Origin of the sequence: Streptomyces sp. CA-106110 (assembly GCF_050936285.1) — a bacterium.
Taxonomy (GTDB): domain Bacteria; phylum Actinomycetota; class Actinomycetes; order Streptomycetales; family Streptomycetaceae; genus Streptomyces.
The window spans coordinates 8718358-8776028 of sequence record NZ_JBNJNB010000001.1 but is presented as its reverse complement, the minus strand read 5'-3'; the positions used below and the strand labels follow the sequence as shown (position 1 = coordinate 8776028).

The window sequence follows — 57671 nt, the reverse complement described above, 5'->3', positions numbered from 1 at the left end:
CGCGGACCTGGAAGTTGCCGGTCTTCTGGCCGGCGACGAGCGCGGGTGCGGTGGCCCTGCCCCAGCTGTCGGTGACGACGGTCGCCACGGTCTCGCCGCCCGTGAAGGTGGTGTCGGTGTCGCCGCTGATGGTGAACCGCACACGGACCTTGGACACGACCTTGCCCACCTTGGTCACGGCCTTCACCACGACCTTCTGGCCGAACGTGTCGCCGGCCATGGCGGAGAGGCTTCCGGTGCCGCCGTCCGCCAGGTGGTCCACCGTGTCGGTGGCGGTGGGCGGCGTGGAGGGCGTCGGCCTCCCCGGCGTCGGCCCGCCCGGGCGGGGGCCGGTGGAGCCGGGCTTCGTCTTCCCCGGCTTCGGCGAGTGGCTCGCGCCGGGCTTCTCATCGCTGCGGTGCCTGGGCACGCTGCCCGTGCCGTCCGGGATCGAGTGGACGCCCTTGCGGTAGTACTCGTACCAGGACAGAACGGTCTTCAGGTAGTCCTGTGAGTTGTTGTAGCCGAGGATCGCCGCGTTCATCTCGGACTGGACCGACAGGTCACGGTCGAAGCGGCACAGGTAGTGGGCGGCGGCGAGGGCGGCGTCGTAGACGTTGTTGGGGTCCTTGACCCCGTCGCCGTTGCCGTCCCGCCCGGCCCACGCCCACGTCGAGGGTATGAACTGCATCGGGCCGACCGCGCGGTCGTAGACGATGTCGCCGTCGTAGACGCCGTTGTCGGTGTCCGTGATGCTCGCGAAGCCGTTGCCGTCGAGGACCGGGCCGAGGATCTTCGTGAACGTCGTGCCGTTGGCGTCGACCCGGCCGCCGCTCGCCTGGCCGGATTCCACCTTGCCGATCGCGGCGAGGAGTTGCCACGGCAGGTTGCAGCCCGGCTTGGCCTGCCGGAGTTCGGCCTCGGCCTTCTTGTAGGCGTCGAGGACGGTGGCGGGTATGCCGGACTCCGCGGCGCCGACCACCCCCGTGGTGGGGCCTACGGTCGGGGTGGGCGAGTCGGTGGGGCTGTTGAGCGGCGGGAGGTCGGTGTAGTAGCCGCCGTTGCCGGTGGCCGTGTCCCCGCCGCCACTGCCGGTGCCGTCGCCGGCGGCGTCGGGCGCGGACTGCGCTCCGGTGGTCTGTCTGGCCTGGTCGTCGCCGGTCGCTCCCGGAGCCTGGGACGCCGCCAGAGCCGCGACCGCTGCCGCAGCCACAGCGGTGGTTGCCGCCCCCTTGCGCAGCCGCCTGCCCATATGCGCCGCCATTGAGTGAACCCCTCCCGTCGACGACCCAATATCTGTTCGTTTTCGGTACTGCGCGTATTCGATCACGCACCCGTGCGCCGACCAAGTGACCCTACGACAACTCCTGGCACCCCGACACCGGTTGGCGCCCGGTTTTCACCAGTTGGTCATGTGTGGTTGGGCGGGACGCAGGAGACGGACGGACCGTCTTGTCCGCTTCTTCCCTCCCGCATACTGGACGTCTGTGATCGCCGGGACGTTCCGCCCGGACGACGACTGCCGCGGGGGGCCCACTTGCCGTTCACTCTCAGCCACGCCGCGGCCGTGCTGCCCGCCGTGCGCGGGGACGGGTCCGGCCGCGGCCGGCTGGTGCCATCGGTCCTGGTCGCCGGGTCGTTCGCGCCGGACCTGACCTATTACGCGGCGAGTGCGGTGTCAGGGGCGATGCGGTTCGGTGAGGTCACGCACTCGTTCGCAGGGGTGTTCACGGTCGATGTGCTCATCGCCTGGGCACTCGTGGGAGCCTGGCTGGCCCTGCGGGAGCCGCTGGTGGCGCTGCTGCCCCGAGCGCGGCAGGGACGAGTGGCGGCGCTGGTGCGCTGCGGCACCCCGCGGCAGGAAGTGTCGTTCCGTACGGTCTTGTGGTGGTACGTCTCGGCAGCGCTGGGCGCGCTGACGCATGTGGTGTGGGACGCGTTCACGCATCACGACCGGTGGGGAATGAGGTTGTTCCCGGTGCTGGGACGGCAGGTCGCGGGGGCGCCTCTGTACTGGTATCTGCAGTACGGGAGTTCGGCCGTCGCGGCGGTCGTGATCGCGGTGTTCGTGGTGGTCGCGCTGCGGCGGGCGCCGGACAGCGCGTCGGCGGTTGCCCGGCTACCGCTCTTGTCCTGGGCCGACCGGTGGCTGGCGCGCGCGGTGATCGGTGCGTGCGCGGCGGCGGGGGCGGTACAGCGGGCCTCGCGGTGGTGGGCGTACTGGGGCGCCACGGCGAGGCCGTGGGAACTGATCCCGACGGTGTGCTTCGGAGCCGGGGCGGGTCTTGTCGTGGGGCTGGCCTTGTACGCGGCAGGGGTCAGGGTGTGGCGTCCGGCCGCCGGCGACGCGGCGGATGTTGCGGAACCGCGCCGGCCTGTGTCCCGTTGACCGCCCTCGCGATGCGGGCAGGGAAACGGGCGCGGTGGGCGGCGACGAGTCCGCGCACCAGTTCCCGGGCCGTGGTGAGTGCGGTGCGCAGCCGTGCGGCGGCCGTGCCGTCGGCGGCGCTCTCCCGCCGCTGCCCGACGCGGAAGCAAGCCGGCTCGGAGCCGCGCGAGAGGGCCAGGGGAAGGGCTTTGAGCCGGGAGACGAACATGGCCCGGAGGTCTTGGATGTCCCGCCACACCTTGGTGCCGAGCGCGGTGGCGCGGGCGGCAAGGGTGGGGACGGGCCGGCGGAGGGCGCCGGCGTCGAGCGCGTAGGCCGGGACAGGGCGCTGCAAGGCGGCGGCCATGACGGTCCCCCGGATCGCCGGGCGGCGTGCAAGACGACGAAGCGGACGTATGCCCATGGGGCATCTCTACGCCGTCTTCGCCGCCGAGGCGCTTTCACGGGGGCTGCCCGAGTGATGGTCTCGGGCGGCCGTGCGACCGGGTGCGGGGTGGCCGGGGCCGCCCTGCGGCGCGGCGCAGCGTCCCGGCGCGGAACCACCGACCCGGGACGCACAGTGCTGCGTGTGTCCAGCCCGGCCGACGGCCCCTCCCCCGTCACTCGCCGCAGGCGGTCAGGGTCAGTGCGCCGCCGACTCCCAGTCCCCTCCGGCTCCCACCGAGACATCCAGTGGGGCCCTCAGCTGGACCGCGCCCGCCATCTCGCGGCGGACCAGTTCCTCCGTCTTCCCGCGCTCGCCCGGGGCGATCTCCAGGACGATTTCGTCGTGGACCTGGAGGAGGATGCGGGACTTCAGGCCCGCCTCGCGCAGGGCCCCGTCCACCTTCAGCATGGCGATCTTGACGATGTCCGCAGCCGTGCCCTGGATCGGGGCGTTCAGCGCCATGCGCTCCGCCGCCTCACGGCGCTGACGATTGTCGCTGTTCAGGTCGGGCAGATAGCGGCGGCGGCCCAGCACGGTCTGTGTGTAGCCGGTGGCCCGGGCCTCGTCCACCACGCGCCGCAGATAGTCCCGCACGCCGCCGAACCGCTCGAAGTACGTGTCCATCAGGCCACGGGCCTCCGCAGCTTCGATGTTCAGCTGCTGGGACAGACCGAACGCCGACAGACCGTAGGCCAGACCGTAGGACATCGCCTTGATCTTGCGGCGCATCTCCGCGTCCACCGCGTCGCGGCCGACCCCGAACACCTGGGAGGCGACCGTGGTATGCAGGTCCTCCCCGGATGTGAAGGCCTGGAGCAGGCCCTCGTCCTCCGAGAGGTGAGCCATCACGCGCAGCTCGATCTGGCTGTAGTCCGCCGTCATCAGGGACTCGAAGCCCTCGCCCACGACGAACCCGCGGCGGATCGCCCGGCCCTCGTCGGTACGCACCGGGATGTTCTGCAGGTTCGGGTCGGTGGAGGACAGCCGACCGGTCGCCGCGACCGTCTGGTTGAAGGTGGTGTGGATACGGCCGTCCGCCGCGATCGTCTTGATCAGGCCCTCGACCGTCACCCGCAGCTTCGCCTGCTCACGGTGGCGCAGCATGACCACCGGGAGTTCGTTGTCGGTCTGGGCGGCGAGCCACGCCAGCGCGTCCGCGTCCGTCGTGTAACCCGTCTTCGTCTTCTTCGTCTTGGGCAGCCCCAGTTCGCCGAAGAGGACCTCCTGGAGCTGCTTGGGCGAGCCCAGGTTGAACTCGTGCCCCGCCGCCGCGTACGCCTCCTTCACCGCCTGCTGGACGGCGCCCGCGAACAGCTGCTCCATGGCCTCCAGGTGGGTGCGGTCCGCGGCGATGCCGTGCCGTTCCATACGGGCCAGCAGTGCGGAGACGGGCAGCTCCATGTCGCGCAGGAGCTCCGCCGCGCCCACCTCGCCCAGCTTCTCCTCGAACGCCTGACCAAGGTCGAGGATCGCGCGAGCCTGGATCATCAGCGCCTCGCCCTCGGCGCCCTCGTCCGTACCGAAGGCGAGCTGCCCGTCGGCCGTCGCCGCGGGTGCCAGCTCGCGGTTCAGGTACTCCAGCGACAGCGCGTCCAGCGCGAAGGAACGACGGCCCGGCTTGACCAGGTACGCGGCGAGCGCCGTGTCCATGGCCACTCCCTCCACGGACCAGCCGTGCTCGGGGAAGACCCGCATCGCGCCCTTGGCGTTGTGCAGCACCTTGGGCTTGGCCGGGTCGGCGAGCCATGCCGCGAACGCCCTCTCGTCCGCCTCGTCCAGCTGCGCCGGGTCGAACCACGCCGCAGCGCCGTCTGCCGCGGCCAGCGCGATCTCGGCCACCGCGCCCGTGCCCAGCGCCCAGGAGTCGACCGTGGCCACGCCGAGGAGCTCATCGCCGTGTTCGGCGAGCCAGGGCTGCAGCTCGCCCGCGCCCAGCACCGCGCCGTCCAGTTCGACGCCGTCCGCGGTGACGGGGGTGGTCTCGGCCTCCTCGGCCCCGGGGTCGACGGCGAAGAGCCGCTCACGCAGCGAGGGGTTCCTGATCTCCAGGGTGTCCAGGACCATCGCGACGGTCTTGCGGTCGTACGCGGCCCGCTCCAGGTCGGCGACCGCCTTCGGCAGCTCCACCTGCCGCTCCAGCTCGGTGAGCCGGCGGTTGAGTTTCACCGACTCCAGGTGGTCGCGCAGGTTCTGCCCGGCCTTGCCCTTGACCTCCTCGACGCGCTCGACCAGCTCCGCGAACGAACCGAACTGGTTGATCCACTTCGCGGCCGTCTTCTCGCCGACGCCCGGGATGCCCGGCAGGTTGTCCGACGGGTCGCCGCGCAGCGCCGCGAAGTCGGGGTACTGCGCCGGCGTCAGCCCGTACTTCTCGAAGACCTTCTCCGGAGTGAACCGCGTCAGCTCCGAGACGCCCTTCGTCGGATACAGCACCGTCGTGTGCTCGGAGACCAGCTGGAAGGAGTCGCGGTCGCCAGTGACGATCAGCACCTCGAAGCCCGCGGCCTCGGCCTGGGTGGCGAGGGTGGCGATCACGTCGTCCGCCTCGTACCCCTCGACCGCGAAGCGCTCGGCGTGCATCGCGTCCAGGAGCTCGCCGATCAGCTCGACCTGGCCCTTGAACTCGTCCGGGGTCTTCGAGCGGTTCGCCTTGTACTCCGTGAACTCCTCGGAGCGCCATGTCTTGCGGGAGACGTCGAACGCCACCGCGAAGTGCGTGGGCGCCTCGTCGCGCAGCGTGTTCGCCAGCATCGACGCGAAGCCGTAGATCGCGTTCGTCGGCTGGCCCGTCGCGGTCGTGAAGTTCTCCGCGGGCAGCGCGAAGAACGCGCGGTAGGCCAGTGAGTGCCCGTCCATGAGCATCAGCCGGGGTCGGCCGCCGCCGGAGGTCTTCTCGGTCTTCTTCGATGCTGTCTCTGCCACGCCCCCGATCCTGCCACGACCCACTGACACTCGGCCTCGCCCGTGCTTCCGGCGGGCAGGCGGCGGAGCCGGGCGTGCGGCCCGATCGGCCGTCCTGGAACGCCCTTTCGGGGCGGCCGCCGTCACGGTGGGAATCCCCTCGATGACGCAGAGTTTCCGGTCTGGGCTTCCGCACGCTGTCCGGACCGAAGCCAGTCGCCGGCCCGCGCGCCCCGCGCGGTCGCGGAACGTCACGAGGCCGTTTGCTGGCGACGTCACGAGGTCATGTGCTCCCTGCGTCGCGAGCCCGTCCGCTCGCGACGGCGCCCGCAAGCGCACGCTGGCCGGCGCACGACCGGGCACGAACGCCGTCACCGTCACATGCGAGGATCTGAGACACCGTTTACACGCGCCGGCGAAGGAGAGCGCAGCGATGCCAACGAAGCCGCCCAAGGGTGACCCGGTCCAGGACGCGCCGCAGGTCTCCGAGCCGCAGCACGCGGCGGCGGGACTCCCCGCCATCGGACACACCCTGCGCATCGCCCAGCAGCAGATGGGCGTGCGCCGCACCGCGCTCACCCTGCTGCGCGTCAACCAGAAGAACGGCTTCGACTGCCCGGGCTGCGCCTGGCCCGAGCCCGACCACCGGCACACGGCGGAGTTCTGCGAGAACGGCGCGAAGGCGGTCGCCGAGGAAGCCACCCTGCGCCGCGTCACTCCGGAGTTCTTCGCCGCGCACCCCGTGGCCGGCCTCGCGACCCGCAGCGGCTACTGGCTGGGCCAGCAGGGGCGCCTGACGCATCCCATGTACCTCCCCGAAGGGGCGGACCGCTACGAGCCGGTCACCTGGGAGCGCGCCTTCGACATCATCGCCGAGGAGATCGCCGCCCTCGACTCCCCTGACGAGGCCGTCTTCTACACCTCGGGCCGCACGAGCAACGAGGCAGCGTTCCTCTACCAGCTCTTCGCCCGCGAGCTGGGCACCAACAACCTGCCCGACTGCTCGAACATGTGTCACGAGTCGTCAGGTTCCGCGCTCTCGGAGACGATCGGCGTCGGCAAGGGCAGCGTCCTGCTCGAGGACATCCACAAGGCGGACCTGATCATCGTCGCCGGACAGAACCCCGGCACCAACCACCCGCGCATGTTGTCGGCCCTGGAGAGGGCCAAGGCGGGCGGCGCGAGGATCATCAGCGTCAACCCGCTGCCCGAGGCGGGACTTGAGCGCTTCAAGAACCCGCAGACCGCCCAGGGCATGCTCAAGGGAGCCGCCCTGACCGATCTGTTCCTGCAGATCCGCATCGGCGGCGACCAGGCCCTCTTCCGCCTGCTCAACAAGCTGATCCTGGAGGCGGAGGGCGCGGTCGACGACGAGTTCGTCCGCGAACACACCCACGGCTTCGAGGAGTTCGCCGCTGCCGCGCGCGCCGCGGACTGGGCCCAGACGCTCGATGCGACCGGTCTCGGCCGCGAGGAGATAGAGCAGGCCCTGGCCATGGTCCTCGCCTCCGAGCGGACCATCGTCTGCTGGGCCATGGGGCTCACCCAGCACAAGCACGCCGTCGCCACGATCCGCGAGGTCGTCAACTTCCTTCTGCTGCGCGGCAACATCGGGCGTGCCGGCGCGGGAGTGTGCCCGGTGCGTGGTCACTCGAACGTGCAGGGCGACCGCACGATGGGCATCTTCGAACGGCCCGCGCCCGCCTTCCTGGACGCGCTGGAGAGGGAGTTCGGGTTCGCGCCGCCGCGCGCACACGGCTACGACGTCGTACGGGCCATCCGCGCCCTGCGCGACGGCGAGGCGAAGGTCTTCTTCGCGATGGGCGGCAACTTCGTGTCCGCCTCCCCCGACACCGATGTGACCGAGGCGGCCATGCGGCGCGCCCGGCTCACCGTGCACGTGTCGACCAAGCTCAACCGCTCGCACACCGTCACCGGCGCGCGCGCCCTCGTCCTGCCCACGCTCGGCCGCACCGAGCGCGATCTGCAGGGCAGCGGCGAGCAGTTCGTGACCGTGGAGGACTCCATGGGCATGGTGCACGCCTCCCGCGGCGGCCTGGACCCCGCGAGCCCCCATCTGCTGTCCGAACCGGCCATCGTGTGCCGACTGGCCCGCCGGGTGCTCGGCGCGGACAGCACCGTCCCGTGGGAGGAGTTCGAGAAGGACTACGCGACCGTCCGCGACCGCATCTCACGCGTGATCCCCGGCTTCGAGGACTTCAACGCGCGCGTGGCACATCCGGGCGGCTTCGCGCTCCCCCACGCGCCCCGCGACGAGCGCCGCTTCCCCACCGCCACGGGCAAGGCCAACTTCACCGCGGCGCCCGTGGAGTTCCCGGCGCTGCCCGAGGGCCGGCTGCTGCTGCAGACCCTGCGCTCGCACGACCAGTACAACACCACGATCTACGGGCTGGACGACCGCTACCGCGGCCTCAGGAACGGCCGCCGCGTCGTCCTCGTCCACCCCGAGGACGCCCGGATGCTCGGCGTGGCGGACGGCTCGTACGTCGACCTGGTCAGTGAGTGGCAGGACGGCGTCGAGCGGCGCGCGCCCGGCTTCCGGGTCGTGCACTACCCCACCGCCCGCGGCTGCGCGGCCGCCTACTATCCGGAGACGAACGTGCTGGTCCCGCTGGATGCCACCGCCGACACCAGCAACACCCCCGCCAGCAAGTCCGTCGTGGTTCGCCTGGAACAATCGGCGACCGACTGAGCGTTTGCTCAGCCATAGGCGAGTGACCGATCCCCGACGAACGGAGCCGTACCCCATGGGCGAGCAGCACACCGTGAAGTTCCCGCAAGAGATCGTCGACGAGTACGCCGCGCTCGGCGTCGACCTGCCCGCCCTCTTCTCCGCCGGACACCTCGGCACCCGTATGGGCGTCCAGATCGTCGAGGCCTCCGCGGAGTGGGTCGTCGGCACCATGCCCGTGGAGGGCAACACCCAGCCGTACGGGCTGCTGCACGGCGGCGCATCCGCCGTGCTCGCCGAGACCCTCGGCTCCGTGGGCGCCATGCTCCACGGCGGCAGTTCGAAGATCGCCGTCGGCGTCGACCTGAACTGCACCCACCACCGCGGGGTGCGCTCCGGCCTCGTCACCGGCGTGGCCACCCCGGTCCACCGGGGGCGCTCGACAGCGACGTACGAGATCGTGATCAGCGACGAGAGCGGCAAGCGCGTGTGCACCGCCCGGCTGACCTGTCTGCTGCGCGACGTACGGCCGGGCGACGGCGACCACCTCCCCATCGGAGGCTGATCACCGGGGGCCGGAGCCCACACGTCCCCCTCGGCCCCCACCCGTACACGGTTGCCCCGCCGCTCCGCGCGCTCCCCGGCGCGCTCGGCGCGGCACCCTCAACTCCCAAGCCCGGCAGGCACGTCACCGCACCTTCCCGGCCGGGCCCCGGCCCCCTACCGTGGCCCCATGAGGCGCCGGCCATGAGCGGCACAGGACCCGTCGAGCCTGTGGAGCCGTCCGACCCCGAGCCGGGGCGCGACGTCGTCGGCAGCGACGCGCCCCGCCTGTCCGACCGATGGACGCGGCTGCCGGTACACACCCGCAGAGTCACCCTGGGCGCCGTCGCCGCCCTCGCCGTCACCGGCGCCCTGCTGCTCCTGCCCGCCCGGTCCGCCACCACGCCCCCGGAACCGGCCCTGCCGCCCTGGCCCGTGAACGTAACGGAGTTCTCCTACGCGGGAGTTGTCCACCCGGCCACCACCGCCACCCCGGTCGCCACCTTCCGGTTCGACGTCTCGGTCCGCGACGGACCGCCTGTGACCGTCTTTGGCATCACGGCCGGGTTCACCGGACTGCGGGCCCGGACCCTGCCCAATGCGTCCATTACCGTGCACGCCAGGACAACACGCCGCATCACACTCGAGGTATCCGTATCCGACTGTTCCGGACTGCCACTCAATCCGGATCTTCCATTTCTTGATGTGACGCTGCGTAACATGCGCGCAATACAAGACCACAGCTTCATCTTCGACGGCGCCTTCTCCCGCGATCTTTCGCAGCTGATCGGCACTGTCTGCCGCACCCACCGCCCAGGGGTCCGGTCAAGACCAAGCGGAAGTGCGCATTCTCAAAATGCGGACTACACGGAAATTCTGCCAAACCGGCCAAGACTCGACTTCCTCGATACGCCCCAACCTGCACGGCATAACAAGAAAGTCACAAGCCGGTCCGCGACGATACTCATCTCCTCGGACCAGGCTTAGAGTCACGGCCAGTCACCGCTCCATCGGGAGTTCGGTACCAGCGCGGCATTCGCGTCGCCCGTCCAGGGCGGCCAGGCCGCGGAAAGGACTGATTGTGCGACAGCGTTCTCTGGTGATCCTCACCTCCGTGCTCACCACCGGAGCACTGACTCTGACCGCGTGCGGCTCCCGCGACAACAACAGCAAGAGCGGCGACAGCGGCTCCTCCACGACCCTCACCATCGGCGTGGACGCCCCGCTCTCCGGCGAGAACTCGACCACGGGCCTCGGCATCCAGTACGGCGTCCAGATCGCCGTCGACGACGCCAACAAGAAGAACACCGTTCCCGGCGTGAAGTTCCAGGTCAAGGCCCTGGACGACAAGGCGCAGCCCGCCACCGGACAGCAGAACGCCACGGCTCTCGTCGGCGACAAGACCGTCGTCGGCGCCGTCGGCCCGCTCAACTCCGGTGTGGCCCAGTCCATGCAGCAGGTCTTCGCCTCCGCCAACATGGTCGAGATCTCCCCCTCGAACACCAACCCGACCCTGACCCAGGGCAAGGACTGGCAGACCTCGAAGACCCGCCCGTACAAGACGTACTTCCGCACCGCCACCACCGACGCCCTCCAGGGTGGCTTCGCCGCCGACTACGCCTACAACGGCCTCAAGAAGAAGAAGGCCTTCGTCGTCGACGACAAGCAGACCTACGGCGCCGGCCTCGCCAAGATCTTCAACGACTCGTTCAAGAAGCTGGGCGGCGCGGTCGTCGGTACCGACCACGTCAACACCGGTGACAAGGACTTCGGTTCGCTCGTCACCAAGATCAAGAACGCCAAGGCCGACATCCTCTACTACGGCGGCCAGTACGACGAGTCCGAGCTGATCACCAAGCAGCTCAAGGACGCCGGCGTCAACATCCCGCTGTTCGGCGGCGACGGCATGTACGCCACCACCTACATCGACACCGCCGGCAAGGACGCCGAGGGCGACCTCGCCACCGCGGTCGGCGTGCCGGTCGACACCCTGCCCGCCGCCAAGACGTTCGTCGAGACGTACAAGGCCAAGGGCTACAAGGGTGACTACGGCGCCTACGGTGCCTACGCCTACGACGCCGCCAACGCCATCATCAACGCGGTCAAGGCCGCCGCGGACGCCAACGGCGGCAAGGTGCCGACCGGTGACGACCTGCGCTCCAAGGTCGTCGACGGCGTCCAGAAGAGCGACTTCGACGGCATCTCCGGCCACGTCTCCTTCGACGAGTTCGGCGACACGACGAACAAGCAGCTCACCGTTTACCAGGTCGAGAAGGGTGCCTGGAAGGCGGTCAAGACCGGTACGTACAACCCCAGCTGAGCACGTACGTAGCCAGGTCGACCCCTAGCACAGCACCGACGGGCCGCGCGGAAGGAGGACCCCGACCGCGCGGCCCGTTCTCACATCCCGCCCTGCACACCACAGTGCACAACACGACCACCAGCGACATGGAGGCCACGCGGTGAACACCCTGCCGCAGCAGCTGGCCAACGGGCTGCTCCTCGGCTCGATGTACGGTCTGATCGCCATCGGCTACACGATGGTGTACGGCATCGTCCAGCTCATCAACTTCGCACACGGCGAGATCTTCATGACCGGAGCCTTCGGCGCCCTCACGGTCTCGCTGATCCTCCCCTCCGGCACCCCGATGTGGGCCCTCGTGCCCCTCATGCTGATAGGCGGCGCCATCGTCGCCATCCTCATCGCCGTCGGGGCGGAACGGTTCGCCTACCGACCACTTCGCGGAGGGCCAAGGCTGGCACCGCTCATCACCGCCATCGGCCTCTCCCTGGCGCTCCAGGAAGTCGTCCGCAACTTCTACCCCCAGGCCGACCGCGCCCGCCCCTTCCCCGGCCTCGACACGACACACGACCTCGGCTCCGTCACCATCAAGGACGCCGACATCTTCCTGATCATCGCCGCCGCCGTGTGCATGGGCGCCCTCGCTCTGTTCGTCCGCCGCAGCCGCACCGGCCGCGCCATGCAGGCCACCGCGCAGGACCCGGACACCGCGCAGCTGATGGGCATCGACACCAACCGCATCATCGTCATCGCCTTCGCCATCGGCGGCCTCTTCGCCGCCGTCGCCGCGGTCGCCTACGGCCTCAAGTACGGCAGCATCGACTACCGCATGGGCTTCCTCATGGGCCTCAAGGCCTTCACCGCGGCAGTCCTCGGCGGCATCGGCAACATTTACGGCGCCATGCTCGGCGGCCTCGTCCTCGGTATCGCCGAAACCATGGCTTCCGCCTACATCGACAACGTCCCCGGCATGCAGCAGCTCGGTGGACAGGGCTGGGCCCCCATGTGGGCCTTCGTCTTGCTCATCCTCGTACTCCTCTTCAGGCCACAGGGCCTCCTCGGCGAACGCGTCGCGGACAGGGCGTGATCACCATGACCGACACCAAGACCCCCGAGATCCCGGAGACGCCGACGGTCACCGAGCGCGGCCTCATCCCGCTGCCTCCGGCCGCCGCCCGCGCGCTCACCCTCGTCGGCGGCATCGCCACCGTCGCCTCCGCCTTCCTCGCCTGGACCTGGACCGCCGACTTCCCCGGCGACCTCACCGTCTACGGCTACCCGGGCGGCCTGCAGTGGCTGACCTTCGTCGGCGGCATCCTCGTCGCCCTCTTCGCCCTCGCCGGATACGGCGTCAAAGGCCTCAAGTGGCTCGCCCCGGCGGGCAACAACGCGCCCACGGTCCTCGCCGCCCTCGGCGCCTTCGGCACCACCTGGTTCACCGTCATCGCGATAGCCGCCAAGCTGGGCGGCCTCGTCAACCTCGAACCGGGCGGCTACGTCGCGGCCGTCGCCTCCCTGCTCCCTGTCCTCGGCGCCCTCGCCCTTCCCCAGTCCGGGGCCGGCGAACAGTCCGCCAAGGACACCCTGCGCGCCTACATCGCCAAGCCGAACCACATCCCGCCGGCCGGCGGCACCGCCCCCTGGGTCCAGCGCGCCATCGTCACCGCCGTTACCATCGTGGGCCTGTTCACCTTCGCCTACGGCATCGACACCGAGTACGGCGAAGTGTTCATCGGCTACCTCATCGTCGTCATCTTCGCCGTCTGGGCGGCGCACACCGCGGGCCTGCTCGACCGCTTCTCACGCCTCGTCGCGGCCAACCGCAGCTTCGCCCTCGCGATGGGCTTCGTCGCCGCGATCGCCTTCCCCTTCACCCAGTCCGACGACCACTACGCCAACATCGGCGTGAACATCCTGATCTTCGGGACGGTCGCCCTCGGCCTCAACATCGTGGTCGGCCTCGCCGGTCTCCTCGACCTCGGTTACGTCGCCTTCCTCGGCGTCGGCGCCTACACCGCCGCCCTGGTCTCCGGCTCCGAGTTCTCGCGGTTCTCCGGCGTCCAGTTCCCGTTCTGGGCCGCCGCCCTCAGCGGCATGGCCGCCTCCCTCGTCTTCGGTGTCCTCATCGGCGCCCCCACCCTGCGGCTGCGCGGCGACTACCTCGCCATCGTCACCCTCGGCTTCGGAGAGATCTTCCGTATCGCCGTCAACAACATGGACGGCGTCTCCGGCCCCGACATCACCAACGGTCCCAACGGCATCCCGTCCATCCCCGACATCAAGCTCTTCGGGTTCAACTTCGGGAACTCGCACGACCTCGGCGGCTTCACCATCGGGCGCTTCGCCAACTACTACCTCCTGATGGTCCTCATCATGGCCCTGGTCGTCCTCGTCTTCACCCGCGCCGCCGACTCCCGCATCGGCCGCTCCTGGATCGCCATCCGCGAGGACGAGACCGCCGCGACCGCCATGGGCATCAACGGCTTCCGGGTCAAGCTCATCGCCTTCGCCCTCGGCGCCTCCCTGGCCGGCCTCGCCGGAACCGTCAGCGCCCACGTGACCTACAGCGTGGTCCCCAACCCCTACCAGTTCGCGGGCTCCACACCCCCCAACTCGGCCTTCCTCCTCGCCGCGGTCGTCCTCGGCGGCATGGGCACCGTCGCAGGCCCCCTGCTCGGCGCGGCACTGCTCTACCTGCTCCCGGAGAAACTCGTCTTCCTCCAGGACAAGTCGCTCCTCGCCTTCGGCATCGCCCTCATCCTGCTGATGCGCTTCCGACCGGAAGGCATCATCGCCAACCGCCGCCGCCAGCTCGAATTCCACGAGACCGGCCAACTCGACGTACCCCAACAAGCGACGCTGACCGACGAACCGGCCGTCACCAAGGCAGGGGCGTAAGAACCATGACGACACCTGTACTCGAAGCCCGCGACGTGACGATGCGCTTCGGCGGCCTCACCGCCGTACGCTCCGTCGACTTCACCGTCAACAGCGGCGAGATCGTCGGCCTCATCGGCCCCAACGGCGCCGGAAAGACCACCTTCTTCAACTGCCTCACCGGCCTGTACATCCCCACAGAGGGCACGGTCTCCTACAAGGGCACCGTCCTGCCCCCCAAGCCCCACCTGGTCACCAAGGCCGGCATCGCCCGCACGTTCCAGAACATCCGGCTCTTCGCCAACATGACCGTTCTGGAAAACGTGCTCGTCGGCCGCCACACCCGGACCAAAGAAGGCCTGTGGTCCGCCCTCCTGCGCGGCCCCGGCTTCAAGAGAGCCGAAAGGGAATCCGAGGCGCGGGCCATGGAACTCCTCGAGTTCGTCGGCCTCGCCGCCAAGCGCGACCACCTCGCGCGCAACCTCCCCTACGGCGAACAGCGCAAACTCGAAATCGCCCGCGCACTGGCGAGCGAGCCGGGGCTGCTGCTCCTCGACGAACCGACGGCCGGCATGAACCCGCAGGAAACGCGAGCCACCGAGGAACTGGTGTTCGCGATCCGCGACAAGGGCATCGCCGTCCTCGTCATCGAGCACGACATGCGTTTCATCTTCAACCTCTGCGATCGCGTCGCCGTCCTCGTCCAGGGCGAGAAACTCGTCGAAGGCACCTCCGAGGTCGTCCAGGCCGACGAGCGCGTCATCGCCGCCTACCTCGGAACCCCCTTCGACGGCGAACCCGGAGAAGCAGAGGCCGCCGAGATCGCAGCCGCCGAAGCCGAGGGCGACGTGACCGCGGACAGCACCACTGGCAGCACCAAGGGAGAAGCCCAGTGACCGCACTGCTCGAGGTCGAGGACCTCAGGGTGGCCTACGGCAAGATCGAAGCCGTCAAGGGCATCTCCTTCAGCGTCGAAGCGGGTCAGGTCGTCACTCTCATCGGCACCAACGGCGCCGGCAAGACGACGACCCTGCGCACCCTCTCCGGCCTGCTCAAACCGACCAGCGGACGGATCACCTTCGACGGCAGACCGCTGGCCAACGTCCCCGCCCACAAGATCGTCTCGCTCGGACTCGCCCACTCCCCCGAGGGCCGGCACATCTTCCCGCGCCTGACGATCGCCGAGAACCTCCAGCTCGGCGCCTTCCTCCGCAAGGACAAAGAAGGCATCGAAAAGGACATCCTGCGGGCCTACGACCTCTTCCCGATCCTCGGAGAGCGCAGGAAGCAGGCCGCGGGCACCCTCTCCGGCGGCGAACAGCAGATGCTCGCCATGGGCCGCGCCCTCATGTCCCAGCCGAAACTGCTCATGCTCGACGAGCCCTCCATGGGCCTCTCCCCGATCATGATGCAGAAGATCATGGCCACCATCGCCGAGCTGAAGGCCCAGGGCACCACCATCCTGCTCGTCGAGCAGAACGCCCAGGCCGCTCTCTCCCTCGCCGACCAGGGTCATGTGATGGAGGTCGGCAACATCGTCCTCTCCGGCACCGGACAGGACCTGCTGCACGACGAATCCGTGCGGAAGGCCTACCTCGGCGAAGACTGAGCACGCCTTCACGGCAAACGGCGAGGCCCGCACCCCCGACTCCCGGGGGTGCGGGCCTCGCCGTAGACGTCGTGGCCGTCAGTCCTTGGCGGCCTTCTTCTCCTGGGCATCCTGGATGACCGCCTCCGCGACCTGCTGCATCGACATACGCCGGTCCATGGAGGTCTTCTGGATCCACCGGAACGCGGCCGGCTCGCTCAGCCCGTACTCCGTCTGAAGAATCGACTTCGCCCGGTCCACCAGCTTGCGCGTCTCAAGACGCTGCGTGAGATCCGCGACCTCCTGCTCCAGCGTCTTCAGCTCGTTGAACCGGGACACGGCCATCTCGATCGCCGGCACGACATCGCTCTTGCTGAACGGCTTCACGAGATACGCCATGGCGCCCGCGTCCCGCGCCCGCTCGACCAGGTCGCGCTGCGAGAAGGCAGTGAGCATGAGCACCGGGGCGATGCGCTCCTCGGCGATCCGCTCGGCCGCCGAGATACCGTCGAGCTTCGGCATCTTCACATCGAGGATCACCAGGTCGGGCCGGTGCTCACGGGCCAGCTCGACGGCCCGCTCGCCGTCACCGGCCTCACCGACGACCTGGTAGCCCTCTTCCTCGAGCATCTCTTTGAGGTCGAGCCGGATGAGCGCCTCGTCCTCGGCGATGACGACACGGGTCGTCAGCGGAGGCACATGCGACTTGTCGTCGTCGGCAACGGGCTGGGGCGACTCGGGGGCGGTCACGGAGGCTCCTTGATCCAGGGCAGTCAGGTACTGCTCCCAAGAGCCTACCCAGCTGCGGTAAGGTGGTCAGGCAGCGGGTCGAGGGAAACCTTTGATTCGTTGGGCCCCGGTAGCCCAATTGGCAGCAGGCAATGGATTCAAAACCCATACAGTGTCGGTTCGAGTCCGACCCGGGGCACTTTTCCTTAGATTCCAAGGTCGGAATCGAAAAGCGGATGTTCGCATTCTCGTGAACCTCCGCTTTTTTGCTGCGTACAGTCCTGCGCTGTCGCCCAGAGTGGCCTGATGTACGACATGGGCACACGTGAGCGAGCTCTGTGCAATCCCGTTCCGAAAAGGCATGAGCGGACGACGGCCGCACCCAACACGAAGGGCCCCCTCGCAAGGGGCCCTTCGCAAGCCCGTCCGTCCTACTTCGGGCTGTCGTCCTCGCCGATGTGGTGCACCCGCACCATGTTCGTCGAGCCCGACACCCCGGGTGGCGAGCCAGCGGTGATCACCACGACGTCGCCCTTCTTGCAGCGGCCGTACTTGAGCAGCAGCTCGTCGACCTGGTCGACCATCGCGTCCGTGGAGTCGACGTGCGGGCCCAGGAAGGTCTCCACGCCCCAGGTGAGGTTGAGCTGGGAACGCGTGGCCGGCTCGGGGGTGAAGGCGAGGAGCGGGATCGGGGAGCGGTAGCGGGACAGGCGGCGGGCGGTGTCGCCGGACTGGGTGAAGGCGACCAGGAACTTGGCGCCGAGGAAGTCGCCGATCTCTGCTGCCGCGCGGGCGACCGCGCCGCCCTGGGTGCGCGGCTTGTTGCTCTCGGTCAGCGGCGGGAGGCCCTTGGCGAGGATGTCCTCCTCGGCCGCCGCGACGATGCGCGCCATGGTCCTGACCGTCTCGACCGGGTAGTTTCCGACGCTCGTCTCGCCGGAGAGCATGACCGCGTCGGTGCCGTCGATCACGGCGTTCGCGACGTCGGAGGCCTCGGCCCGGGTGGGGCGGGAGTTCTCGATCATCGAGTCGAGCATCTGGGTGGCGACGATGACCGGTTTGGCGTTGCGCTTGGCGAGTTTGATGGCGCGCTTCTGGACGATCGGGACCTGTTCCAGGGGCATTTCCACGCCGAGGTCGCCGCGGGCGACCATGATGCCGTCGAAGGCGGCGACGATCTCGCCGATGTTTTCGACGGCCTGGGGCTTTTCGACTTTGGCGATGACGGGGAGGCGGCGGCCCTCTTCGTCCATGATGCGGTGGACGTCCTTGATGTCCCTGCCGCTGCGGACGAAGGAGAGGGCGATGACGTCGCATCCGGTGCGCAGGGCCCAGCGCAGGTCGTCCTCGTCCTTCTTGGAGAGTGCGGGGACGGAGACGGCGACGCCCGGGAGGTTGAGTCCCTTGTGGTCGGAGACCATGCCGCCTTCGACGACGGTGGTGCGGACTCGGGGGCCGTCGACGGAGGTGACCTCCAGGCAGACCTTGCCGTCGTCGACGAGGATGCGTTCGCCGGCGGTGACGTCGGCGGCGAGTCCGGAGTAGGTGGTTCCGCAGGTTTCGCGGTCTCCTTCGACGCCTTCTTCAACGGTGATCGTGAAAGTGTCGCCGCGTTCAAGGAGTACGGGTCCTTCGGCGAATCGGCCGAGTCTGATCTTCGGGCCCTGAAGGTCGGCGAGGATTCCGACGCTGCGGCCGGTCTCGTCGGACGCCTTTCGCACGCGCTGGTAGCGCTCCTCGTGTTCGGCGTAGGTGCCGTGGCTGAGGTTGAGGCGGGCGACGTCCATTCCGGCTTCGACCAGTGCCTTGATCTGGTCGTACGAGTCGGTGGCGGGCCCCAATGTACAGACGATCTTTGCTCGGCGCATGCTTCGAGCGTAGGCCTTACCGGTCGGTAGAGAATTCGTTGGGCGTGACTACTCAACAACCTTTATGTGAAGCCTTATCAACAAGTGTTGAATTGTGCGGTGGTCCGCTCCGATGAGCATCCCGGAGGGAATTGCGGGCCTTTTCCGACACGGACTGCATTCTCGCGCCCACGAGCAGCTCAGGGGGACTGAAGCTGTGGCGGTGCCATGGTGAAGCGTGCGGTGATCTGGGCGTGGACATGTTGCCGTTGGGGTTCGAGTGCGAGGGGGACGGGCCAATCCCCTGCTTCTGCTGCCATGGAGGCGGCCTGGCGCATGGAGCGTGGTCCGGGGGCATACCGCTCGCTGCTCTCGGCACCGATATCGGCGAGTTCGACGAGGGCCATGAGAGTGGTGCCGAGCGCGTCGGCGTATTCACGTGCGCGCTGCACGGCCTCCCGTACGGCTTGCTGACGCGCTGCGCGGTGGGCGGGTGAGTCGGGGCGGAGGTCCCACCAGGGGCCGTCCACTCGGGTGAGTTCGAGGTCGGCGAGCCGGGTGGTGAGTTCGCCCAGGGCGGTGAAGTCGACGATGTCGGCGCTGATGTGGACGTGGCCGTGGTAGGTGCGGACACGTTCGCCGTGGCCGTGTTCCGTCAGTTCGGGGCTGATGGAGAAGGTTCCGGTCTCCAGCTGTTCGACGGCGTCCGGGTAGGACTTGATGAGCTCAAGGGCTGTGGTGTTGCGGCGGGTGAGGTCGTCGAGGGTGGCGCGCCGGTCGGCGCCGCGCGCGGTGACGGTGATGTGGATGCGGGCGATCTCGGGGTCGACTTCGAGGTGGGCTTCTCCGCGGACGGCGATGCGCGGGGCGTCGGGGGTGCCGTAGGGGACGGTGGGCGGCTCGGGTTGAGGGGGTCCGGCGGTCATGGGTGTCACTCTGTCACCGGCGCGTCCGCGCGGGGGCGTTTGCCGGTCACCGGATCGAAACCTGCGGGGTCTGTTGCAGTTCGTGGTGCCCGGGCAGAATCTACGCGCGTCGTTGACCATTTCCCGAGGAGATTCTGAGATGCCCTTGAACCGCCGGAAGTTCCTGAAGAGAACCGCTGTGACGGGGGCGGGGGTGGCGCTGGCGGGCGCCTCGGCGGCCCCGTCCGCCGAGGCCGCTCCGGCGCACGCCGGCCCGGCGAAGAAGCGGTACTCCCTGACCGTGATGGGCACGACCGATCTGCACGGGCACGTCTTCAACTGGGACTACTTCAAGGACGCCGAGTACGCGGACAAGGCGGGCAACGCGCTGGGCCTGGCCCGCATTTCGACCCTGGTGGACCAGGTCCGCCAGGAGAAGGGCCACTGCAACACGCTGCTGCTGGACGCCGGTGACACGATCCAGGGCACCCCGCTGACGTACTACTACGCCAAGGTGGACCCGATCACGGCCAAGGGCGGCCCGGTGCACCCGATGGCGCAGGCCATGAACGCGATCGGGTACGACGCGGCGGCGCTCGGCAACCACGAGTTCAACTACGGCATCGAGACGCTGCGGAAGTTCGAGTCGCAGTGCGACTTCCCGCTGCTCGGCGCGAACGCGGTGGACGCGAAGACCCTGAAGCCGGCGTTCCCTCCGTACTTCGTCAAGAAGTTCCACGTTCCGGGTGCGCCGCCGGTGAAGGTCGCGGTGCTCGGCCTGACCAACCCGGGTATCGCCATCTGGGACAAGGCCTATGTCCAGGGCAAGCTGGCGTTCCCCGGTCTGGAGGAGCAGGCCGCGAAGTGGGTGCCGAAGCTGAGGGCGATGGGCGCGGACGTGGTCGTCGTGTCGGCGCACTCGGGTACCTCCGGCAACTCGTCCTACGGTGACCAGCTGCCCTATGCGGAGGACGCGGCCGCCAACGTGGCCCGGCAGGTGCCGGGGATCGACGCGATCCTGGTCGGTCACGCGCATCTGGAGATCCCGGAGCTGAAGGTCGTCAACGAGCAGACGGGGAAGACGGTCGTCCTGTCCGAACCGCTGTGCTACGCCGAGCGGCTGACGCTCTTCGACATCGAGCTGGTCTTCGTCAAGGGGAAGTGGGAGGTCGAGTCGGTCGCCGCGTCGCTGCGGAACTCCAACACGGTCGCCGACGACCCGAAGATCACCAAGTTGCTCACGGACGAGCACACGAAGGTCGTCCAGTACGTCAACCAGGTCGTCGGCAAGGCGACCGAGACGCTGACGACGGTGGATGCCCGTTACAAGGACGCCCCGATCATCGACCTGATCACCAAGGTCCAGGAGGACGTGGTCAAGGCGGCGCTGGCGGGCACCGAGTACGCCGCGCTGCCGGTGATCGCGCAGGCATCGCCGTTCTCGCGTACGTCGGAGATCCCGGCGGGCAATGTGACGATCCGGGACCTGTCGAGCCTGTACGTGTACGACAACACGCTGGTCGCGAAGCTGATGACGGGCGCGCAGGTCCGGGCGTACCTGGAGTACTCGGCGGAGTACTTCGTGCAGACCGCCGCCGGCGCGCCGGTGGACGTGGAGAAGCTGACCAACGCGAACGGCCGTCCGGACTACAACTACGACTATGTCTCGGGCCTGCAGTACGAGATCGACATCGCCCAGGCCGCGGGCTCGCGCATCAAGAACCTGACCTACAACGGTGCCCCGCTGGACGACGCCCGGCAGTTCGTGCTCGCGGTGAACAACTACCGTGCCAACGGCGGCGGTGCCTTCCCGTTCGTGGCTTCGGGCAAGGAGCTGTGGTCGGAGTCGACGGAGATCCGGACCCGGATCGCGGAGTGGGTGACCACGAAGGGGGTTCTGGACCCGAAGGACTTCGCGTCCGCCGACTGGAAGCTCACGCGGAACGGCGTGCCGCTCTTCTAGGAAGAACGGGGTTGCCCTTGCTCCGGATGTGACGCGGCGCGTGCGGCGCGTACGTGGAGCCGGCCGGCGTAGAGCTGGCCGGTCGGCTCCACCACCGTCGGAGCGGCCGCCCTCGGGGCGGGGGTCGTCGGTTGGTGCCGAGCGTGGGCCGCCACTCCCTCGGCTGCCGTCCCGGGCGCCTCTCCGGACGGCTCCTTTCTCACCGTCTTTCGGCGAGCGGGGTCAGATCCATGGGCCGGCGGACGGCCGGGATCCCGTCGTGATGCTGGAGCCCGAACGTGGTGAAGGCGGTCCGGCGAGGCAGCGGGTAGGGCTCCTTGCCGGTGAGGGAGTTGAGGATGGTGGCGCTGCGCCAGGCGGCGAGGCCGAGGTCGGGGGTGCCGACTCCGTGGGTGTGGAGTTCGGCGTTCTGGACGTAGACGGAGCCGCTGACGGAGGGGTCGAGGACCATGCGGAACTGGTCGTCGATGCGGGGGCGCCCGCTGCTGTCGCGGCGCAGGTAGGGGCCCAGCCCGGCGAGGATGCGGCCGAGGGGGCGCTCACGGTAGCCGGTGGCGAGGACGACGGCGTCGGTGGTGAGGCGTGAGCGGACGTTCTGCTGGACGTGCTCCAGATGGAGTTCGATCTTGTTGGTGGCAAGGCGCCCGGCGGTGCGGACCCGGACGCCGGGGGTGAGGACGGCATCGGGCCAGCCGCCTTTGAGCGTACGGCGGTAGAGCTCGTCGTGGATGGCCGCGATGGTGCCGGCGTCGATGCCCTTGTGGAGCTGCCACTGCGCCGAGACGAGTCGGTCGCGGACGGGTTCGGCGAGGGCGTGGAAGAACCGCGTGTAGTCGGGGGTGAAGTGCTCCAGACCGAGTTTTGAGTACTCCATGGGTGCGAAGGCCTCGGTCCGTGCGAGCCAGTGGATCCTTTCGAGGCCGAGGGGCCGGTTGCGCAGGAGGTCGAGGAAGACCTCGGCACCGGACTGGCCCGCGCCGACGACGGTGATGTGCTCGGCGGTGAGGAAGTCCGTTCGGTGCCGGAGGTAGTCGCCGGCGTGGATGACGGGCACTCCGGCGGATTCGACCAGCGGTTCCAGGGTTTCGGGCACGTAGGGTTCGGTGCCGACGCCGAGGACGATGTTGCGTGCGTGGGCACGGCCGAGGGCTTGGGCCGTGCCGTCCGTGCCGAGACGGGTGAAGTCGACTTCGAAGACGTCGGTCGCGGGGTTCCAGCGGACGGTGTCGACCTGGTGGCCGAAGTTCAGTCCAGGAAGGTTGCCGGAGACCCACCGGCAGTAGGCGTCGTACTCGGCGCGCTGGATGTGGAAGCGTTCGGCGAAGTAGAAGGGGAACAGTCGTTCGCAGGTCTTGAGGTAGTTCAGGAACGACCAGGGGCTGGCGGGGTCGGCGAGGGTCACCAGGTCGGCGAGGAACGGCACTTGGAGGGTGACTCCGTCGATGAGGAGGCCGGGGTGCCAGTCGAAGCCGGGGCGCCGTTCGTAGAAGACCGCCTCGAGTTCCGTGAGCGGGTGGGCGAGGGCGGCGAGCGACAGGTTGAACGGGCCGATGCCGATGCCGACCAGGTCACGGGGTGCTCGGGGTTCATGGCGTGCGGGGGTGGTCATCGGGTCGTGCTTCCTTCCACCAGGTTCAGGAGGGCGGCCAGGTCGCCGGGCCGGGTGTGGGGGTTGAGGAGGGTGGCCTTGAGCCAGAGGCGGCCGTCCAGCCGGGCGCGGCCGAGGACGGCGCGGCCGGCGTGGAGGAGGGTGCGGCGCACGGCGGCGACGGTGTCGTCGGACGCCGCCGTGGGCCGGAACAGGACGGTGCTGATGGTGGGCGGGGCGTAGAGCTCGAAGGCGGGGTGGTCGCGGACCAGTTCGGCGAACTGGTGTGCGTGGCCACAGACTTGATCGACGAGCGTGGCCAGCCCGGTGCGGCCCAGGGTCTTGAGGGTGACGGCGATCTTGAGGATGTCGGGGCGTCGGGTGGTGCGCAGGGAGCGCCCGAGGAGGTCGGGCAGTCCCGCGTCGGTGTCGTCGTCGGCGTTGAGGTAGTCGGCGCGGTGCCGCAGGGCGCTCAGGTCGTGGGGGTCGCGGACGGCGAGCAGGCCGGCGGCGACGGGTTGCCAGCCGAGTTTGTGCAGGTCGAGGGTGACGGTGTGGGCGCGCTCGAGACCGGTGAGCTTGGCGCGGTGGCGGTCGCTGAACAGGAGCGCGCCTCCGTAGGAGGCGTCGATGTGCAGTCGGGCGCCGTGGGCGGCGCAGATGTCGGCGATCCGGGGCAGGGGGTCGATGAGGCCGGCGTCGGTGCTGCCCGCGCCGGCGGCGACGAGCAGCGGGCCGGCCAGCCTGCCGAGCGTGGTGTCGAGGGCGGCCGGTTCTAGGGTGCCGCCGGGGGCGGGGACGACAACGGGTTCGGGCAGGCCGAGCAGCCAGGCGGCGCGCGTCAGGGAGTGGTGGGCGCCCGCGCCGCAGACGAGCCGGACGCTTCCGTGGGCTTCACGGGCGAGGAGCAGGGCGAGCTGGTTGGACTCGGTGCCGCCGGTGGTGACCAGACAGTCGCCGTTTCCTCGCGGGCCGCCGTGGATCTGGTCGGCACCCCGTTCATCCGGGCGGCCGCAGCCCTCGCCGGTGCCCTGTTCCTGCGGGATGCCGCAGACCTCGTCCGCGCCACTTTCCGGCGCGCGATCGTGATCTCCGCCGGCGCTTCTTGTCCGCGGATCGCCGTAGACCTCGTCGGCGAGGGCCCGTGTCACCAGCGTTTCCAGTTCGGAGGCGGACGGGGCCTGGTCCCAGGAGTCGAGGGAGGGGTTGAGCGCGCTCGCCGCCAGGTCGGCGGCGGTGGCGACCGCGAGGGGCGGGCAGTGCAGGTGGGCGGCGCACAGGGCGTGGGCGGGGTCGGCGGCCCCTTCCGCCAGGGCGTGCACGAGCGCCCGTACGGCGTCCGGGTCGCCCTCGTACGGCAGGACGTCGCCGACGGCCGCACGGACCCGGGCGGCGACCGCTGCGGGCCCCCCGCCGGGCAGGGGGCCGCCGCGGGCCCGTGCGCCCTCCTCGAGGGCGTCGAGGACGGTGGCGAGCAGCGGTCGCAGGGCGCGCGGGCCTTCGGGTCCTGAGGCGAGAGGCGGCAAGCTCATGGGACGTCCTCCAGGCACGCGGCGGGGAACCAAGCCTGCATGCAGGGAGGTTGGACTCGCCCGGAGAGGACAACGATCCGACCCGAATGGGGGTACCGCCGTGGGGAGGAAGTGCCCACGGATGGCATATGCGGTGCCGGCCGCCGTCCCGCGACGGCACGGCGGCCGGCACCGCGGATCGGCTACGCCTCCCGGATGCGCAACGCTCGTGCCAGGTCGTCGAGTTCGTCCACGAGCTTGCGGCGCAGCGCCGGGGTGAGGTCGGCCTCGCTCAGGCACTGTTCACCCCGGTGCAGGGTGTCCGCGCTCACGGCGTGGCGGGGGAACGCCCAGCGGCCGGCGGCGGTGGCGATGGCGGGGCCGCGGCGGGCCGCGACGGCGGGTACGTCGGTCCAGTACCGCTCGACGTACTCCGCCAGCAGGTCGGCCTGTTCGGGCTGCCAGAAGCCCTGCGCGGTGGCGGTGAACAGGTAGTTGGACAGGTCGTCGGTGGTGAACATCGCCTCCCAGGCGCGCCGCTTGGCGTCGGCGTCGGGCAGGGCGGCGCGGCAGCGGGCGGCACCTTCCTGGCCGGTGGCGCTGGGGTCCCGGTGGAGTTCCTCCGCGATGGCCGCCTCGCCCACGGCGCCGAGGACGGCGAGACGGCCGAGGATGCGCCAGCGCAGTTCGGGGTCGAGTTCCGGTCCGCCGGGCACGGTGCCCTCGGCGAGCCAGGCGGCGATGGTCTCGGGGTGGGCGGCGGCGTCGATGTAGTGGCGTACGGCGATCAAGCGCAGCCCGGGGTGGGAGCCGTCCTCGGTGCGGCGGATCAGGTCGCGGCACAGCGCGCTGAGGGTGGCGAGCGCGGCGGACCGGTCGGTGAGGTCGCCGCCCTGCTCGAGCGGGGTCGAGGGCGTGGGGGAGGGCAGGTAGCGGTCGGCGACGTGACCGGCGGCGAAGGCGAGGACGCCCTCGAGCAGCGCCAGGTCGGTCTCGTGCGGGAGATGGGCGCGCGCGGCCTCCAGGTAGGCGGCGGCAGGCAGGTCGCCGTCGCGCACGGCGTCCCGCAGGGCGTTCCAGACGACCGCCCGGGTCAGCGGTTCCGGCAGCCCTGACAGGGCGTCGCGCACGGTCGCGAAGGACTCGGGGTCGAAGCGGACCTTGGCGTAGGTGAGGTCGCCGTCGTTGAGCAGGAGCAGGGCCGGGCGCTTGCCGAGGGGCTGCGGCGCGCTCTGCGGGACGTCGAGGTCGACGCGTTCGCGCAGGGTGAGGTCGCCGTCGTCGGCGGGGGTCCGGTCGTAGACGCCGACGGCGATGCGGTGCGGGCGGCTGCCGTCGTGGCCGACGGTGAGGGAGTAGGTGCCGTCGTCGGCCTGGGTCAGACGCGGAGTGAGGGTGTCGACGCCGGTGGTGCGCAGCCAGGCGTCGGCCCAGGCGTGGACGTCGCGGTCGGTGGCGCTCGCCAGGGAGTCGATGAAGTCGGCGAGGGTGGCGTTGCCGAACCGGTGGCGGGTGAAGTGGGTGTTGATACCGGTGAGGAAGTCCTTCTCACCGAGCCAGGCGACCAGTTGGCGCAGCGCGGAGGCGCCCTTGGCGTAGGAGATGCCATCGAAGTTGAGGAGCGCGGAGGCGGTGTCGTCGACCGCTTCCGGGGCCACCGGGTGGGTGGAGGGCCGCTGGTCGGCGTCGTACCCCCAGGCCTTGCGGGCGACGCCGAAGTCGGTCCAGGTGTCCGTGAAGCGGGTGGCTTCGGTGAGGGTCTGGTAGCCCATGTACTCGGCGAAGGACTCGTTCAGCCAGATGTCGTCCCACCACTTGAGGGTGACGAGGTCGCCGAACCACATGTGGGCCATCTCGTGGGCGATGACCATGGCGCGGGTCTGGCGCTGGGTGTCGGTGACGGCGGAGCGGTAGACGAACTCGTCGCGGAAGGTGACCAGCCCGGGGTTCTCCATGGCGCCCGCGTTGAACTCGGGGACGAAGGCCTGGTCGTAGGAGTCGAAGGGGTAGGGCTCCTCGAACTTCTCGTGGTACCGGTCGTAGCACTGGCGGGTGATCTCGAAGAGTTCGTCCGCGTCCGCGTCGAGGTGGGGGGCCAGGGAGCGGCGGCAGTGGATGCCGAAGGGCAGTCCGCGGTGTTCGGTGCGTACGGAGTGCCAAGGTCCGGCGGCGACGGCGACCAGGTAGGTGGAGATGAGGGGGGTGGTCGCGGCACGCCAGGTGCCGTCGCCCTGGTGGGTGGTGATGCCGTTGGCGAGGACGCTCCAGCCCTCGGGGGCCGTGACGGTCAGGTCGAAGACGGCCTTGAGGTCGGGCTGGTCGAAGGCGGCGAAGACGCGCTGGACATCGTCCATGAACAGCTGGGTGTAGACGTAGGTCTCGCCGTCGGTGGGGTCGGTGAACCGGTGCATGCCCTCACCGGTTCGCGAGTAGCGCATGGCGGCGTCGATGCGCAGTTCGTGCTCACCGGCGGTGAGTCCCTTGAGCGGGAGCCGGTTCTCGGCGAGCGTCTCGGGATCGAGGGGGTGTCCGTCCAGGGTGGCGGAGCGCAGCTCGGCGGGCTTGAGCTCGACGAAGGTGTCCGAGGCGTCTTGGTCCGCGCGCACCGTGAAGCGGATGACGGTACGGGAGTCGAAGGTCTCGTCGCCGCGGGTCAGGTCGAGTTCGATCTCGTAGCGGTGGACATCGAGGAGCCGGGCACGGGTCTGCGCTTCGTCGCGCGTCAGTACGGACATGAAGGACATGCTGCCTGATGGCACTGACGACGCACAGTGGTGTTCCGCTACGCCCGCTTTGTCCGTTCCTCGTGCCGCTTCCGGGGAGGGTCGGGAGCCTTTCGGGCGGCGGGGTCCTCTCGCTGGCTCGGAACGTTCGCTTCCGGACGCGGAAGGTTCGCGTCCGGGTACGCGAGGGCGCGCGTCGGCGGCGGGATACTGCCTGCCGGAGGAGGGATGCCGCCTGCCGGAGGCGGGACGGGCTGATCGAGCCGGGCGCGCAGGACGCGCACTTCCCGCTCCAGGGCCTGCGAGCGCTGATGAGCGTCGTAGAGGTAGCGGACCTTGGTGCGCAGGGCCCAGGGGTCGACGGGTTTCATCAGGAGGTCGGCGACGCCGAGCCCGTAGGCGGCCGAGGTGAGTTCGGCGTCGGGGCCGAAGCCGGTGATCAGGATGACCGGGATGTGCTGGGTCTGCTCCAGGCGCCGCAGGTAGCGCACAACGTCGAGGCCGCTGACCTGGGGCATGCGCACATCGAGGAGGAGCAGGCCGACCTGGCCGCGCAGTACCTCCTTGAGCGCGGCGTCACCGTTCGTGGCGCGGGTCAGGCGGTAGCCCAGCGGGGCAAGAGCGCTCTCCAGCGCGTAGAGCGTGTCCACGTGGTCGTCGACGATGAGAATCCTGGCATCAGACGGCATGGCCCGAGGTCCCCTCGCTTGGATGACCAGCTTATGCCCGAACCGTCCTACCGTGCGTTCCTTTGACCTGACAAAGAGTCATCCGGCCGACTGGGGACGGCCGGAGCGTAGAGAGCGTTTGCGGAGTTCGGAGCACTCGGAGCAGATGGCCGGGCGGCCGGGCCGGGTGTCACTCCCCCGCAGCGTCGGAGCCGGACGTGGCGTCATCAGCGATGCGCTCATGGTGCCGGATGACCTCGGCGATGATGAAATTGAGAAGTTTCTCCGCGAACGCGGGGTCGAGTTTGGCGTTCTCGGCGAGCCGGCGCAGCCGGGCGATCTGGGCGGCCTCACGGGCCGGGTCGGCGGGCGGCAGCTGGTGCGCCGCCTTGAGGTGGCCGACCTGCTGGGTGCACTTGAAACGCTCGGCGAGCATATGGACGACGGCGGCGTCGATGTTGTCGATGCTGTCGCGCAACCGGGCGAGTTCGGCACGGACGGCGGGGTCGGCGTCCCCGGCGGCGGAGTGGCGGGAGGTCATGGCCGTCCACCCTACGGGGCCGGCCGAAGGGCGGTCCTTCCTGTCCGGAGTGCGGATCGCTCCGACGGCGTACGTCGCCACTGCGCGCCCGAGCGAACCGGCGCGCCGAAGCGGCGGGGCGGTCGAGGAGGCGGTCGTCGGGCACGAGAAAGCGTCCACCGGAGGCGGCGATGGTCCGCACACGACGTACGGGTCGTGCGCGCCGGGCGCGGAGGAAACCGTCGTACACACCCCTCTCCGCCCAGCGCCTGCACTCGGCCCACCCGCCCGCCCCGCGGCGCCTGCGTCGGTGCGGTGGGCGGCAGGCGGCAGGCGGCAGGCGGCAGGCGGCAGGCGGCAGGCGGCAGGCGGGGATGCCTACGGGGTGGGTGCCCGCGGCCGGGGCGGGCCGCGGACACCCTCCCGCCCTCCGGGGATACGGCCGAGCGCGTCGGGCTAGAGGCCGGACGCGGCGCGGGCTATGTCCGCCGCGAACGTCGAGACCTCGGTGTAGACACCGGGGTAGCCGGCCCGTGCGCAGCCCTCGCCCCAGCTGACGATGCCGACCTGGAGGTACGCACCGGTGTCGTCCTTGCGGAACATGGGGCCGCCGGAGTCGCCCTGGCAGGTGTCGACGCCGCCCTGCGGGAAGCCGGCGCAGATCTCCTCACCGGGCACCAGATCGCTGCCGTAAGCCCGCTGACAGGTGGCGTCGTCGACGAAGGGGACCGCGGCCTTGAGCAGATAACGCTGCTGACCGCCGCCCTCACTGGCCGCGCCCCAGCCCGCGACGGTGAAGTCACCCTTGTTGTACGCGGTCGTGGTGGCGATCTTCAGGGTGGGCAGATCGATGGGCTGGGCAAGCTTGATCAGCGCCCAGTCCCTGCCCTTTCCGTTGTAGCCGGGGGCCTGCAGGACCTTGGTGGACCTCACCTTGATCGCGCTGCCGCTGCGCAGGTCGACGACACCAGCGGTGGCGGTGATGGAGGTGTTGCTGCCCGATCCGCTGACGCAGTGCGCGGCGGTCAGGACGATGTCGCCGGCGTACAGGGCGCCGCCGCAGCCCATGGACAGCCGCACCATGAACGGAAACTCGCCCTGTGCGGCCCGTGCCCCGCCGACCACCGGTTGGGGTGCGGCCTGCGCGGACAGGGGCTGGAGGGACAGGGCGGCGAGCGCGACCGTGACGGCCGCGACGGCTCTCTTGAGGCCGCTGATCTTCTTCAGGAGCTTCAACGTGCTTCCTTCCGTGGGGGGTTGACCGCATGGCGGCAGCACGCGAAGCACATATGACATGCCCCCGCCAAGTCTTTACGGATTATTTGGAGACCCGGGCGAGGCGGCAAGAACCGGTTTCCGGCCAATGGGCGGCGCAGCACGACGCCCTCCCCGCCTCGCACGCTCGGCCGCCGGGAGGAAGCACGCATACAGTGGATGCCAGTGCCGGCGTCTGAAGGGGGTGCGGACGTGGCGAACGGCGGCCCGGTCGAGCACGGCTACCCGCATCTGGAAACGGTGCGGGCGGCGATCACCGCCCTGTACAAGCGGCTCTCCTGCGACACCATCCGCACCTTCGCGGCCAGCGTGGCCCCCGCCGACGTGGCCTTCTCCGACCTGGACGACCTGCATCTGGGGGCGCAGCGCGTGGCGCGCGAGCTGGTGCGGCACTACCGGCTGCCGGACGCACGGATGATCATCGGCTTCCGTGAGATGACCCATGCGGCCAACGTCGAACTCGCCGCGGGCCCGGAGTACTTCATCGAGCTCAACGACCGGTTCCGCACCCACCGCCGGGACATCGGCGCGGCCCTCGCGCACGAGGTGATGCACGTCTATCTGCACCGCCTCGACCTGTCCTTCCCCGGCACGAGGGACACCGAGATCCTCACCGACACCGCGGCGACCTACCTGGGCGCGGGCTGGCTGCTCCTGGACGCCTTCCGCGAAGACAGGGCGTCCTCGCAGAAGCTCGGCTACCTGACCCCGGAGGAGTTCGGTTACGTCCTCGCCAAGCGGGCACTGCTGTTCGGCGAGGACCCGTCGATCTGGTTCACCAGCCCGCAGGCGTACACCGCGTACACGAAGGGCATGGCGCAGGCCCGCCGGGACGAGCAGCAGCCCCCGCTGACCGCCGCCGGCTGGGCGGGCCGCCGCCGCTACGCCCGGGACCGCCGCCACGCCGAGGACCACTCCGCCCCCGGCCCGCATCCGGGCGTCCCGTACGACTTCACCCCGCCCGGCCGCGGCCCGCTGCGCGTCTCCTTTCCCTGCCCCACCTGCCACCAGCGCATCAGGGTGCCCGTGCGAGGACGGGTGCGGGCGCGCTGCGGGCTGTGCCGGACCGTTCTGGAGTGCGACACCTGAGGCGCGGCCGCCGGGCCATACGGCGTGAGAGGCAACGCCGAAGTGGCACGGAACACCTCAAATGTCTTTGCGCGGTGGGCCTTCGGAGAGCGAGGGTCGAAGCATGGACACGCACGAGCCACCGGGGCTGTTCACGGCGGTGTACGAAGGGGACGAGGACGCGGTCGTACGACTGCTGCGCACGGGCACGAGTCCCGAGTCGGTCGACGCGGAGGGCCAGACGGCCCTGTACCTGGCGGCGGTCGGCGACGCACCGGGCGTCGTACGGCTGCTGCTGACGGCCGGAGCCGATCCCGACCGCCTGAGCGCGGGCGCCGACGCGCCGCTGTGCGGTGCCGTCTGCGGGGGGCACATCGAGGTGGTACGGGCACTGCTGGCGGCCGGGGCCACCGCGGACCTGGAGGAGGAGTACGGGTTCCGTGCCTTGACCTGGGCGGTGCAGCGGGGGCACGTGGAGATCGTCCGGGCGCTGCTGGCCGCCGGCGCGGATCCGGACCTGCCCGGCCCTGGGGGCGAACCCCCACTGGTGGCCGCCGCTCGGCGCGGCTCGCCCGGCTGCGTACGGGCTCTGCTGGACCACGGGGCGCGGGCCCGCGGGGAAGCGCTTGCCGAGGCCCGGCGCTGGATGCGCCTGGATGTCGCGGCCGAACTGCGCGCGGGACTCGAGACGACGTACGGACCGGGGCACGAGTACGTCACGCGCCGCCGGGAGGAGGAGCCCGGGGCCGTGACGGTCGAGGTCACGCTGGTGCGCGAGGGCCGGCCGACGGCGGGGAACGACCAGCAGACCGGACATGCCGCGATAGCGGGCCTCCTGGAAAACGGGCCGGGAGCACACGGCGGCTGACCACTCAGGGACGCGGACTACTGCGCCCCGTAGACCGCCCCGGGCGTCTCTGCCTGGGCCAGCAGTTTCAGTGCCGTCTCCCCCGCCTCGGCCGCAGTGCGGCGCGCTCCCCCGTCGGCGCTCGGGCCCCGCCGCCACCCCTCCATGACGGTGATCCGTCCGCCCTCCGCCTCGAAGACGCGGCCGGTGACCCCCGCGCTCGCGGCGGACCCGAGCCAGACGACCAGGGGTGAGACGTTCCCGGGTGCCATGGCGTCGAACCCGGAGGCGGGCGCGGCCATCGTCTCGGCGAACGTCTGCTCGGTCATCCGGGTGCGTGCGGCGGGTGCGATGGCGTTGACCTGTACGCCGTAGCGCTTCAGTTCCGCGGCCGCGACCAGCGTCAGGGCCAGGATCCCGGCCTTCGCCGCGCTGTAGTTCCCCTGTCCCACCGACCCGGACAAACCTGCTCCGCTGCTGGTGTTGACGACCCGGGCGCACGGGACGCGCCCGGCTTTGGCCTCGGCGCGCCAGTACGCCGCAGCGTGCCTCAGCGGCAGGAAGTGGCCTTTGAGGTGCACGCGCAGCACTGCGTCCCAGTCGTCCTCGTCGAGGTTGACCAGCATCCGGTCGCGCAGGAAGCCGGCGTTGTTCACGAGAGTGTCGAGCCGGCCGAAAGCCTCGAGAGCGGTCGCCACCAGGGACGCGGCCCCCGCGCTTGTCGCGATGTCACCGCCGTGCGCCACCGCCTCACCGCCCGCGGCGCGAATCTCCGCCACGACCCGGTCGGCCGGGTCGCCGTTACCGGGGCCACCGTCGAGGCCGACCCCCAGATCGTTGACGACGACCCGCGCGCCCTCGGCGGCGAACGCGAGGGCGTGGGCGCGGCCGAGACCGCGCCCCGCCCCGGTGACGATCACTACTCGGCCGTCGGCGATACCCGTCATGTCGTGTCCCCTCGTCCGATCGTGTCGCCGGATCGACTTGTCCATCTGTCGTCACAGGTATGCCTGTTGACGCCGGTACGCGCTCGCTGAACGGCCGTGGGGTGCTTCTCCGCCTTCGCGGCCTCCCCGACCGTCTCCTCGCGGTCGGCAGGTGCGTGGGCCCTCGGCCGTGAAGACCGTCCGTGCGCAACCGTCGGATGCCTGAGCCCACGGCCGTGAAGACCGTCCGCCTGCACCCGTCCGGTGCCCCTCGCCCCGCCCGTCACGGTCGTTCGCCTGCGACCGCCTGCCCCGCCCGTCATGTTCGGTCGCCTGCGGCCGCCGCGTCCAGGAACGCCGGTCGTTCCCCTCCCCCGTGGACGAGCAGGCTGGCACCGGTGATGTACGCGGCGGCGTCCGAGGCAAGGAAGACGGCGGCCGCGCCGACGTCGGACGGCTCGGCGAGCCTCCCGAGCGGGACGGTGCGGGAGACGGCCGTGATGCCGTTCTCGTCGCCGTAGTGGAGGGACGACAGTTCGGTGCGGACCATTCCGGCCACGATCGTGTTGACCCGCACCTCCGGCGCCCACTCGACCGCCATGGAACGGGCCAGATTCTCCAGGCCCGCCTTGGCCGCTCCGTAGGCGGCGGTGCCCGGCGAGGGGCGGCTGCCGCTCACGCTGCCGATCATCACGACCGCTCCCCTGGCGCGCCGGAGATGGCCGTACGCGGCGAGGGAGACCGTCAGCGGCGCAATGAGGTTGAGTTCGACGACCCGGGCGTGCCGTTCCGGTCCGGCGTCGGCGAGGAGCCGGTAGGGGGCGCCGCCCGCGTTGTTGACCAGCACGTCGAGGCGGGGCAGTGCGTCGAAGAACTCCCGTACGGCAGCCGGGTCGCGCACGTCCAGCGGCGCGAACTCGGCACCCTTGGCCCGTGCTTCGGGCGGCCGCCGGGCGCACACCACCACCTCGGCGCCGGCCTGGACGAACGCACGGGCGATCCCCGCGCCGACGCCCCGTGTGCCGCCGGTGACGACGACGGTCCTGCCCCGCAGGCAGGCGGTGGCCCCGTCCTTCGAGTTGTCCACAGGGGCCTCCCGCAGGGATGCGTGGGCTGCTAGCTTCGAATCGCACCTAACAAACGTTTGGTGGAAAGGTAGCTGATGTGCCCATGGGTGTCTCCACCTCGTGCCCGGAAAAAGGGATCGCCGTCGTCACGGTCGGCTTCCCGCCGGTGAACGCGCTGCCGGTGGCCGGCTGGTTCGACCTGGCCGACGCGGTGCGGTCGGCCGGCCGCGCCCCCGAGACCCGCTGTGTCGTGCTGGCCGCGGAAGGACGCGGTTTCAACGCGGGTGTGGACATCAAGGAGATACAGGCCGAGGGCGGCAGCGCGCTGATCGGGGCCAACCGCGGTTGCTTCGCGGCGTTCTCGGCGGTCTACGAGTGCGAGGTACCGGTGGTGGCGGCGGTCCAGGGCTTCTGTCTGGGCGGCGGGATAGGTCTCATCGGCAACGCGGACGTGATCGTGGCGAGCGAGGACGCGGTCTTCGGCCTGCCCGAACTGGACCGCGGCGCGCTGGGCGCGGCCACTCATCTGGCCCGGCTGGTCCCCCCGCACCTGATGCGCGCCCTGTACTACACCTCGCGCACGGCGACCGCGGCCGAACTGCACGCGCACGGTTCGGTGTGGCGCGTGGTACCGCGGGACGGACTGCGCACGGCCGCCCTTGAGCTCGCCCGGGAGATCGCCGCGAAGGACGGCGAGCTGCTGCGGCTCGCCAAGGCCGCCATCAACGGCATCGACCCGGTCGACGTGCGCCGCAGTTACCGCTTCGAGCAGGGCTTCACCTTCGAGGCCCATGTCAGCGGCGTGGCCGGCCGCGTCCGGGACAGGTTCGGGAAGGAGGACGCGTGAGGGACAAGACGATGACGGCCGACGAGGTCGTCGCCCGGCTGGAGAGCGGTATGACCCTCGGCATCGGCGGCTGGGGCTCCCGCCGCAAACCGATGGCCCTGGTACGGGCGCTGCTGCGCTCCGGGATCAACGACCTCACGGTGGTCTCGTACGGCGGTCCGGACGTCGGCATGCTCGCGGCCGCAGGGCGGATCCGCAGACTGGTCGCCGCGTTCACGACCCTGGACACGATTCCGCTGGAACCGCACTACCGGGCGGCCCGTGAGGGCGGCGCGTTCGAACTCGTGGAGGTGGACGAGGCGATGTTCATGTGGGGCCTGCACGCGGCGGCGAACCGGCTGCCGTTCCTGCCGGTGCGGGCGGGTGTCGGCTCGGACGTGATGCGGGTCAACCCCGGCCTGCGGACGGTCACTTCACCGTATGGGACCGAGTGGCCGTTCACCGGCGGGGACGAGTCTGAGGAAGGCACGGCGGCTCCCGGACCGCGAGAGGAGTTCGTCGCGATGCCCGCGCTGCGGATGGACGCCGCTCTGGTGCACGTCAACCGCGCCGACCGGCTGGGCAACGGTCAGTACCTGGGCCCGGACCCGTACTTCGACGACCTGTTCTGCGAGGCCGCCGACACCGCGTACGTGTCGTGCGAGCGGATCGTCGACACCGCTGAGCTGACGAAGGAGGCCGCACCGCAGACGCTGCTGGTCGGACGGCACACCGTGACCGGCGTGGTGGAGGCGCCGAACGGAGCGCATTTCACGTCCTGCGCCCCCGACCACGACCGGGACGAGCCCTTCCAGAAGCACTACGCCACCACGGCGTGGCCGGCGTTCGCCGAGCAGTTCCTCTCCGGGGACGAGCAGGCGTATCAGTCGGCCGTCCGGTCCTGGCACCGGGAGCGGTCATGAGCCCGGCGACCCGCGCCGAGTACTGCGTGATCGCCTGCGCCGAGGCCTGGCGCGACGCGGGGGAGATCCTCGCCGGCGCGATGGGCCCGGTGCCGTCCGTCGGTGCGCGGCTCGCCAAGCGCACCTTCTCGCCGGACCTGCTGCTCACCGACGGCGAGGCCATGCTGGTGGACGCCGACGGCACGGTGGAGGGCTGGCTGCCCTATCGCCGGCACCTGACCCTGGTCACCGGAGGCAGACGGCACGTGATGATGGGCGCGAGCCAGATCGACCGCTTCGGAAATCAGAACATCTCCTGCGTGGGCGACTGGGCGAAGCCCCGGCGGCAGCTGCTCGGGGTGCGCGGGGCACCGGTCAACACGCTCAACAATGCGACCAGCTACTGGATACCGCGGCACTCACGGCGGGTGTTCATCGAGCGGGTCGACATGGTGTGCGGGGTGGGGTACGACCGTGCGGCCCGGCATCCGGCCACCGCTCGCTTCCACCGCATTCCGCGTGTGGTGTCCGACCTCGGCGTCTTCGACTTCGACACCCCGGACCACTCGATGCGGCTGGCCACGCTGCATCCGGGGGTGACGGTCGAGGAGGTACGGGAGGCGACCGGCTTCGAGCTGACGGTCCCGCAAGAGGTGCCGTACACCCGCGAACCGACGCCGAAGGAGCTGCGGTTGATCCGTGAGCTGATCGACCCGCTGGGCATACGGGAGCGCGAGGTTCCCGATCGCGGCCCTCGGGCGCCTGGTAGCAGCCCCGAGGCTGCCGATCGCGCCCCCGAGGTTCCGGGTCACACCTCCGGTGTCCGCCGTGACCGGGACGGCCGGAGCCCCGGTCCCGGCGGCGCGATCCCCGATGGGCATCCGGCGGGCGGAGGCCGTTGATGGACACGGCGCTGACCCGGCTCGTGGGAGTCAGGTATCCCGTCGTGCAGAGCGCCATGGGCTGGGTGGCCGGACCGCGTCTGGTCTCCGCCGCGGCGAATGCGGGCGCACTGGGCATCCTGGCCTCCGCGACGATGACGCCCGACCGGTTGCGGGAGGCGATACGGGAGGTCGCGTCCCGCACGGACGCCCCGTTCGGGGTGAACCTGCGCGCGGACGCCGGGGACGCGGGCGACCGGGTACAGATCATGATCGAGGAGGGTGTGCGCGTCGCCTCCTTCGCGCTGGCTCCCTCGCGGGGGCTGATCGCCGAACTGAAGGCGGCGGGAGTGGTGGTGATTCCGTCCGTGGGGGCCCGGCGGCACGCGGAGAAGGTGGCCGCCTGGGGCGCGGACGCGGTGATCGTGCAGGGCGGTGAGGGCGGCGGTCACACCGGCGAGGTCGCGACGTCCGTGCTGCTGCCGCAGGTGGTGGATGCGGTGGACATACCGGTGGTGGCGGCGGGCGGCTTCAGCGACGGGCGGGGGCTGGTCGCGGCGCTGGCGTACGGGGCGGCCGGAATCGCGATGGGCACGCGGTTCCTGCTGACCTCGGACTCGACGGTGCCGGAGGCGGTCAAGGCGCGGTATCTGGCGGCGACGGTGAAGGACGTGACGGTGACGAGGGCGGTGGACGGTGTGCCGCACCGCATGCTGCGTACGGAACTGGTCGATGCGCTCGAACGGTCCGGCCGCGCGAGGGCCCTGCTGCGGGCCGTGCGCCGGGCGGAAAGGCTGCGGAAGCTGTCCGGGCTCAGCCGGCGGCAGATGATCCGCGACGGTCTTGCCCTCAAGCAGGGCAGGGAGTCGACGTGGGGACAGGTCCTGCTGGCCGCGAACACGCCGATGCTGCTCAAGTCCGCCATGGTGGACGGGCGGACGAACCTCGGGGTGATGGCCTCCGGGCAGGTCGCCGGAGTGATCGACGACCTGCCGTCGTGCGCGGAGCTGGTGGACCGGATCATGGCGGAGGCGGAGGAGGTGCTGAAGGGCCTGGAATCGCTCAGAGCCGTTCGATGATCGTCACGTTCGCCTGGCCGCCGCCCTCGCACATGGTCTGCAGACCGAAACGGCCACCGGTCCGCTCCAGTTCATGGAGCAGGGCCGTCATGAGCTTGGCGCCGGTCGCGCCCAGGGGATGGCCCAGCGCGATGGCGCCGCCGTTGACGTTGACCTTCGCCGGGTCGGCGCCGGTCTCCTTGAGCCAGGCGAGGACGACCGGGGCGAACGCCTCATTGATCTCGACGAGGTCGATGTCGTCGATCGTGAGACCGGTCTTCTTCAGGGCGTGCGCGGTCGCCGGGATCGGGGCGGTCAGCATGCGGATCGGGTCCTCGCCGCGTACGGAGAGGTGGTGGATGCGGGCGCGCGGAGTCAAGTGGTGTTCGCCTACGGCCCGTTCCGAGGCCAGCAGCAGGGCCGCCGCGCCGTCGGAGACCTGGGAGGAGCAGGCGGCGGTGACGGTGCCGCCCTCGATGACCGGCTTCAGCCCGGCCATCTTCTCCAGCGAGGTGTCCCGGCGCGGCCCCTCGTCTACGGTGACGTGCCCATAGGGGACGATCTCCCGCTCGAAGCGGCCCGCGTCGATGGCGCGCAGTGCACGCTGGTGCGAGCGCAGCGCGAACTCCTCCTGGTCGCGCCTGGTGATGCCCCATTTGGCGGCGATCGCTTCGGCGCCGTGGAACTGGTTGACGGGCTGGTCGCCGTAGCGGGCGCGCCATCCCTCGCTGCCCGCGAACGGCCCCTGGGTGAGGCCCAGCGGTTCGGCGGCCTGGCGGGAGGCGAAGGCGATCGGGATCTGGGACATGTTCTGCACGCCGCCCGCGACCACCAGGTCCTGGGTGCCCGACAGCACGGCCTGCGCGGCGAAGTGCACGGCCTGCTGCGAGGAGCCGCACTGCCGGTCGACGGTCACGCCCGGTACCTCCTCGGGCAGCCCGGCCGCGAGCCACGAGGTGCGGGCGATGTCCCCGGCCTGCGGTCCGACCGTGTCGAGACAACCGAAGACGACGTCCTCCACGGCTGCCGGGTCCACACCGCAGCGCTCCACCAGCGCCTTGAGCACATGCGCCCCCAGGTCGGCGGGATGGACCCCGCTCAGACCGCCCCGGCGCCGCCCGACGGGCGTACGGACCGCTTCGACGATGTAGGCCTCGGTCATGGTGGACTCCCTTGGAGAGGAAAGGGGTTGATGTACGGGTTACTCCCGTACGGCGATGCCGTCGAGCACCATCGACAGGTACTGCCGGGCGATCTCCTCCGGGCTGTGCTGTCCGCCGGGCCGGTACCAGGACGCGGCGACCCACACCGTGTCGCGTACGAACCGGTAGGTGAGCCTGACGTCGAGGTCGGACCGGAAGACCCGGTCGGCGACCCCGTGTTCCAGCGTGGACAGCCATGCCTTCTCGAACTTGCGCTGTGACTCGGCGAGGAACGTGAACCGTTCCTGCGCCACGAGCTGCCTGGACTCCTTCTGGTAGATCGCGACGGCGGCGCGGTGCCGGTCGATCTCCCGGAAGGACTCGGTGACCAGCGCCTCGAGCGTTTCGCGCGGGCCGAGTTCGGCGTCCAGGACGGTGTCGTAGCCGTCCCAGAGCTCGTCGAGGAAGGTGCGGAGGATCTCCTCCAGCATCGATTCCTTGGAATCGAAGTGGTAGTAGAGGCTCCCCGCGAGCATCCCGGCGTGGTCCGCGATCTTGCGTACGGTGGTGGCGTTGTAGCCCTGCTCGGCGAAGACCTCGGCTGCGGTGTCGAGGAGTTCGCGGCGGCGGGCGGGCGCGGCGGTCACCTGGGGCTTCTTCTTGGTCGGCACGGGTCCATTGTGATCCCGGTGGTGCTGGTCCATCGCACGGCTCTAGGCGTGCTGGCTGCTGACGGCGACGACCTCGCCGGTCATGTAGGAGGAGTAGCCGGACGCCAGGAAGACGATCACATTGGCCACCTCCCATGGTTCCGCGTACCGCCCGAAGGCCTCCCGCGTGGTCAGTTCCTCGAGGAGTGCGGAGGTCGTCACCTTCGCCAGGTAGGGGTGCATGGCGAGGCTCGGCGCGACCGCGTTGACCCGTACTCCGTACTCCGCGGCCTCGATCGCGGCGCAGCGGGTCAGGGCCATCACGCCTGCCTTCGCGGCGGCGTAGTGGGCCTGTCCGGCCTGGGCACGCCAGCCGATCACGGAGGCGTTGTTGACGATCACGCCACCGCCCGTGCCCTTCATCGAGCGCAGGGCCGCCCGCACACAGCGGAAGGTGCCGCCCAGGGTCACATCGAGCACCTTCGACCACTGCTCGTCGGTCATGTCGGCCAGGGCCGCCGTGCCGCCCACTCCGGCGTTGTTGACGACGATGTCGAGCCGGCCGTGCGACCTGGCGGCCGTGTCGAAGAGTGCCTGCACCTGGGACTCGTCGGTGACGTCGCAGGCGACCGCGGTCACCGCGCCGCCGAACCCCCGGCCGAGCTCCCGCTCGTACTCCTCGAGGCGGCGCACATGGGCGTCGCTGATCACCACGCGTGCGCCTTCCTCCAGGAACCGGCGCGCGGTCGCCGAGCCGATCCCCGCCCCGGCCGCGGCGGTGATGACGGCGGTGCGGCCCTTCAGCAGCCCGTGCCCGGGCACGTACGACGGACTCTCGACGCCTGTCATGGGCCCACGCTAACCTACCAAACACTTGTTAGGGAAGCCGCCTTCGAAGGGTACCGGCCGTGGACCTCACCCACTCACCCGCCGACCAGGCCTTCCGCGCCGAGGCCCGGTCCTGGCTCGCCGCGCATGTGCCCGCGGACCCGCTGCCCTCCCTGGAGACGGAGGAAGGGTTCGCGGCCCACCGCGCATGGGAGGCCGAACTCGCCGCGGACCGCTGGTCGGTGGTGTCCTGGCCGCGCGCGTACGGCGGACGGGACGCGGGTCTTGTGCGGTGGCTGATCTTCGAAGAGGAGTACTACGCGGCGGGCGCACCGGGCCGCGTCGGTCAGAACGGCATCAATCTGCTGGCGCCGACCCTGTTCGAGCACGGCACCGAGGAACAGCGGGCCCGGGTGCTCCCGCCGATGGCCACCGGCGAGGTGGTCTGGGCGCAGGCGTGGTCGGAGCCCGAGGCCGGCTCCGACCTGGCCTCTCTCAGGTCCAGGGCCGTGCGGACGCGGGGCGGCTGGCTGCTCGGCGGGCAGAAGACGTGGTCCTCACGGGCCGCCTTCGCCGATCGCGCCTTCGGGCTGTTCCGCAGCGATCCGGAGGCGGCCAGGCCCCACCAGGGCCTCACCTACCTCATGTTCGACCTGCGTGCTCGCGGTGTGACCGTCCGGCCCATCGGCCGTCTCGACGGCAGGCCCGCCTTCGCCGAGATCTTCCTGGACGACGTCTTCGTCCCGGACGAGGACGTGCTCGGCGAACCCGGTCAGGGCTGGCGGGTCGCGATGGCAACAACGGGCAACGAACGCGGGCTCACCCTCCGCTCCCCCGGCCGCTACCTCGCCGCCGCCGACCGGCTGCTGGAGCTGTGGCGGGCCCACGGCAGCCCGCCGTCGGCGAGCGACCGGGTCGCCGACGCCCTGATCGGCGCCCGCGCCTATCAGCTGTTCACCTACGCGGGCGCCTCCCGGTTCCTGGACGGTGAGCCGACCGGTGCGGAGTCCAGCCTGAACAAGGTCTTCTGGTCGGAGTTGGACATCGCTCTGCACGAGTCCGCGCTCGATCTGCTGGGCGCGGACGGCGAGTTGGCGGACGGTGCCTGGGCCGATGGCTATGTCTTCTCCCTCGCGGGCCCCGTCTACGCGGGCACGAACGAGATCCAGCGCGACATCATCGCCGAGCGTCTGCTCGGCCTGCCGAAGGGCCGCCGCTGATGCGTTTCCTGCCGACCGACGAGCAGCGCGCCTTCGCCCGCTCACTGGACGCACTGCTCACCGCAGCCGACACGCCGGCGATCGTACGCTCCTGGAGCGCGGGCGATCACACGGCCGGGCAAGCGCTGTGGTCCCGGATCGCGGAGGCGGGGGTCTTCGCGCCGGCGGTCCCCGAGACGTACGAAGGGGCGGGCCCGCTGCCCGTGGAGCTCGCGGTGGCCTTCGTGGAGCTGGGGCGCCACGCGGTACCGGGTCCCCTCGTGGAGACGGTGCTCGCGGCGGTCCTGCTCGCGGACCTACCCGAGCGCGCCGAGGGGCTGCTGCCCCAGCTGGTCTCCGGCAAAGCCGTGGCCACGGTCGGCGCGCCGTACGCCCTGGACGGGGACATGGCCGATGTCGTCCTCGCACTGAGGGACCGTCAGGTGTGGCTGTCCCCCGGCTGCCGGCCGGGGACGAAGGCGTCGCTCGATCCGGCACGGCGGCTCGCCACCCCGCTCCCCGGCGGAGAACTGCTGCGCGCCGGGGTTCCCCCGTCCGCGCTCGGCTGGGCACGCCTGGCCACCGCCGCCCAGGCCCTGGGCGTGGGCCTCGCTCTCCTCGAGCGGACGGTCGCATACGTCACGCAGCGCGTTCAGTTCGGCGTGCCCATCGGCTCGTTCCAGGCGGTCAAGCATCGGCTGGCCGACGCCCTGACCGCCTTGGAGTTCGCACGCCCGCTGCTCTTCGGAGCCGCTCTGACGATGACCCCGGCGGACCTCGCCGCGGCCAAGGTCGCGGCCTGCGAGGCGGCCTACACGACCGCACGCACCGCACTGCAACTGCACGGCGCGATCGGCTACACCGCCGAGTACGACCTCTCCCTCTGGCTCACCAAGGCACGTGCGCTGCGCACGGCGTGGGGTGGGCCGGCGGAGTGCCGCGCCGCCGTACTCAGCGGCGCCCGCCCGCGCGGCTGAGGGCCGGCGTGACCTGCGCCCTCACGTCACGATGCCCTTAGCCCGGGCTGCCGCGAGCCACTGGGGGAACTCGCCCACCAGCCGGTCGTACAGTTCGGCGTCGGACACCTTCCGCGGGTCCGAACCGGCGTGGAAGAAGCCCGCGTTGTCGACCACGCGCTTCTGCGGCACCGGCAGCTCGTCGAGTCTGCGCAGGAAGTCGAACTGCTTGCTGCCCGGGTCCCCGAACCCGATGAACTGCCAGAACATCGGCAGCTTGGCCGCCTTGCACAGATACCGTTCCGCGGCGGGCCTGTTGATGGGGCCGCCGTCGGTCTGGAAGACGACGAGGGCCGGGTCCTTGGAGCCGCTGTCCAGGTAGTGGTCGATGACGGCGTCCATCGCCAGGTGGTAGCTGGTTTTGCCCATGTGCCCGAGTCCGGCCACGATCGTGTCGATCCGGCCCTGGTGCTGGTCGAGCGATATCGCGCTCACGGCGTCAATGTCCGTGGAGAAGAAGACGAGCGGCACGCTGCCGTCGTCGTCGAGGTGCGCGGACAACCCGAGCACCCGCTCGGCGAGCGCCTGCACACTGCCGTCCTTGTAGTACGGCTTCATGGACCCGGAGTAGTCGACGACCAGGTAGACGGCGGCCCGCTGTCCGCCCAGCCCGTGCTTGGTGAGGGACACCCCGGCGCTCTTGTACAGGCTGACCAGCGCGGGGGCGGTCTCCTCGACCTTGCGGAGGCTGATCGCTGCCATGCGGTCTCCTTGCGCCGGCGGGACGGGAGGCCGACGTTACGACACTGCCGCCCCCGCCGATCACCTTCCCCGTAGGTTCGCTATTTTGTTCGCCGCCGTCCCCACCGGCTCACCACCCGTCCAACCCCGTTCGAGGAGCCGGCTGTGGAGTCCGAGTCCACCGTCACCACCTGCTACCGCCACTCCAAGGTGGAGTCGCATGTGCGCTGCGTCCGCTGCGACCGCTACATCTGCCCGGACTGCATGCGCGAGGCGGCTGTCGGCCACCAGTGCCCGGAGTGTGTGAAGGAGGGGGCCCGGTCGATCCGCCAGGCCCGCACGGCGTTCGGTGGCCGGATCACCACCGCCCCCATGGTGACGTATGTGCTGATCGGCCTCAACGTGCTCGCCTACCTCGGTGAGCTGGTGCGCCCCGCGATCGAGGACCGGTTCGCGATGCTGGGGGCCGGGCTCCGGGACGCGAGCGGCGGACACTATCTGTGGCAGTACCCGTATCCGTCCGGGTGGCACGCCGAGGGTGTCGTGGGCGGGCAGTGGGAGCGCCTGCTGACCGGCGCGTTCCTGCATCTCCCGCCCACTCAGGGGACGTTCGGGATCCTGCACATCGTGATGAACATGGTGTCGCTGTGGAACATCGGGCGGGTGGTCGAGGCGCAGCTGGGCCGCGTCCGCTACCTCGCGCTCTATCTGCTGTCGGCCCTCGGCGGGTCGGTGCTCGTCCTGCTGCTCGCGCCCGACACCCCGACGGTCGGCGCGTCCGGCGCCATCTTCGGGCTGGGCGCCGCGTACTACGTCATGGCCAAGCGGCTCGGCGCCGACATGAGCACCGTCAACCGTTTCATGGCGGGCCTGCTGGTGTGGCTGCTGATCTCCGCCGGCCTCACCTCCTGGCAGGGGCACCTCGGCGGTCTGCTGGCCGGCGGGCTGGTGACGCTGGTGTACGCGTACGTGCCCAGGGGCCCGCGTCGCGGCATGATCCAGACGGCCGCCTGCCTCGGACTTCTGGTGCTGCTGGTGCTGCTGACGGTGGGCAAGGTGACGGAGCTGACGGGATGAGCGGCGCGGACCGCCGTCGCTGAACCGTCCCCGGACGCGCCGCGGCGCCCGCCCAGAGTCCGGTCGGGGACAGAGGCGGGCGCCGTGCTCAGTTCCGTACGCCGTTGTACGGGACGTGGGTGGGGCTGTCAGACCGCCAGACTACGGTCCGTGGGACGGATCGGGGCGGGCAGGTCGCTGGCGCCCGTGAGGAAGCGGTCGACACCGCGGGCGGCCGAGCGGCCCTCCGCGATCGCCCACACGATCAGGGACTGGCCGCGGCCGGCGTCGCCCGCCACGAACACGCCCGGAACGTTGGTCTGGAAGTCGGCGTCGCGAGCGATGTTGCCACGCGCGTCCAGCTCCAGGCCGAACTGCTCGACCAGGCCGTTCTGCTGGTCCGTGCCGGTGAAGCCCATGGCGAGGGTGACCAGCTGCGCCGGGATCTTGCGCTCGGTGCCCGGCTTCTGGGTCAGCTTGCCGTCCACGAACTCGACCTCGGCCAGGTGCAGCCACTGCACATTGCCGTCCTCGTCGCCCTCGAAGTGGGTCGTGGAGGCCGAGTAGATGCGCTCGCCGCCCTCCTCGTGGGCCGAGGTGACCTTGTAGAGGACCGGGAAGGTCGGCCACGGCTGGCTGACCGGGTGCCGCTCGTCGTTCGGGCGGGGCATGATCTCCAGCTGGGTGACGGAGGCCGCGCCCTGGCGGTGGGCGGTGCCGACGCAGTCCGCGCCCGTGTCGCCGCCGCCGATCACGATGACGTGCTTGCCCTCGGCCGAGATCGGCGAGGTCACGTAGTCGCCCTCCTGCACCTTGTTGGACAGCGGCAGGTACTCCATGGCCTGGTACACGCCCTTGAGCTCGCGGCCGGGGACCGGGAGGTCACGTGCGGTCGTCGCGCCCGCGGCGATGACCACGGCGTCGTACCGCTTGCGCAGGTCCGTCGCCTTGAGGTCGTGGCCGATCTCGACACCGGTACGGAAGCGGGTGCCCTCCGCGCGCATCTGCTCGATACGGCGGTTGATGTGCCGCTTCTCCATCTTGAACTCGGGGATGCCGTAGCGGAGCAGACCGCCGACGCGGTCCGCGCGCTCGTACACTGCGACCGTGTGGCCGGCCCGGGTCAGCTGCTGGGCGGCGGCGAGACCCGCCGGACCGGAGCCGATGACCGCGACGGTCTTGCCGGACAGGCGCTCGGGGGCCTGCGGCTTGACGTCACCGCTGTCCCACGCCTTGTCGATGATCGAGACCTCGACGTTCTTGATGGTGACCGGCTGCTGGTTGATGCCGAGCACGCACGCCGACTCGCAGGGCGCCGGGCACAGGCGGCCGGTGAACTCCGGGAAGTTGTTCGTGGCGTGCAGCCGCTCGGAGGCCTCGGTCCAGTCCTCGCGGTAGGCGTAGTCGTTCCACTCGGGGATGAGGTTCCCGAGCGGGCAGCCGTTGTGGCAGAACGGGATGCCGCAGTCCATGCACCGGCTGGCCTGCTTGCTGATGATCGGCAGCAGCGAGCCGGGAACGTAGACCTCGTTCCAGTCCTTGACGCGCTCACCCACCGGACGGGACGTGGCGACCTCGCGGCCGTGCGTCAGGAAGCCCTTGGGATCAGCCATTGGTCGCCGCCTCCATCATCTTCTCGGTGATCTCGGTCTCGGTGAGACCGGCTCGCTCGGCGGCGTCCTTGGCGGCGAGCACTGCCTTGTACGTGCTGGGGATGATCTTGCTGAAGCGCTCCACGGAGACGGGCCACTCCGCGAGGAGCTTCTCGGCGACCGTGGAACCGGTGTCCTCGGCGTGGCGGCGCACCACGTCGTGCAGCCACTGCTTGTCCGTGTCGTCCAGCGGCTCGATGGAGCCCTGGTTGCCGGCGTTGACGTTGTCGCGGTCCAGGTCGACGACGTAGGCGATACCGCCCGACATGCCGGCCGCGAAGTTGCGGCCCGTGGGTCCGAGCACCACGGCGTGGCCACCGGTCATGTACTCGCAGCCGTGGTCGCCCACGCCCTCCGACACCACGAGCGCACCCGAGTTGCGGACACAGAACCGCTCACCCGTACGACCGCGCAGGAACAGCTCACCGCCGGTCGCGCCGTACGCGAGAGTGTTGCCCGCGATCGTCGAGTACTCGGCGAGGTGCTCGGCTGCGCGGTCCGGGCGCACGATGACCCGGCCGCCGGACAGGCCCTTGCCGACGTAGTCGTTGGCGTCGCCCTCCAGGCGCAGCGTGATGCCGCGCGGCAGGAAGGCGCCGAAGGACTGGCCCGCCGAACCCGTGAAGGTGATGTCGATGGTGTCGTCGGGCAGGCCCGCGCCACCGAACTTCTTCGTCACCTCGTGGCCGAGCATGGTGCCGACCGTGCGGTTGATGTTGCGGATCGCGACCTGGGCGCGCACCGGCTGGGCGTCGGCCTGGGAGTTCGCGGCCAGCGCGTCGGCGGCGAGCTTGATCAGCTCGTTGTCGAGCGCCTTCTCCAGGCCGTGGTCCTGGGCGATCACTTGGTGGCGCACCGCGCCCTCCGCCAGTTCGGGCACGTGGAACAGCGGCGCCAGGTCCAGGCCCTGGGCCTTCCAGTGGTCGACGGCCCGGGTGACGTCGAGCGCCTCGGCGTGGCCGACGGCCTCCTCGATGGAGCGGAAGCCCAGCTCCGCGAGGAGTTCGCGGACCTCCTCGGCGATGAACTGGAAGAAGTTCACGACGAACTCGGCCTTGCCGGTGAAGCGCTCGCGCAGCACCGGGTTCTGCGTGGCGATGCCGACCGGGCAGGTGTCCAGGTGGCAGACGCGCATCATGATGCAGCCGGAGACGACGAGCGGCGCGGTCGCGAAGCCGAACTCCTCGGCGCCGAGCAGCGCGGCGATGACCACGTCACGGCCGGTCTTCAGCTGGCCGTCGGTCTGCACGACGATCCGGTCGCGCAGGCCGTTGAGCAGCAGGGTCTGCTGGGTCTCGGCGAGACCGAGCTCCCAGGGACCGCCGGCGTGCTTCAGCGACGTGAGCGGGGAGGCGCCGGTGCCGCCGTCGTGACCGGAGATCAGGACGACGTCCGCGTGCGCCTTGGAGACACCCGCTGCGACCGTGCCGACGCCGACCTCCGAGACCAGCTTCACGTGGATCCGCGCCTGCGGGTTCGCGTTCTTCAGGTCGTGGATCAGCTGGGCCAGGTCCTCGATGGAGTAGATGTCGTGGTGCGGCGGCGGGGAGATCAGGCCGACGCCCGGCGTCGAGTGCCGGGTCTTGGCCACCCACGGGTAGACCTTGTGGCCGGGCAGCTGACCGCCCTCGCCGGGCTTCGCGCCCTGGGCCATCTTGATCTGGATGTCGTCCGCGTTGACCAGGTACTCCGAGGTCACGCCGAAGCGGCCGGACGCCACCTGCTTGATCGCCGAGCGGCGCGCCGGGTCGTACAGGCGGTCCGGGTCCTCGCCGCCCTCACCGGTGTTGGACTTGGCGCCCAGCTGGTTCATGGCGACGGCGAGCGTCTCGTGCGCCTCCTTGGAGATGGAGCCGTACGACATGGCGCCGGTGGAGAAGCGCCTGACGATCTCGGAGACCGGCTCGACCTCGTCGATGGAGATCGGCGCGCGGTCGGACTTGAAGCCGAACAGGCCGCGCAGCGTCATCAGGCGCTCGGACTGCTCGTTCACGCGGGACGTGTACTTCTTGAAGATGTCGTAGCGACCGGTGCGCGTGGAGTGCTGGAGGCGGAAGACCGTCTCCGGGTCGAACAGGTGCGGCTCGCCCTCGCGGCGCCACTGGTACTCGCCGCCGATCTCCAGCGCGCGGTGCGCGGGAGCGATGCCGGAGGCCGGGTAGGCCTTGGCGTGGCGGGCGGCGACCTCCTTGGCGATGACGTCGATGCCGACGCCGCCGATCTTGGTGGCCGTGCCGTTGAAGTACTTGTCGACGAAGGCCTCGTCCAGGCCGACGGCCTCGAAGACCTGGGCGCCGCGGTAGGAGGCGACGGTCGAGATGCCCATCTTGGACATGACCTTCAGGACGCCCTTGCCGAGGGCGTAGATCAGGTTGCGGATGGCCTTCTCGGTCTCGATGCCCGGCAGGAACGTCCCTGCGCGGACCAGGTCCTCGACGGACTCCATCGCCAGGTACGGGTTGACCGCCGCGGCGCCGTAGCCGATCAGCAGGGCGACGTGGTGCACCTCGCGGACGTCACCGGCCTCGACCAGCAGGCCCACATGACTGCGCTGCTTGGTACGGATGAGGTGGTGGTGGACGGCCGCGGTGAGCAGCAGCGACGGGATCGGCGCGTGCTCGGCGTCCGAGTGGCGGTCCGACAGGACGATCAGGCGGGCGCCGTTCTCGATGGCGGCGTCGGTCTCCGCGCAGATCTCCTCGAGGCGCGCGGCGAGGGCGTCGCCGCCACCGGAGACCCGGAACAGACCGGAGAGCGTCGCGGCCTTCATGCCGGGCATGTCGCCGTCGGCGTTGATGTGGATGAGCTTGGCCAGCTCGTCGTTGTCGATCACCGGGAAGGGCAGCACGACGCTGCGGCAGGAGGCCGCGGTCGGCTCCAGCAGGTTGCCCTGGGGGCCGAGCGACGAGCGCAGGGAGGTGACCAGCTCCTCGCGGATGGCGTCCAGCGGCGGGTTGGTGACCTGCGCGAACAGCTGGGTGAAGTAGTCGAAGAGCAGACGCGGACGCTCGGACAGCGCGGCGATCGGCGAGTCGGTGCCCATCGAGCCGATCGGCTCGGCGCCGGCCTTGGCCATCGGCGCGAGGAGGACGCGCAGCTCCTCCTCGGTGTAGCCGAAGGTCTGCTGGCGGCGGGTGACCGAGGCGTGGGTGTGCACGATGTGCTCGCGCTCGGGCAGGTCGCCCAGCTCGATCTCACCGGCCTCCAGCCACTCCTGGTACGGGTGGGCCGCGGCGAGCGTCGCCTTGATCTCGTCGTCCTCGATGATGCGGTGCTCGGCGGTGTCGACGAGGAACATACGGCCGGGCTGCAGCCGGCCCTTGCGGACGACCCTGGCGGGGTCGATGTCGAGGACGCCGACCTCGGAGCCGAGGACGACGAGGCCGTCGTCGGTGACCCAGTAGCGACCGGGGCGCAGACCGTTGCGGTCGAGCACGGCGCCGACCTGGGTACCGTCGGTGAACGTGACGCAGGCGGGGCCGTCCCAGGGCTCCATCATCGTGGAGTGGAACTGGTAGAAGGCGCGCCGGGCCGGGTCCATGGAGTCGTGGTTCTCCCACGCCTCCGGGATCATCATCAGCACGGAGTGCGGCAGGGAGCGGCCGCCGAGGTGCAGCAGCTCGAGTACCTCGTCGAAGGACGCGGAGTCCGAGGCATCCGGGGTGCAGACCGGGAAGATCCGCTCCAGCTTCTCCTGGGGGCCGAACAGGTCGGACACCAGCTGCGACTCGCGGGCGCGCATCCAGTTGCGGTTGCCCTTGACCGTGTTGATCTCGCCGTTGTGCGCGACGAAGCGGTACGGGTGGGCGAGCGGCCAGCTCGGGAAGGTGTTGGTGGAGAAGCGCGAGTGGACCAGCGCGATGGCCGTGGCGAAGCGGCGGTCGGACAGGTCCGGGAAGAAGGGCTCCAGCTGGCCGGTGGTGAGCATGCCCTTGTACACGATCGTGCGCGCGGACAGCGACGGGAAGTACACGCCGGCCTCGCGCTCGGCGCGCTTGCGCAGCACGAAGGCCTTGCGGTCGAGGTCGATGCCCTGGGCGGCGTCTCCCCCGGTGACGAAGAGCTGGCGGAAGGCGGGCATCGTGGAGCGGGCGGCCGCGCCCAGCAGCTCGGGGGCGACCGGGACCTCGCGCCAGCCGAGGACGGTCAGGCCCTCACCGGCCGCGATCGTCTCGATCTGCGAGACGGCCTCGGCGGCGCCCGGCTCGGGCAGGAAGGCGATGCCGACGGCGTAAGCGCCCGCCTCGGGCAGTTCGAATCCGGCCACCTCACGGAAGAAGGCGTCGGGCACCTGGGAGAGAATGCCGGCACCGTCACCCGAGTCGGGCTCGGAGCCGGTGGCACCGCGGTGCTCCAGGTTGCGCAGTACGGTCAGCGCCTGCTCGACCAGCCCATGGCTCGCCTCGCCGGTGAGGGTGGCCACGAACCCGACGCCGCAGGCGTCGTGCTCGTTGCGGGGGTCGTACATACCCTGCGCAGCAGGGCGAGCATCCATGAACGACCAGTTCTGGCCATTCGCGGAATGCTGGGACGGCTGGCGCGGCGTACGCATCGGCTCTCCCGTCGTCGTCATGTGGCATATGGCAGTGCCGAGGGACGACGTTGGCCCTCTGCGAAAAAATTTCGTGCAGGTTACATGATGGAGCGCTTCTCGGGAACCGGATAGATCGTTCCAGCATGCGGACGCCACCGGCACGTTGCACGGGTTTCACGTGCGGCGAAGAAAGGGGGCGTTTGCGGACAGATCAGTGTCCGAAGATCCAGGGTACGGCAGGCTTCATCGCCCACCGCTGTGCAGTGCGGTGCAGGCGTCGTTGCCCGCGGCGCTTACGGCTCATGCCCGCTGGTTAAGCAGTCGAAACCGCCGAGTAACAGTGGGGCGGCTACTTATGCGGTCCCTCGCATAAGTCACTCCACGCGTCATCCTATGGCGGTACCGAACAGGCTGCCCAGGAGGTAGGTCACACCTGCGGCCGCGCCTCCGAGGGCGAGCTGCCGCAGACCGCTGTACCACCAGCTGCGTGCGGTCACCTTGGCCACGACCGCGCCGCACCCGAAGAGACCGGCGAGGGCGAGCAGCACGGCGGGCCACAGGGCGTGGGCGCCGAGCAGATACGGCAGCAGAGGCAGAAGGGCGCCGAGCGCGAACGAGCCGAAGCTGGAGACGGCGGCCACCGCCGGGGAGGGCAGGTCGCCCGGGTCGACGCCGAGTTCCTCGCGCGCGTGGATCTCCAGGGCCTGCTCGGGGTCCCGGGAGAGCTGCCTCGCGACCTCGCGGGCGAGCGCGGGGTCGACGCCACGCGCCTCGTACAGCGCCGCCAGCTCCTCCTGCTCGTCCTCCGGATGCTTTCTCAACTCACGGCGCTCGACGTCGAGTTCGGCCTCGACCAGCTCACGCTGGGAGGCGACCGACGTATACTCGCCCGCGGCCATGGAGAAGGCACCGGCGGCCAGGCCCACGAGCCCGGTGATGATGATGGTCTGCTGACTGACCGAGCCACCCGCGACACCGGTCATCAGGGCCAGGTTGGAGACCAGGCCGTCCATCGCACCGAAGACGGCCGGGCGCAGCCAGCCACCGTTCACATCGCGGTGGGTGTGGTTGTCGCGATGCGCCTCGTGCAGCGCCGCCTCGGTCTCGATGATGGCCATGCCCGGTCCCCCAAAAGGTGCTGGATTGGACTGCTTCCACTTTTCGACAACAACGAAAGTACGTCGGAAATTGCATCGCCGCCAGCAAGGAAAGGCTGGGCTAACCTGCGCTTTTACCTTCTCTTGCTCATACGAGTAACAACCTGCACAGATGTCGGTCGGGTGATGCTGGGGCCCGTGAGGCTCTGCGGAACCGCTCCCGTGGCACAGATCCGCAAAGGGGTTCCACACCCCGGAACAGGGGGGTGCCCGAAAGGAGAGGCACCGTATGGCCATCGCCTGCATTCCCCCGGCCCCGGCGCCCGGCGACGCCGCCGGACTGCGCGAACGGGCGCGCGGCGCACTGCTCGGCCTCGCCGTGGGGGACGCACTGGGGGCTCCCGCCGAGAACCTCAGGCCGTCCGAGATCCGCGCCCGCTGGGGCCGCATCACCGGGTATGTGGCCGAGCGGCCCTCCGGCACGGACGACACCGAGTACGCGATCTTCTCGGGGCTGCTGCTCGCCCGGCACGGCTCGGCGCTGACCGTGGCGCATGTGGAGGCGGCCTGGCACCAGTGGATCGCGGACCGGGACGAGGGGCCGTTCCGGGGTGCGGGGTTCAGTGAGCGGGGCACGCTGGAGAACCTCCGCCGGGGCCTTGCCGCGCCCATCACGGCGCAGCACCGGCACGCCTGGAGCGACGGTCTCGCCATGCGTGCGGCGCCCTTCGGCGTCTTCGCCGCGGGCCGTCCCGCGGAGGCGGCCCGGCTGGTGGCGATCGACGGCTCGGTGAGCCACGAAGGAGAGGGCATCTACGGCGGTCAGGCGGTCGCCGCCGGGGTCGCGGCGGCGATGGCGGGCGCGCCCACGGTCGCCGTGGTGGCCTCGGCCCTCGCGGTCGTCCCCGACGACTCATGGACGGCCCGCTCCCTGCGCCGCGCGGTCGCCGCCGCCCACCGGGGCGCCCGCGCGGTGCGCTCCGCGGTCGTGATCGGCGGCTACCCCTGGACCGACCTCGCCCCGGAGGCGGTGGCCCTGGCCTTCGGCGCGTACGCGGCGGCCGACGGCGACTTCACGGAGTCGGTGCTCACGGCGGTCAACATGGGCCGTGACGCCGACACCACGGCGGCGGTCGCGGGCGCCCTCGCGGGCGCGACCCACGGGATCTCCGCGATCCCGGCCGAATGGGCGGCGGCGATCGGCCCGGCCCGGGGGAGCTGTCTGCCCTCCATGGAGGGCCACCACGTCCTGGACGTGGCGGAACTGCTGACGCCCGGGGACGGGGACGGGAAGTGGGGGGCGGCCATCGCGGGGCTGTGGGGCAGGGGGACAGGCGTACGTCCCGGCGGCCGGGTACGCCGCGAGGGCCACGCCCGGCGCGAGGGCGGCCCCGCGCGGCGCGGGGACACGGTGCGGGGCGGCCATGGGACACGGGCCGGCGATGCGGTGCGGGACCGCGGTCCGGCGGGGCCGGGGAATCCCGCGCGGCGGACCGGCCGCACACGACGGGCCGACCCCGCGCGCCGCGGCGGCCCCACGCCACCGGCGGGCGCCGCTGAACCCGACGAACACACAGAACTCGTCGGTACCGGAGAATGCGAAGAACCCGTCGGCACCAAAGAGCCCGGAAAACCCGTCAGCCTCGTTGAACCCGGGGATCCCGCAGAACCTATCGGCACCATAGAGCCCGAAAAACCTGTCGGTCTCACGGAACCCGGGCATCCCACGGAACCCGTCCGCGACCTCACCGAACCCGGCGATCCCACGGAACCCGGCGACCCCGCCCCGTCGGCCGACCCCGCGAGTCACGGCCGCGCCGCACGCCACGGCGGCCCTCTGCCCCCTCGCGGCCCCGCGGCGCGCGTCCCGCGAAGGCAGTCCGGTCCCACGGTCCGCGAGGTAGCGGCGTACGTGGAGGTCCCGGACGAGGGCGAGGTGAAGCCGTGAGCGGCGCGGCCCCGCGTCGTATCGAAGGCCTCCTGCTCGGGCTCGCCGCGGGCGACGCCGCCGGATGGCCCGCCGCCCGGCACCGGGCCGCCCGTATGCCCGAGTGGACCCGGCGGCTGACCCGGGAGCTGGACACCTTCGCGGAGCAGAACGCGACCACCACGCTGCCGGTGCCGATCGCCCTCAACCAGCCGCCGGAGCCGCTCAGGCTCGGGCCCTCGGACGACGCCGAGTGGGCGGCGTTCGCGGCTCATGCCGTGCTGCGGGCCGGGGACGGCAGCGCGCTCGGCGACCTGGACCGGCAGCGCAGGATGCGCGCGGCCATCGATCTGTCCTGGAACGAGATCGCCGGCGAGGTCTCCGCTGCGGCCGACCGGGCCCCCGAGGTCGAGTCGGCACGGCTGACGCTGCGCGCTCGTATCTCCGTACGCGCGGGTCTCGGCAACCTCGCCACCGGTCTGCGCCCGCCCGCCACCGGCCACGACAATCCGCACTACTTCGACGACGCGGCCTGCGTCCGGGCCTGCGTTCTCGCCGTGGCGCATCCCGGAGAGCCCCGGCTCGCCGCCGAACTGGCCGAGTTCGACGCCCGCTACACTCAGGACGGCGACGGCGTGCACGGTGCCCGCGCCATGGCCGCGGCACTCTCGCTCGCCCTCAGCGGTGAGCCCGTGGACGCGTGTGTGGCCGCCGCGCTCGCCGAGCTTCCCGAGTCCACCGAGATCGGGCGCAACGCCCGGCACGCCCTGAAGCTGGCCCGTGACAGCGACGGGGCCTTCCCGGTGGTCCCGCAGTTGGAGCACCAGATCGTCGACCACGTCTACAGCTACGGCATCGCGGCCGCGGAGACGGTCCCGGTCGCACTCGCCCTGGCCACGGCCGCGCGCGGCCGGATCGCCGAGGCCGTGCCCGCCGCGGCCTGCCTGTCGAGGGTCGCCGACTCCGCCCCGGCCCTCGCGGGCGCGCTCACCGGGGCACTCGGCGGCGGGCAGACGGTGCCGGCCGCCTGGCGGGACGCCTGCCGCACCCTCTCCGGCTGCGCGCTGCCCCGGCTCACCGGGACCAACCTCGTACACCTCGCCGAACTGCTGGAGACGACGGAACTGACCGGCCCAGGTGGATGATTCGGACATGACGCCCATTTTTGACGAGACGGTCCCTCTGGACGAACGCATCACCGGCGCCCTGGTCGGCGCCGCCGTCGGCGACGCCCTCGGCGGGCCCGTCGAGGGCTACTCCCCCGAGCAGATCACCGAACGGCACGGCGGCCGTGTGCACGGGATCGTCGGGCCCTGGCACGGCGACGACTGGCGCACGGCCCGCCCTGTCGCCCCGTACCACAAGGGCGACGGCCACATCACCGACGACACACTCATGACCCATGCGCTGGTACGGGTGTACGCGGCCGTCCGCGACCACCTCGACGCGTACGCGGTCGCCCGGCACCTGGTGCCCGACCTGATGACGAATCCGCGCTGGATCCCGGAGCTGGAGTCGGAGGCGATCCCCCTCCAGCGGATCTTCCTCGCGGAGAAGTGGCTGGTGGCCCGGCTGCACTACGGCCATGCCGACCCCCGCGAGGCAGGCGTCGGCAACATCGTCAACTGCGGTGCCGCGATGTACATGGCGCCGGTCGGCCTGGTCAACGCGGCCAATCCGGCGGGCGCGTACGCCGAGGCACTGGACGTGGCGGGGGCGCACCAGTCGTCGTACGGCAGGGAGGCGGCCGGTGTTTTCGCGGCGGCCGTGGCCGCGGCGTGCGAGCCGGGCGCGACCCCCGACTCGGTCGTCGCCGCATGCCTGTCCCTCGCGAAGGACGGGACACGCGCCGCCATCGAGACGGTCTGCGACGCGGCCTCCCGCTACTCGGACTTCGAATCGGCACTCCGGCCGCTGCAGGAGGCGGTGGCGCCGTACGACACGGTCGGCCCCGACTACCGCGCGCCGTCCCTCGGTGCCCGCCGCCCCTCGCGGCTGCACACGATCGAGGAACTCCCGGTGGCGCTGGGCATGATGATCGTGGCCCGCGGCGACTACCGCCACGCGGTGCTCGGCGCGGTGAACTACGGCCGGGACTGCGACTCCACCGCGACGATGGCGGGGGCGATCACCGGCGCCCTGGGCTCGGAGGTCCCCGAGTACTGGGCGAAGGCGGTGGCGGAGGCGAGCCGTCTGGACCTGCACGCCCCGGCACTGACCCTCACCGAGGTCACCCGCGAGATCTTCGCCCGCGACGTGAGCCGCCGCCGCGCCCACGAGGCGGCGTTCGCCGGGATCGGAGGCTGAGGTGCTCCGACTGACCTGGGTCCAGCCGGAGGACCTCCTCGGGCATGAACTGCGCCAGGCGGAGGAGGACGGCCGGGAGCCGTCGGCCGTCGCGGCGAGGTGGGCGGCGGCACGCGGCCCACTGGCCCCGCGGCGGGCAGGCGCGTCACCGGAGCCGGCGTCGCCGTACCTGCGGCTGCTCGCCAACGACCTGCTGGACGAACTCGCGGATCTGCCGAGCGGGCTGGCGGAGCACGAGCCGACGGACCTGGAACGGATCAAGGCGCTGTGCCCGGCGTGGCCTCGCTCCCGGACCACGGACGCGCGTGCCGCCGGACCGGCTTCGGAGGCCCGCCTGGAAGCCGCCTGGCTCGGCCGGGCCGCCGGCTGCCTCCTCGGCAAACCCGTGGAGAAACTGCCCTTGGACGCTATCCGTCAACTGGCCCGAGCCACCGGCAACTGGCCCCTGTCCACATGGTTCATGGCTCACGGAGTCCCCGAGGACCTGCTCGCCGCACACCCCTGGAACCGCCGCTCCGCCACCACCTCCCTCGCCGAGAACATCGACGGGATGCCCGAGGACGACGACCTCAACTACCCGCTGCTCAACCTGCTGTTGCTCGCTCGCCACGGCAGGGCCTTCACCACCGCCGACGTGGCCCGGCTCTGGCTCGACGAGATCCCCGCCGGCCGGACCTTCACCGCCGAACGCGTCGCCTACCGCAACCTCCTCTCCGGCATCGAACCCCCGTACACGGCCCGCCACCGCAACCCGTTCCGCGAGTGGATCGGCGCCCTCATCCGCGCCGACGTACACGGCTGGACGAACCCCGGCGATCCGGCGGCCGCAGCCGAACAGGCCCATCGCGACGCGACTCTCACGCACACCGCGAACGGCGTCTACGCCGCGATGTTCACGGCGGCCACCATCGCCGAGGCGGCCACCGGCGCCCACGACGTGCACCACTGCCTGACCACCGGTCTCACCGTCGTCCCGCCCGCCTCGCGTCTGGCCCGGGCCGTCCGCCAGGCGATCCGGCTGGCCGGCTCGACGCGGGACTTCGAGGCCGTCGTCGACGAACTCCACGCCGTCCACGGCACGTACCACTGGGTGCACGCCGTCCCCAACACCGCCCTGATCGCCGCCGCGCTCACCCACGCCGACGGCGACTTCACCGGCTCCGTCTGCGGGGCCGTGTCCGGGGGCTGGGACACCGACTCGAACGGTGCGACGGCGGGCAGCGTCGCGGGCCTGCTCGCCGGACACCCGAGGCGGCTCCCCGACCGCTGGACGACCCCCCTCAAGAACCGGCTGGCCACATCCGTCGGCGACTTCAACGGCATCGGTTTCGACGCCCTGGCCCACCTCACGCACCGGGAAACCCACCGCTCATGACCGCACCCCTCACCGGCCTGCGCGTGCTCGATCTCGCCACCCTCTTCGCCGGTCCCCTCGCCGCCACCCTGCTCGGCGACTTCGGCGCCGAGGTCATCAAGGTCGAGCACCCGGCCAAACCGGACCCCTCCCGCGGCCACGGCCCGTCGAAGAACGGGACGGGTCTGTGGTGGAAGCTGCTCGGCCGCAACAAGCGCACGATGACACTCGACCTCTCCAAGCCCGGCGGTCGCACGACGCTGCTGCGGCTCGCCGGCACCGCCGACGTGATCGTCGAGAACTTCCGCCCCGGCACCCTGGAGAAATGGGACCTGGGCTGGGACGAGCTGTCGGCGGCGAACCCCCGTCTGGTCCTGGCCCGGGTGACCGCCTTCGGTCAGTTCGGACCGTACGCACGCCGCCCCGGCTTCGGCACGCTCGCCGAGGCGATGAGCGGGTTCGCGGCCATCACCGGGGAGCCGGACGGACCTCCGACGCTCCCGCCGTTCGGGCTCGCCGACTCGATCGCGGGGCTGGCGACCGCGTACGCGGTGATGACGGCCCTCGCGGCCCGGGACCGCACAGGCACGGGCCAGGTGGTGGACATGGCGATCATCGAGCCGATCCTCACGGTCCTCGGGCCACAGCCCATCTGGTACGACCAGCTCGGTCACGTCCAGCGGCGCACCGGCAACCGGTCCCAGAACAACGCCCCGCGCAACACCTACCGCACGGCGGACGGCGGCTGGGTCGCCGTCTCCACGTCCGCGCAGTCCGTCGCCGAGCGGGTGATGCGCCTGGTCGGCCGCCCGGAGCTGGTCGAGGAGCCGTGGTTCGCGACGGGAGCGGAGCGGGCCCGGCACGCGGACGTGCTCGACGAGGCGGTCGGCGAGTGGATCGCCCGCCGTCCGCGTGCGGAGGTCCTGAAGGCGTTCGAGGCGGCGGAGGCTGCGGTCGCACCGGTGCAGGACGTCCAGGACGTGATGACCGACCCCCAGTACGCGGCACTGGACACGATCACCACGATTCCCGACGACCCCGAACTGGGCCGGCTGCGTATGCAGAACGTCCTCTTCCGGCTGTCCGCGACGCCTGGTGCGATCCGCTGGGCGGGCCGTCCGCACGGTGCGGACACCAGGGCGGTCCTGACCGAGCTGGGCCTTTCGGACCAGGAGATCGCCGCCCTGCAGACGGAGGGCGCCCTGTGACGGGAAATCTGGCGTTCC

The 57671-nt window shown here is 70.8% G+C and carries 44 protein-coding genes, 1 tRNA gene and 2 pseudogenes (2 of these 47 only partly in view); 26 read left to right on the top strand and 21 right to left on the bottom strand.

From position 1 onward, the window contains the following. Positions 1-1243, bottom strand: the 5' portion of a protein-coding gene (locus ACQEXA_RS40460) for a lytic transglycosylase domain-containing protein (RefSeq protein ID WP_433132523.1). Its footprint begins 458 nt before the window's first position; the window shows 1243 of its 1701 coding nt (coding positions 1-1243); the start codon lies at positions 1241-1243; the stop codon falls past the left edge of the window. 273 nt (positions 1244-1516) lie between these two features. Here ACQEXA_RS40460 and ACQEXA_RS40455 point away from each other — a divergent pair, with 273 nt between their 5' ends. After that, a complete protein-coding gene (locus ACQEXA_RS40455; RefSeq protein ID WP_433132521.1) occupies positions 1517-2368 on the top strand; it encodes a DUF4184 family protein in 852 nt (283 codons plus the stop codon). Here ACQEXA_RS40455 and ACQEXA_RS40450 read toward each other — a convergent pair. Together ACQEXA_RS40450 and polA are read right to left on the bottom strand one after the other, a co-directional pair. Then, positions 2298-2714 (bottom strand): hypothetical protein, encoded by a 417-nt coding sequence (locus tag ACQEXA_RS40450; RefSeq protein WP_359389441.1) that lies wholly within the window; start codon positions 2712-2714, stop codon positions 2298-2300. The genes ACQEXA_RS40455 and ACQEXA_RS40450 overlap by 71 nt on opposite strands. A gap of 276 nt (positions 2715-2990) precedes the next feature. Next, positions 2991-5717: a DNA polymerase I gene (polA, locus tag ACQEXA_RS40445; protein ID WP_433132519.1), complete on the bottom strand. Its 2727-nt coding sequence runs from the start codon at positions 5715-5717 to the stop codon at positions 2991-2993. Positions 5718-6129: 412 nt separating this feature from the next. Between polA and ACQEXA_RS40440 the strand changes: the two genes are divergently transcribed. From ACQEXA_RS40440 to ACQEXA_RS40405, 8 genes are all read left to right on the top strand, one after another. After that, positions 6130-8409, top strand: coding sequence for an FdhF/YdeP family oxidoreductase (locus tag ACQEXA_RS40440; RefSeq protein ID WP_433132517.1), 2280 nt, complete (start codon positions 6130-6132; stop codon positions 8407-8409). 55 nt (positions 8410-8464) lie between these two features. After that, complete coding sequence (locus ACQEXA_RS40435; protein WP_433132515.1) at positions 8465-8953, top strand: PaaI family thioesterase; 489 nt, start codon at positions 8465-8467, stop codon at positions 8951-8953. A gap of 209 nt (positions 8954-9162) precedes the next feature. Beyond that, complete coding sequence (locus ACQEXA_RS40430; protein ID WP_433132513.1) at positions 9163-9918, top strand: hypothetical protein; 756 nt, start codon at positions 9163-9165, stop codon at positions 9916-9918. A 109-nt stretch (positions 9919-10027) separates the two neighbouring features. Continuing rightward, the gene (locus ACQEXA_RS40425) at positions 10028-11251 is read left to right on the top strand and encodes a branched-chain amino acid ABC transporter substrate-binding protein (RefSeq protein WP_432939083.1); all 1224 of its coding nucleotides are present in this window, start codon (positions 10028-10030) and stop codon (positions 11249-11251) included. A gap of 142 nt (positions 11252-11393) precedes the next feature. Then, positions 11394-12320 carry a branched-chain amino acid ABC transporter permease gene (locus tag ACQEXA_RS40420; protein ID WP_432926528.1) on the top strand — a complete coding sequence of 309 codons (927 nt, stop codon included), beginning with the start codon at positions 11394-11396 and terminating at the stop codon, positions 12318-12320. A gap of 5 nt (positions 12321-12325) precedes the next feature. Then, positions 12326-14131 carry a branched-chain amino acid ABC transporter permease gene (locus ACQEXA_RS40415; RefSeq protein WP_433132511.1) on the top strand — a complete coding sequence of 602 codons (1806 nt, stop codon included), beginning with the start codon at positions 12326-12328 and terminating at the stop codon, positions 14129-14131. A 5-nt stretch (positions 14132-14136) separates the two neighbouring features. Continuing rightward, positions 14137-15006: an ABC transporter ATP-binding protein gene (locus tag ACQEXA_RS40410; protein ID WP_432926531.1), complete on the top strand. Its 870-nt coding sequence runs from the start codon at positions 14137-14139 to the stop codon at positions 15004-15006. Further along, positions 15003-15719, top strand: coding sequence for an ABC transporter ATP-binding protein (locus ACQEXA_RS40405; protein ID WP_359389418.1), 717 nt, complete (start codon positions 15003-15005; stop codon positions 15717-15719). The genes ACQEXA_RS40410 and ACQEXA_RS40405 overlap by 4 nt, the downstream gene beginning before the upstream one ends. A gap of 78 nt (positions 15720-15797) precedes the next feature. Here ACQEXA_RS40405 and ACQEXA_RS40400 read toward each other — a convergent pair whose 3' ends face one another. Further along, complete coding sequence (locus tag ACQEXA_RS40400) at positions 15798-16448, bottom strand: ANTAR domain-containing response regulator (protein WP_359389415.1); 651 nt, start codon at positions 16446-16448, stop codon at positions 15798-15800. A gap of 103 nt (positions 16449-16551) precedes the next feature. On the opposite strand from ACQEXA_RS40400, the gene ACQEXA_RS40395 reads away from it, so the two are divergent. Next, a tRNA-Leu gene (locus tag ACQEXA_RS40395) sits at positions 16552-16626 on the top strand. 232 nt (positions 16627-16858) lie between these two features. Here the strand turns inward: ACQEXA_RS40395 and pyk are convergent. Both pyk and ACQEXA_RS40385 read right to left on the bottom strand, forming a co-directional pair. Further along, positions 16859-18295: a pyruvate kinase gene (pyk, locus tag ACQEXA_RS40390; RefSeq protein WP_432926533.1), complete on the bottom strand. Its 1437-nt coding sequence runs from the start codon at positions 18293-18295 to the stop codon at positions 16859-16861. A gap of 179 nt (positions 18296-18474) precedes the next feature. Further along, positions 18475-19200, bottom strand: coding sequence for an SIMPL domain-containing protein (locus ACQEXA_RS40385; protein ID WP_432926535.1), 726 nt, complete (start codon positions 19198-19200; stop codon positions 18475-18477). 139 nt (positions 19201-19339) lie between these two features. On the opposite strand from ACQEXA_RS40385, the gene ACQEXA_RS40380 reads away from it, so the two are divergent. After that, complete coding sequence (locus tag ACQEXA_RS40380; RefSeq protein WP_432926537.1) at positions 19340-21142, top strand: bifunctional metallophosphatase/5'-nucleotidase; 1803 nt, start codon at positions 19340-19342, stop codon at positions 21140-21142. A 199-nt stretch (positions 21143-21341) separates the two neighbouring features. On the opposite strand, the gene ACQEXA_RS40375 is transcribed toward ACQEXA_RS40380, so the two are convergent. The 6 genes from ACQEXA_RS40375 to ACQEXA_RS40350 all read right to left on the bottom strand — a co-directional run bounded on the left by ACQEXA_RS40375 (position 21342) and on the right by ACQEXA_RS40350 (position 29388). Continuing rightward, positions 21342-22751, bottom strand: a complete 1410-nt coding sequence (locus ACQEXA_RS40375) for a lysine N(6)-hydroxylase/L-ornithine N(5)-oxygenase family protein (RefSeq protein ID WP_432926539.1) — start codon at positions 22749-22751, stop codon at positions 21342-21344. Beyond that, on the bottom strand, positions 22748-24262 hold the full coding sequence (locus tag ACQEXA_RS40370; RefSeq protein WP_432926541.1) for a pyridoxal phosphate-dependent decarboxylase family protein: 1515 nt from the start codon (positions 24260-24262) through the stop codon (positions 22748-22750). Before ACQEXA_RS40370 ends, ACQEXA_RS40375 begins: the two co-directional genes overlap by 4 nt. A gap of 182 nt (positions 24263-24444) precedes the next feature. Next, positions 24445-26985, bottom strand: a complete 2541-nt coding sequence (gene pepN / locus ACQEXA_RS40365) for an aminopeptidase N (RefSeq protein ID WP_433132509.1) — start codon at positions 26983-26985, stop codon at positions 24445-24447. Positions 26986-27023: 38 nt separating this feature from the next. Then, positions 27024-27653: a response regulator gene (locus ACQEXA_RS40360; RefSeq protein ID WP_432926545.1), complete on the bottom strand. Its 630-nt coding sequence runs from the start codon at positions 27651-27653 to the stop codon at positions 27024-27026. A gap of 169 nt (positions 27654-27822) precedes the next feature. Next, positions 27823-28173: a chorismate mutase gene (locus ACQEXA_RS40355; protein WP_359389391.1), complete on the bottom strand. Its 351-nt coding sequence runs from the start codon at positions 28171-28173 to the stop codon at positions 27823-27825. 435 nt (positions 28174-28608) lie between these two features. Then, entirely contained in the window at positions 28609-29388 is a 780-nt protein-coding gene (locus tag ACQEXA_RS40350; protein ID WP_432926547.1) for a S1 family peptidase, read from the bottom strand. A gap of 231 nt (positions 29389-29619) precedes the next feature. Here ACQEXA_RS40350 and ACQEXA_RS40345 point away from each other — a divergent pair, with 231 nt between their 5' ends. Further along, positions 29620-30516, top strand: coding sequence for a hypothetical protein (locus ACQEXA_RS40345; protein ID WP_432926549.1), 897 nt, complete (start codon positions 29620-29622; stop codon positions 30514-30516). 103 nt (positions 30517-30619) lie between these two features. Further along, a complete protein-coding gene (locus tag ACQEXA_RS40340; protein WP_432926551.1) occupies positions 30620-31363 on the top strand; it encodes an ankyrin repeat domain-containing protein in 744 nt (247 codons plus the stop codon). A 17-nt stretch (positions 31364-31380) separates the two neighbouring features. On the opposite strand, the gene ACQEXA_RS40335 is transcribed toward ACQEXA_RS40340, so the two are convergent. Together ACQEXA_RS40335 and ACQEXA_RS40330 are read right to left on the bottom strand one after the other, a co-directional pair. Further along, positions 31381-32289 (bottom strand): SDR family oxidoreductase, encoded by a 909-nt coding sequence (locus ACQEXA_RS40335; protein ID WP_432926553.1) that lies wholly within the window; start codon positions 32287-32289, stop codon positions 31381-31383. 298 nt (positions 32290-32587) lie between these two features. After that, on the bottom strand, positions 32588-33355 hold the full coding sequence (locus tag ACQEXA_RS40330; protein WP_433132507.1) for an SDR family oxidoreductase: 768 nt from the start codon (positions 33353-33355) through the stop codon (positions 32588-32590). Between the two features lie 83 nt (positions 33356-33438). Here ACQEXA_RS40330 and ACQEXA_RS40325 point away from each other — a divergent pair, with 83 nt between their 5' ends. The 4 genes and pseudogenes from ACQEXA_RS40325 (at position 33439) to ACQEXA_RS40310 (ending at position 37023) form a co-directional block, all read left to right on the top strand. Further along, positions 33439-34182 (top strand): enoyl-CoA hydratase family protein, encoded by a 744-nt coding sequence (locus tag ACQEXA_RS40325; protein ID WP_432926557.1) that lies wholly within the window; start codon positions 33439-33441, stop codon positions 34180-34182. Further along, a complete protein-coding gene (locus ACQEXA_RS40320; RefSeq protein WP_432926559.1) occupies positions 34179-35084 on the top strand; it encodes a CoA transferase subunit A in 906 nt (301 codons plus the stop codon). The genes ACQEXA_RS40325 and ACQEXA_RS40320 overlap by 4 nt, the downstream gene beginning before the upstream one ends. Beyond that, a pseudogene (locus tag ACQEXA_RS40315) lies at positions 35081-35803 on the top strand (CoA-transferase subunit beta); the annotation flags it as partial. The gene ACQEXA_RS40320 and the pseudogene ACQEXA_RS40315, both read left to right, overlap by 4 nt. A 161-nt stretch (positions 35804-35964) precedes the next feature. Then, positions 35965-37023 (top strand): NAD(P)H-dependent flavin oxidoreductase, encoded by a 1059-nt coding sequence (locus tag ACQEXA_RS40310; protein WP_432926560.1) that lies wholly within the window; start codon positions 35965-35967, stop codon positions 37021-37023. Here ACQEXA_RS40310 and ACQEXA_RS40305 read toward each other — a convergent pair. The 3 genes from ACQEXA_RS40305 to ACQEXA_RS40295 are packed head-to-tail and all read right to left on the bottom strand — an operon-like array spanning position 37007 to position 39643. Beyond that, positions 37007-38164: an acetyl-CoA C-acetyltransferase gene (locus ACQEXA_RS40305; RefSeq protein WP_432926562.1), complete on the bottom strand. Its 1158-nt coding sequence runs from the start codon at positions 38162-38164 to the stop codon at positions 37007-37009. The two genes, ACQEXA_RS40310 and ACQEXA_RS40305, sit on opposite strands and share 17 nt — an antisense overlap. A 39-nt stretch (positions 38165-38203) precedes the next feature. After that, positions 38204-38815, bottom strand: coding sequence for a TetR/AcrR family transcriptional regulator (locus ACQEXA_RS40300; RefSeq protein ID WP_432926564.1), 612 nt, complete (start codon positions 38813-38815; stop codon positions 38204-38206). A gap of 42 nt (positions 38816-38857) precedes the next feature. Further along, the gene (locus ACQEXA_RS40295) at positions 38858-39643 is read right to left on the bottom strand and encodes an SDR family oxidoreductase (RefSeq protein ID WP_432926566.1); all 786 of its coding nucleotides are present in this window, start codon (positions 39641-39643) and stop codon (positions 38858-38860) included. A 59-nt stretch (positions 39644-39702) separates the two neighbouring features. Between ACQEXA_RS40295 and ACQEXA_RS40290 the strand changes: the two genes are divergently transcribed. Together ACQEXA_RS40290 and ACQEXA_RS40285 are read left to right on the top strand one after the other, a co-directional pair. Then, positions 39703-40842 (top strand): acyl-CoA dehydrogenase family protein, encoded by a 1140-nt coding sequence (locus tag ACQEXA_RS40290; RefSeq protein WP_432926568.1) that lies wholly within the window; start codon positions 39703-39705, stop codon positions 40840-40842. Next, positions 40842-41798 carry an acyl-CoA dehydrogenase family protein gene (locus tag ACQEXA_RS40285; RefSeq protein ID WP_433132505.1) on the top strand — a complete coding sequence of 319 codons (957 nt, stop codon included), beginning with the start codon at positions 40842-40844 and terminating at the stop codon, positions 41796-41798. Before ACQEXA_RS40290 ends, ACQEXA_RS40285 begins: the two co-directional genes overlap by 1 nt. A 21-nt stretch (positions 41799-41819) precedes the next feature. Here the strand turns inward: ACQEXA_RS40285 and ACQEXA_RS40280 are convergent, their stop codons facing one another. Further along, positions 41820-42539: a vWA domain-containing protein gene (locus ACQEXA_RS40280; RefSeq protein WP_433132503.1), complete on the bottom strand. Its 720-nt coding sequence runs from the start codon at positions 42537-42539 to the stop codon at positions 41820-41822. Positions 42540-42683: 144 nt separating this feature from the next. On the opposite strand from ACQEXA_RS40280, the gene ACQEXA_RS40275 reads away from it, so the two are divergent. Next, the gene (locus tag ACQEXA_RS40275) at positions 42684-43595 is read left to right on the top strand and encodes a rhomboid family intramembrane serine protease (protein ID WP_433132501.1); all 912 of its coding nucleotides are present in this window, start codon (positions 42684-42686) and stop codon (positions 43593-43595) included. Between the two features lie 128 nt (positions 43596-43723). Here ACQEXA_RS40275 and ACQEXA_RS40270 read toward each other — a convergent pair whose 3' ends face one another. From ACQEXA_RS40270 to ACQEXA_RS40260, 3 genes are all read right to left on the bottom strand, one after another. Beyond that, a complete protein-coding gene (locus tag ACQEXA_RS40270) occupies positions 43724-45187 on the bottom strand; it encodes a glutamate synthase subunit beta (protein WP_360989301.1) in 1464 nt (487 codons plus the stop codon). Further along, positions 45180-49778, bottom strand: coding sequence for a glutamate synthase large subunit (gltB, locus tag ACQEXA_RS40265; RefSeq protein WP_432939086.1), 4599 nt, complete (start codon positions 49776-49778; stop codon positions 45180-45182). Before gltB ends, ACQEXA_RS40270 begins: the two co-directional genes overlap by 8 nt. A 368-nt stretch (positions 49779-50146) precedes the next feature. After that, positions 50147-50878, bottom strand: a complete 732-nt coding sequence (locus ACQEXA_RS40260) for a VIT1/CCC1 transporter family protein (protein WP_432926574.1) — start codon at positions 50876-50878, stop codon at positions 50147-50149. Between the two features lie 268 nt (positions 50879-51146). Here ACQEXA_RS40260 and ACQEXA_RS40255 point away from each other — a divergent pair. The 6 genes and pseudogenes from ACQEXA_RS40255 to ACQEXA_RS40230 form a co-directional block, all read left to right on the top strand. Beyond that, positions 51147-52160, top strand: a pseudogene (locus ACQEXA_RS40255) (ADP-ribosylglycohydrolase family protein); the annotation flags it as partial. A 641-nt stretch (positions 52161-52801) separates the two neighbouring features. Further along, entirely contained in the window at positions 52802-53929 is a 1128-nt protein-coding gene (locus ACQEXA_RS40250; RefSeq protein ID WP_433132499.1) for an ADP-ribosylglycohydrolase family protein, read from the top strand. 7 nt (positions 53930-53936) lie between these two features. Beyond that, positions 53937-55091 carry an ADP-ribosylglycohydrolase family protein gene (locus tag ACQEXA_RS40245; RefSeq protein WP_433132497.1) on the top strand — a complete coding sequence of 385 codons (1155 nt, stop codon included), beginning with the start codon at positions 53937-53939 and terminating at the stop codon, positions 55089-55091. A 1-nt stretch (position 55092) separates the two neighbouring features. Next, the gene (locus ACQEXA_RS40240) at positions 55093-56466 is read left to right on the top strand and encodes an ADP-ribosylglycohydrolase family protein (protein WP_433132495.1); all 1374 of its coding nucleotides are present in this window, start codon (positions 55093-55095) and stop codon (positions 56464-56466) included. After that, positions 56463-57653 carry a CaiB/BaiF CoA transferase family protein gene (locus ACQEXA_RS40235; protein ID WP_432926581.1) on the top strand — a complete coding sequence of 397 codons (1191 nt, stop codon included), beginning with the start codon at positions 56463-56465 and terminating at the stop codon, positions 57651-57653. Before ACQEXA_RS40240 ends, ACQEXA_RS40235 begins: the two co-directional genes overlap by 4 nt. After that, a protein-coding gene (locus tag ACQEXA_RS40230; RefSeq protein ID WP_433132493.1) for an HpcH/HpaI aldolase/citrate lyase family protein crosses the window boundary here: on the top strand, positions 57650-57671 show its 5' portion. It continues 824 nt past the right edge of the window; 22 of the gene's 846 nt are visible here — the first part of the coding sequence; the start codon lies at positions 57650-57652; the stop codon falls past the right edge of the window. Before ACQEXA_RS40235 ends, ACQEXA_RS40230 begins: the two co-directional genes overlap by 4 nt.

What these genes read in the sequence shown, in the direction of transcription:
- ACQEXA_RS40450 (WP_359389441.1), bottom strand. Translation starts at nt 2,714, where the DNA reads ATGGCCGCCGCCTTGCAGCGCCCTGTCCCGGCCTACGCGCTCGACGCC.
- ACQEXA_RS40440 (WP_433132517.1), top strand. Translation starts at nt 6,130, where the DNA reads ATGCCAACGAAGCCGCCCAAGGGTGACCCGGTCCAGGACGCGCCGCAG.
- ACQEXA_RS40435 (WP_433132515.1), top strand. Translation starts at nt 8,465, where the DNA reads ATGGGCGAGCAGCACACCGTGAAGTTCCCGCAAGAGATCGTCGACGAG.
- ACQEXA_RS40415 (WP_433132511.1), top strand. Translation starts at nt 12,326, where the DNA reads ATGACCGACACCAAGACCCCCGAGATCCCGGAGACGCCGACGGTCACC.
- ACQEXA_RS40410 (WP_432926531.1), top strand. Translation starts at nt 14,137, where the DNA reads ATGACGACACCTGTACTCGAAGCCCGCGACGTGACGATGCGCTTCGGC.
- pyk (WP_432926533.1), bottom strand. Translation starts at nt 18,295, where the DNA reads ATGCGCCGAGCAAAGATCGTCTGTACATTGGGGCCCGCCACCGACTCG.
- ACQEXA_RS40385 (WP_432926535.1), bottom strand. Translation starts at nt 19,200, where the DNA reads ATGACCGCCGGACCCCCTCAACCCGAGCCGCCCACCGTCCCCTACGGC.
- ACQEXA_RS40380 (WP_432926537.1), top strand. Translation starts at nt 19,340, where the DNA reads ATGCCCTTGAACCGCCGGAAGTTCCTGAAGAGAACCGCTGTGACGGGG.
- ACQEXA_RS40375 (WP_432926539.1), bottom strand. Translation starts at nt 22,751, where the DNA reads ATGACCACCCCCGCACGCCATGAACCCCGAGCACCCCGTGACCTGGTC.
- ACQEXA_RS40370 (WP_432926541.1), bottom strand. Translation starts at nt 24,262, where the DNA reads ATGAGCTTGCCGCCTCTCGCCTCAGGACCCGAAGGCCCGCGCGCCCTG.
- pepN (WP_433132509.1), bottom strand. Translation starts at nt 26,985, where the DNA reads ATGTCCTTCATGTCCGTACTGACGCGCGACGAAGCGCAGACCCGTGCC.
- ACQEXA_RS40360 (WP_432926545.1), bottom strand. Translation starts at nt 27,653, where the DNA reads ATGCCGTCTGATGCCAGGATTCTCATCGTCGACGACCACGTGGACACG.
- ACQEXA_RS40355 (WP_359389391.1), bottom strand. Translation starts at nt 28,173, where the DNA reads ATGACCTCCCGCCACTCCGCCGCCGGGGACGCCGACCCCGCCGTCCGT.
- ACQEXA_RS40340 (WP_432926551.1), top strand. Translation starts at nt 30,620, where the DNA reads ATGGACACGCACGAGCCACCGGGGCTGTTCACGGCGGTGTACGAAGGG.
- ACQEXA_RS40335 (WP_432926553.1), bottom strand. Translation starts at nt 32,289, where the DNA reads ATGACGGGTATCGCCGACGGCCGAGTAGTGATCGTCACCGGGGCGGGG.
- ACQEXA_RS40325 (WP_432926557.1), top strand. Translation starts at nt 33,439, where the DNA reads ATGGGTGTCTCCACCTCGTGCCCGGAAAAAGGGATCGCCGTCGTCACG.
- ACQEXA_RS40310 (WP_432926560.1), top strand. Translation starts at nt 35,965, where the DNA reads ATGGACACGGCGCTGACCCGGCTCGTGGGAGTCAGGTATCCCGTCGTG.
- ACQEXA_RS40305 (WP_432926562.1), bottom strand. Translation starts at nt 38,164, where the DNA reads ATGACCGAGGCCTACATCGTCGAAGCGGTCCGTACGCCCGTCGGGCGG.
- ACQEXA_RS40295 (WP_432926566.1), bottom strand. Translation starts at nt 39,643, where the DNA reads ATGACAGGCGTCGAGAGTCCGTCGTACGTGCCCGGGCACGGGCTGCTG.
- ACQEXA_RS40285 (WP_433132505.1), top strand. Translation starts at nt 40,842, where the DNA reads ATGCGTTTCCTGCCGACCGACGAGCAGCGCGCCTTCGCCCGCTCACTG.
- ACQEXA_RS40280 (WP_433132503.1), bottom strand. Translation starts at nt 42,539, where the DNA reads ATGGCAGCGATCAGCCTCCGCAAGGTCGAGGAGACCGCCCCCGCGCTG.
- ACQEXA_RS40270 (WP_360989301.1), bottom strand. Translation starts at nt 45,187, where the DNA reads ATGGCTGATCCCAAGGGCTTCCTGACGCACGGCCGCGAGGTCGCCACG.
- gltB (WP_432939086.1), bottom strand. Translation starts at nt 49,778, where the DNA reads ATGCGTACGCCGCGCCAGCCGTCCCAGCATTCCGCGAATGGCCAGAAC.
- ACQEXA_RS40260 (WP_432926574.1), bottom strand. Translation starts at nt 50,878, where the DNA reads ATGGCCATCATCGAGACCGAGGCGGCGCTGCACGAGGCGCATCGCGAC.
- ACQEXA_RS40245 (WP_433132497.1), top strand. Translation starts at nt 53,937, where the DNA reads ATGACGCCCATTTTTGACGAGACGGTCCCTCTGGACGAACGCATCACC.
- ACQEXA_RS40235 (WP_432926581.1), top strand. Translation starts at nt 56,463, where the DNA reads ATGACCGCACCCCTCACCGGCCTGCGCGTGCTCGATCTCGCCACCCTC.